At 39.3% G+C, this 43,398-nt stretch carries 41 protein-coding genes, 1 tRNA gene, 1 pseudogene and 1 riboswitch (1 of these 44 running past the window's edge); of the genes and pseudogenes, 33 read left to right on the top strand and 10 right to left on the bottom strand.

Features of this window, described 5'->3' with window-relative positions; translation table 11 throughout:
- Positions 1-530: 530 nt before the first annotated feature.
- From P3R27_RS08700 to P3R27_RS08690, 3 genes and pseudogenes are all read right to left on the bottom strand, one after another.
- Positions 531-836, bottom strand: a pseudogene (locus tag P3R27_RS08700) (DUF5960 family protein).
- 94 nt (positions 837-930) lie between these two features.
- Positions 931-1,569, bottom strand: coding sequence for an SHOCT domain-containing protein (locus P3R27_RS08695; RefSeq protein ID WP_175401336.1), 639 nt, complete (start codon positions 1,567-1,569; stop codon positions 931-933).
- Between the two features lie 335 nt (positions 1,570-1,904).
- Positions 1,905-1,988: transfer RNA gene (locus P3R27_RS08690), tRNA-Leu, on the bottom strand.
- 116 nt (positions 1,989-2,104) lie between these two features.
- On the opposite strand from P3R27_RS08690, the gene P3R27_RS08685 reads away from it, so the two are divergent.
- On the top strand, positions 2,105-2,266 hold the full coding sequence (locus P3R27_RS08685; RefSeq protein WP_164546237.1) for a hypothetical protein: 162 nt from the start codon (positions 2,105-2,107) through the stop codon (positions 2,264-2,266).
- Positions 2,267-2,399: 133 nt separating this feature from the next.
- Positions 2,400-3,617, top strand: coding sequence for a pyridoxal phosphate-dependent aminotransferase (locus P3R27_RS08680; protein WP_019724414.1), 1,218 nt, complete (start codon positions 2,400-2,402; stop codon positions 3,615-3,617).
- A gap of 140 nt (positions 3,618-3,757) precedes the next feature.
- Here P3R27_RS08680 and P3R27_RS08675 read toward each other — a convergent pair whose 3' ends face one another.
- Positions 3,758-3,895: a hypothetical protein gene (locus tag P3R27_RS08675; RefSeq protein WP_161633744.1), complete on the bottom strand. Its 138-nt coding sequence runs from the start codon at positions 3,893-3,895 to the stop codon at positions 3,758-3,760.
- Between the two features lie 154 nt (positions 3,896-4,049).
- Here P3R27_RS08675 and P3R27_RS08670 point away from each other — a divergent pair, with 154 nt between their 5' ends.
- The gene (locus P3R27_RS08670; protein ID WP_010735706.1) at positions 4,050-4,886 is read left to right on the top strand and encodes a helix-turn-helix domain-containing protein; all 837 of its coding nucleotides are present in this window, start codon (positions 4,050-4,052) and stop codon (positions 4,884-4,886) included.
- Positions 4,887-4,960: 74 nt separating this feature from the next.
- Positions 4,961-6,109 carry an N-acetylglucosamine-6-phosphate deacetylase gene (gene nagA, locus P3R27_RS08665; RefSeq protein ID WP_034690210.1) on the top strand — a complete coding sequence of 383 codons (1,149 nt, stop codon included), beginning with the start codon at positions 4,961-4,963 and terminating at the stop codon, positions 6,107-6,109.
- Positions 6,110-6,206: 97 nt separating this feature from the next.
- Here the strand turns inward: nagA and P3R27_RS08660 are convergent, their stop codons facing one another.
- Positions 6,207-6,983: a MerR family transcriptional regulator gene (locus P3R27_RS08660; protein ID WP_034690208.1), complete on the bottom strand. Its 777-nt coding sequence runs from the start codon at positions 6,981-6,983 to the stop codon at positions 6,207-6,209.
- A 171-nt stretch (positions 6,984-7,154) separates the two neighbouring features.
- Between P3R27_RS08660 and P3R27_RS08655 the strand changes: the two genes are divergently transcribed.
- The gene (locus tag P3R27_RS08655; RefSeq protein WP_034690206.1) at positions 7,155-9,746 is read left to right on the top strand and encodes an HAD-IC family P-type ATPase; all 2,592 of its coding nucleotides are present in this window, start codon (positions 7,155-7,157) and stop codon (positions 9,744-9,746) included.
- Between the two features lie 255 nt (positions 9,747-10,001).
- Here P3R27_RS08655 and P3R27_RS08650 read toward each other — a convergent pair whose 3' ends face one another.
- Both P3R27_RS08650 and P3R27_RS08645 read right to left on the bottom strand, forming a co-directional pair.
- Positions 10,002-10,376, bottom strand: coding sequence for a hypothetical protein (locus P3R27_RS08650; protein ID WP_034690204.1), 375 nt, complete (start codon positions 10,374-10,376; stop codon positions 10,002-10,004).
- Positions 10,377-10,385: 9 nt separating this feature from the next.
- The gene (locus tag P3R27_RS08645) at positions 10,386-11,198 is read right to left on the bottom strand and encodes a DNA/RNA non-specific endonuclease (RefSeq protein WP_034690202.1); all 813 of its coding nucleotides are present in this window, start codon (positions 11,196-11,198) and stop codon (positions 10,386-10,388) included.
- Between the two features lie 126 nt (positions 11,199-11,324).
- Here P3R27_RS08645 and P3R27_RS08640 point away from each other — a divergent pair, with 126 nt between their 5' ends.
- Both P3R27_RS08640 and floT read left to right on the top strand, forming a co-directional pair.
- Positions 11,325-11,849 (top strand): NfeD family protein, encoded by a 525-nt coding sequence (locus P3R27_RS08640; RefSeq protein ID WP_034690200.1) that lies wholly within the window; start codon positions 11,325-11,327, stop codon positions 11,847-11,849.
- Between the two features lie 13 nt (positions 11,850-11,862).
- Positions 11,863-13,344, top strand: coding sequence for a flotillin lipid rafts scaffold protein FloT (gene floT / locus P3R27_RS08635; protein ID WP_034690198.1), 1,482 nt, complete (start codon positions 11,863-11,865; stop codon positions 13,342-13,344).
- A gap of 48 nt (positions 13,345-13,392) precedes the next feature.
- On the opposite strand, the gene P3R27_RS08630 is transcribed toward floT, so the two are convergent.
- Positions 13,393-13,989 carry an FUSC family protein gene (locus P3R27_RS08630; RefSeq protein WP_034690195.1) on the bottom strand — a complete coding sequence of 199 codons (597 nt, stop codon included), beginning with the start codon at positions 13,987-13,989 and terminating at the stop codon, positions 13,393-13,395.
- 109 nt (positions 13,990-14,098) lie between these two features.
- On the opposite strand from P3R27_RS08630, the gene P3R27_RS08625 reads away from it, so the two are divergent.
- A complete protein-coding gene (locus tag P3R27_RS08625) occupies positions 14,099-15,064 on the top strand; it encodes an aromatic acid exporter family protein (protein WP_034690193.1) in 966 nt (321 codons plus the stop codon).
- Between the two features lie 57 nt (positions 15,065-15,121).
- On the opposite strand, the gene P3R27_RS08620 is transcribed toward P3R27_RS08625, so the two are convergent.
- On the bottom strand, positions 15,122-16,081 hold the full coding sequence (locus tag P3R27_RS08620) for a Gfo/Idh/MocA family protein (RefSeq protein WP_301357067.1): 960 nt from the start codon (positions 16,079-16,081) through the stop codon (positions 15,122-15,124).
- Positions 16,082-16,277: 196 nt separating this feature from the next.
- Here P3R27_RS08620 and P3R27_RS08615 point away from each other — a divergent pair, with 196 nt between their 5' ends.
- The 9 genes from P3R27_RS08615 to purB all read left to right on the top strand — a co-directional run bounded on the left by P3R27_RS08615 (position 16,278) and on the right by purB (position 24,660).
- A complete protein-coding gene (locus P3R27_RS08615; protein WP_034690189.1) occupies positions 16,278-16,814 on the top strand; it encodes a hypothetical protein in 537 nt (178 codons plus the stop codon).
- 13 nt (positions 16,815-16,827) lie between these two features.
- On the top strand, positions 16,828-17,628 hold the full coding sequence (locus tag P3R27_RS08610; protein WP_126134039.1) for a M15 family metallopeptidase: 801 nt from the start codon (positions 16,828-16,830) through the stop codon (positions 17,626-17,628).
- 9 nt (positions 17,629-17,637) lie between these two features.
- Positions 17,638-18,252, top strand: coding sequence for a glycoside hydrolase family 73 protein (locus P3R27_RS08605; protein ID WP_271525348.1), 615 nt, complete (start codon positions 17,638-17,640; stop codon positions 18,250-18,252).
- A 24-nt stretch (positions 18,253-18,276) separates the two neighbouring features.
- Positions 18,277-18,954 (top strand): beta/alpha barrel domain-containing protein, encoded by a 678-nt coding sequence (locus tag P3R27_RS08600; protein ID WP_034690185.1) that lies wholly within the window; start codon positions 18,277-18,279, stop codon positions 18,952-18,954.
- A 276-nt stretch (positions 18,955-19,230) separates the two neighbouring features.
- Positions 19,231-19,328, top strand: a riboswitch (purine riboswitch).
- Positions 19,329-19,413: 85 nt separating this feature from the next.
- Positions 19,414-19,995, top strand: coding sequence for a xanthine phosphoribosyltransferase (locus P3R27_RS08595; protein ID WP_034690212.1), 582 nt, complete (start codon positions 19,414-19,416; stop codon positions 19,993-19,995).
- A gap of 2 nt (positions 19,996-19,997) precedes the next feature.
- Positions 19,998-21,302, top strand: a complete 1,305-nt coding sequence (locus P3R27_RS08590; protein WP_019723457.1) for a nucleobase:cation symporter-2 family protein — start codon at positions 19,998-20,000, stop codon at positions 21,300-21,302.
- Positions 21,303-21,745: 443 nt separating this feature from the next.
- Positions 21,746-22,234, top strand: coding sequence for a 5-(carboxyamino)imidazole ribonucleotide mutase (gene purE / locus P3R27_RS08585; RefSeq protein WP_034690184.1), 489 nt, complete (start codon positions 21,746-21,748; stop codon positions 22,232-22,234).
- Positions 22,227-23,351, top strand: coding sequence for a 5-(carboxyamino)imidazole ribonucleotide synthase (purK, locus tag P3R27_RS08580; RefSeq protein ID WP_200868976.1), 1,125 nt, complete (start codon positions 22,227-22,229; stop codon positions 23,349-23,351). The genes purE and purK overlap by 8 nt, the downstream gene beginning before the upstream one ends.
- 13 nt (positions 23,352-23,364) lie before the next feature.
- On the top strand, positions 23,365-24,660 hold the full coding sequence (gene purB / locus P3R27_RS08575) for an adenylosuccinate lyase (RefSeq protein ID WP_034690182.1): 1,296 nt from the start codon (positions 23,365-23,367) through the stop codon (positions 24,658-24,660).
- A gap of 142 nt (positions 24,661-24,802) precedes the next feature.
- Here the strand turns inward: purB and P3R27_RS08570 are convergent, their stop codons facing one another.
- The gene (locus P3R27_RS08570) at positions 24,803-25,180 is read right to left on the bottom strand and encodes a hypothetical protein (RefSeq protein WP_126134041.1); all 378 of its coding nucleotides are present in this window, start codon (positions 25,178-25,180) and stop codon (positions 24,803-24,805) included.
- A gap of 255 nt (positions 25,181-25,435) precedes the next feature.
- Between P3R27_RS08570 and purC the strand changes: the two genes are divergently transcribed.
- From purC to P3R27_RS08490, 16 genes are all read left to right on the top strand, one after another.
- Complete coding sequence (gene purC, locus P3R27_RS08565; protein ID WP_034690179.1) at positions 25,436-26,167, top strand: phosphoribosylaminoimidazolesuccinocarboxamide synthase; 732 nt, start codon at positions 25,436-25,438, stop codon at positions 26,165-26,167.
- A 3-nt stretch (positions 26,168-26,170) separates the two neighbouring features.
- Positions 26,171-26,425, top strand: a complete 255-nt coding sequence (gene purS / locus P3R27_RS08560) for a phosphoribosylformylglycinamidine synthase subunit PurS (protein WP_034690178.1) — start codon at positions 26,171-26,173, stop codon at positions 26,423-26,425.
- Between the two features lies 1 nt (position 26,426).
- Positions 26,427-27,101: a phosphoribosylformylglycinamidine synthase subunit PurQ gene (gene purQ / locus P3R27_RS08555; protein ID WP_034690176.1), complete on the top strand. Its 675-nt coding sequence runs from the start codon at positions 26,427-26,429 to the stop codon at positions 27,099-27,101.
- A complete protein-coding gene (gene purL, locus P3R27_RS08550) occupies positions 27,102-29,324 on the top strand; it encodes a phosphoribosylformylglycinamidine synthase subunit PurL (protein ID WP_034690174.1) in 2,223 nt (740 codons plus the stop codon).
- Positions 29,309-30,748, top strand: a complete 1,440-nt coding sequence (gene purF / locus P3R27_RS08545; RefSeq protein ID WP_034690173.1) for an amidophosphoribosyltransferase — start codon at positions 29,309-29,311, stop codon at positions 30,746-30,748. The genes purL and purF overlap by 16 nt, the downstream gene beginning before the upstream one ends.
- 30 nt (positions 30,749-30,778) lie before the next feature.
- On the top strand, positions 30,779-31,822 hold the full coding sequence (purM, locus tag P3R27_RS08540; protein ID WP_034690171.1) for a phosphoribosylformylglycinamidine cyclo-ligase: 1,044 nt from the start codon (positions 30,779-30,781) through the stop codon (positions 31,820-31,822).
- Complete coding sequence (purN, locus tag P3R27_RS08535) at positions 31,819-32,397, top strand: phosphoribosylglycinamide formyltransferase (protein WP_034690170.1); 579 nt, start codon at positions 31,819-31,821, stop codon at positions 32,395-32,397. Before purM ends, purN begins: the two co-directional genes overlap by 4 nt.
- The gene (gene purH / locus P3R27_RS08530; protein ID WP_034690169.1) at positions 32,394-33,926 is read left to right on the top strand and encodes a bifunctional phosphoribosylaminoimidazolecarboxamide formyltransferase/IMP cyclohydrolase; all 1,533 of its coding nucleotides are present in this window, start codon (positions 32,394-32,396) and stop codon (positions 33,924-33,926) included. Before purN ends, purH begins: the two co-directional genes overlap by 4 nt.
- A gap of 15 nt (positions 33,927-33,941) precedes the next feature.
- Complete coding sequence (gene purD, locus P3R27_RS08525; protein ID WP_126134043.1) at positions 33,942-35,207, top strand: phosphoribosylamine--glycine ligase; 1,266 nt, start codon at positions 33,942-33,944, stop codon at positions 35,205-35,207.
- Positions 35,208-35,325: 118 nt separating this feature from the next.
- Entirely contained in the window at positions 35,326-36,240 is a 915-nt protein-coding gene (locus tag P3R27_RS08520) for an aldo/keto reductase (protein ID WP_034690166.1), read from the top strand.
- Positions 36,241-36,345: 105 nt separating this feature from the next.
- Complete coding sequence (locus tag P3R27_RS08515; protein WP_034690164.1) at positions 36,346-37,467, top strand: hypothetical protein; 1,122 nt, start codon at positions 36,346-36,348, stop codon at positions 37,465-37,467.
- Positions 37,468-37,704: 237 nt separating this feature from the next.
- Positions 37,705-38,682, top strand: a complete 978-nt coding sequence (guaC, locus tag P3R27_RS08510; RefSeq protein ID WP_301356946.1) for a GMP reductase — start codon at positions 37,705-37,707, stop codon at positions 38,680-38,682.
- Between the two features lie 108 nt (positions 38,683-38,790).
- Positions 38,791-40,221 carry an aminotransferase-like domain-containing protein gene (locus P3R27_RS08505; protein WP_126134044.1) on the top strand — a complete coding sequence of 477 codons (1,431 nt, stop codon included), beginning with the start codon at positions 38,791-38,793 and terminating at the stop codon, positions 40,219-40,221.
- Between the two features lie 518 nt (positions 40,222-40,739).
- On the top strand, positions 40,740-41,849 hold the full coding sequence (gene pdhA, locus P3R27_RS08500) for a pyruvate dehydrogenase (acetyl-transferring) E1 component subunit alpha (protein ID WP_034689336.1): 1,110 nt from the start codon (positions 40,740-40,742) through the stop codon (positions 41,847-41,849).
- Positions 41,850-41,851: 2 nt separating this feature from the next.
- Positions 41,852-42,829 (top strand): alpha-ketoacid dehydrogenase subunit beta, encoded by a 978-nt coding sequence (locus P3R27_RS08495; protein ID WP_010735670.1) that lies wholly within the window; start codon positions 41,852-41,854, stop codon positions 42,827-42,829.
- A gap of 24 nt (positions 42,830-42,853) precedes the next feature.
- A protein-coding gene (locus P3R27_RS08490) for a dihydrolipoyllysine-residue acetyltransferase (RefSeq protein WP_034689334.1) crosses the window boundary here: on the top strand, positions 42,854-43,398 show its 5' end (the start). The gene runs 1,108 nt beyond the window's last position; 545 of the gene's 1,653 nt are visible here — the first part of the coding sequence; it begins with the start codon at positions 42,854-42,856; the stop codon falls past the right edge of the window.

Here is a 43,398-nt window from a genome sequence, read left to right as displayed (position 1 = left end):
AAAATACTAGAAGTCAACTCCTTAGTTAGACAGAGAATTTTTGCTTTTTAATCGATTGTAGTAACTCGCTCAAATCTTCAATCGGCACCTAACCATTATAAGAGAACAAGCGATAAGAAAAGCACATAACTTGAACAATAAATAAAATCATAGTAACCTTAAGTTATCCTCAATACTAAGAATTCGTTTTTTAATACCCGCCCACTCTCCGGAGTGGGTCTTTTTTTTATAGAAAAATCTTAAAAACATAAAAACAAAACGCTTGCATTAACATTAGGTTAACCTTAAACTAATTGTAGGCGTAATTATGAAAAGAGAGTATCGATGGCTAAAACTTTTGGGGAAGTCTACAGCGTGCATATCGATACTCTCTTTATTAATTATAACATACGTAATTTAGACAACAAAATGATTATATAAGTTGAATAATTGATAAAAAGATAGTAACCTTATTGTATCAACCTAACAACAATGCTTTTTCACAAACCGCTCTTTGGAGCGGGTGTTTTTTTAATTGAATAGGCAGCTACTCATGCCAACTCAACCAGCACAGGATTTAAAAACAAACGTTTCTTAAAATCATACCTTCGATGCTGCAATTTTGTATTAGGAACATCTGTGACAATATCGAATAAAAAATATACTTTCATATTATTTTTTGTCTTAGAAGCAGGTAGCATAAAATAGTTTTTATTTGATTAGTATAAGTGGATTAACAGCTTATTTTCTACAAGTTTGAAATCAATTTCGGAATTCCAGTATTTATATAGTTCTTTTTCAAATTTTTTCTTTGGATCATGAAAGAACCACAACATTACCTCTTCGTGGATTATCATTTCTCTCCCCCTTGTTCGATTTTACGAACTTACGTTCTTTTTGTAAAGCGAACAGAAGGTAAAGAAAAAAGCCTGTTGAACAGGCTCAAAGTTATTAACCTAACAATTCCTTTTTCTTTTCATCAAATTCTTCTTGAGTGATTATTCCGTCGTCAAGAAGGCCTTTGAATTTTCGTAACTCATCGGCATCGCTTCCAGAGGGAAAGGACTCTTTAGTATTTGAAGAAATGATTTGATCTAGTTTAGCTGCTATGTTGTTATAATCTTCCAATGTAGACTTTGTTAAGAAACTGTCTGTTTTAGATTCTGAAATAATAAGCATGTAGTTTTGAGAACGGTTTTCGGTAAGGTGAAGAATAAAACCTAATCGCTTAATAGTATCGAATTCTTTTCCACCAGTCCCAGCTCCAACAACAGCACCAACAGGACCAGCTATAACTCCACCAACTATTGCACGAGTAATGCCGTGATGTTTTTTTATTTTTCCACCTTCAAATATAGGAGTGTAGCTAATTAGTTCATCGTAATTGTATACAGCTTGTGATCTGTTCATTGTAAGAGATTTCTTTATAAAAATTTTACCATGTTTATCATCGAAATACATGTCGCCAACGTTGTAGTCACTATGGTTCTTAAAGTATTCTAGTATTTTTTCGTTTTCAGCTTTGCGATTTTCTTTTTCACGTTTCGCCTTTTCTTTATCTGCCTTGCTGCTAAACAAACCCATATCCATTCCTCTTTTCAATAATTTTATAAATTCATTGTATCAGAAATTAAATTTAGAACCTATCGGTATTGAATAATTTCATTTTTTATAAATAGTTCCAAAAATGATATTCATCTTAAATCAACTATTGTCAAGTGGAAAAAAGGGCAAGGAGTGTAAAAGGTTATACAATCATATTATGGAGATAACATACATAGAAAAAGCTAATTTACTACAGGTTCTATACCCTTATAGGATGTTGGATTATTGATATAAACAATGCATATCATATAACAGTAGAAGAAAGTTCTGAGGAAATAAAAAAGTTCGCAAAGTTCGGACACTTTACGAACATAATTATATGCAGATGATGGGACTCGAACCCACACGAGCTTGCGCTCACATGACCCTCAATCATGCTTGTCTGCCAGTTCCAACACATCTGCTTTACAAGCCTACTATAGAATAGTGGCATGTCTGCCGTTCCATCACGTCTGCAAGAAACAACACTTTAATCATAGCGAGTAACGAAATAGATGTCAAGATAAGAAAGAGGAAAATCATGAATAAATATGATGGGGAATTTTCAATTTTAGGAATGGTAGCAGGCATTATCATTGGATCTGCATTCGGACAATTGCCCATGGGGATATTCCTAGGTGTGATCATCGGGATCGCTATGGATTGGGCAGCAAATCTTTGGAATGATCGGCATGAGAAATAAAAGCAAAAAAGTTGATTTTCATCTAGGATTTTTTTAAAACGGTGGCAAAATCCAGATGAATGGAGTATGATATGGAAATAAATGAGTATAATCAGAAATTTCTAACTTTTTTGAAACGAGGGATTGGATCACTATGAGAGAATTTGAAAAATCCAACAAATTAGAAGGCGTAAGTTACGATGTCCGCGGACCGGTTCTTGAAGAAGCCGAACGAATGCAAGAAGAGGGCATCAGTATATTAAAATTAAATACGGGAAATCCAGCACCATTTGGATTTGAGGCCCCAAATGAAGTGATCCGTGATTTGATCATGAATGCCAGAGATTCAGAAGGCTATTCGGATTCAAAAGGGATTTTTTCTGCACGAAAAGCGATTGAACAGTATTGTCAATTGAAAAAATTTCCAAATGTGACGATCAATGATATCTATACTGGTAATGGGGTCAGTGAGCTGATCACGATGTGTATGCAAGGGCTGTTGGACAATGGCGATGAAGTATTAGTGCCAATGCCAGATTATCCTTTATGGACAGCTTCTGTTTCTTTGGCTGGGGGAAAACCAGTTCATTATGTATGCGATGAACAAGCCGAATGGTATCCAGATATTGAGGATATCAAATCTAAAGTTACCAGTCGGACAAAGGCAATCGTGATCATCAATCCTAATAATCCAACAGGAGCTTTATATCCGAAAGAGTTATTAGAAGAAATCGTGAAAATCGCACGAGAACATCAATTGATCATTTATTCAGACGAAATCTATGATCGTTTAGTGATGGACGGCTTAGAGCATATCCCGATTGCGACTTTAGCACCTGATTTATTCGTTGTCACATTGAATGGCCTATCTAAATCACATCGTGTGGCGGGATTCCGTGTCGGCTGGATGGTGTTGAGTGGTGACAAATCAAATGTAAAAGGCTATATTGAAGGGTTGAATATGCTTTCCTCTATGCGTCTTTGTTCAAACGTCCTGTCACAACAAATCATCCAAACTGCCTTAGGGGGCTACCAAAGTGTGGATGAATTGCTATTGCCAGGTGGACGGATCTATGAACAAAGAGAATACATCTATAATGCAATCAATGATATTCCTGGATTATCAGCAGTTAAGCCGAAAGCAGCTTTTTATATCTTTCCCAAAATCGATACGAAACGCTTCAATATTACCAATGATGAGCAGTTCGTATTAGATTTTCTGCACGAGCATAAGATTTTACTTGTTCACGGAGGTGGTTTTAACTGGCCTGATCCAGACCACTTCAGAATCGTTTACTTACCAAAATTAGACGATCTAAAAGTAACGGCGAAAAAAATGCGTGAATTCCTGACAACCTATCAACAAAGATAGGAACTGTCATATTTTGGCTGTGGTGCATATTAAGTAGGTAGCTTTAAGCGTAAGCGAGTAACTGATGGGACAAATCAAGATTTTATGAAGTAAGTGAATCACTATAAAAATTGGAATCAACGATTCTTATGGGCGTTTGCTTACTTCACTAAATCAACCGTTTTTGTCTGGGGTTTATTCCCATTTAACACCTGCGAATAACCAGTTTCGAGTAATAGCCAACGAGTAGTAAAAACGATGTGATTGGCAACTTTTTTATAAAGTAAATACGACTTCATTTAAAAGCCGTCTCGATACCGAGGCGTTTTTTTTAATGTCAATTTTTGAAAAATGATTCATTGCTATTGGACTTTTCTTGAAGTTTACAAAGTAGTCAAGTACAATACATGTAGTCATGCGAATACGCATATTTTTTTTGAGAGGGGGATACTTATGGAAGCATTAGTCGATTCCTTTGGTACGATCATCAAAGAAATCCGAAAAGAACAAAAAATGACTCAACAAATGCTTTCACAAGGCATTTGTTCTCAAAGTGTGCTGAGTAGAATCGAAAATAACGAAGAGTTACCAAATGTATTAGTGATGGCTCAGATCTGTCACAGGCTTGGTGTAACGATCGATTATGTAATGAACTTATCCAAGGACAAGATTCGAGCAGCAACTAGACAGTTTGATCTTCTGGATCTATACTTTTTAAAAAGAGATTATCGTAAATTAGAACAAGAACTAAAATCAGCGAAGGTGACAGAGAATCTCTATTCAGCTGAGGATTTTCAACGGTATTATTATTATTTAGGTGTTTGTGAATTTACATTAAGGAAAAACCTAGTAAAGGCACTTAGTTACTTGAAAGAAGCATTGACTTACTCCAGCCAAAAAGATCGGACACATGTCTGTGATATCGAGATTCAATTGATCAGCTGTATTGGTAAAGTCTATGGGGTTGCAGGGAGAAGTACAGAAGCAAGATATTATTTAAGTCGTAGTGTCCAACTCTTGCATGATACGATCAACGAGCACAACAAAAGCGAATTGACGCAGATTTTTTATAATTATGGTAGTTTTCTATTTCATCAAGGAGAACGCCAAGCAGCTCTTGAACAAGTGAATCAAGGGATTCGTTGGGCACAAGAAAAAAATAGTTATTATTATTTAAATGATTTATTTATTCTAAAAAGTTTGATTTACAAACAGCAAAATGAACTATCAAAAGCATTGTTTTATGAAGAATTAGCTCAAGCAGTAAAAAAGATTGCTAAAAGTATATAAATGGTGTAGACCATTCTTGACTTCTTTCGTAAATAAGAGTAATTTAAAGGTAGATCATCAAAGGAGAGAATAGAATGAGAACTTATATCTATGCTGACAAATTCTTTTTAGCATCTGGTGTGAAAAACACTGGATATCTTGAAATCACTGATGGGCTTTTTGGCGAATATCTTTCAGAAAAACCAGCTGGTGAAGTAACGATCATTGATCAAAGCGGTAAATGGATTGCCCCTGGACTTGTAGACACACATATTCATGGATTTATGAATCACGACGTTATGGATAATGACGCAGAAGGAATCAAAGCTATGTCAGAAGGCTTGTTATCTTGTGGGGTAACTGCCTTTTTACCTACAACATTAACCTCTAGTAAAGAACGTCTAAGAGATGTGGCAGAGACGATTGGAAAAATGTACCATGAAGTTCCTGGGGCTAAAATCAAAGGGATCTATTTTGAAGGACCATTCTTTACAGAAGAGCATAAAGGTGCGCAAAACCCAAGTTATTTTGGCGACCCCGATTTGGCAGTCTTTAATGAATGGCAAGAAGCTTCAGGCGGATTGATCAAAAAAATCGCATTAGCACCAGAACGCGCAGGTGTAGAAGAATTTGTAAAACAAGTGACAGATGAAGGCGTTGTAGTTGCTTTAGGTCATAGTAATGCAACGATCAATGAAGCACAAGCAGCTGTTGAAGCAGGTGCAAGCGTGTTTGTTCATGCGTTTAACGGGATGCGCGGCTTGAACCATCGTGAGCCAGGTATGGTCGGCGCATTATTATCATTGGATCACGTATTTTCTGAGTTAATTTGTGACGGTCACCATGTCCATCCAAATGCAGCACAGATCCTGATGGAAAAAGCAGGACATGAACATGTGGCTCTGATCACGGATTGCATGATGGCGGGTGGGATGCCTGATGGTAACTACAATTTAGGTGAGTTCCCGGTAGTCGTAAAAGATGGAACGGCTCGCTTAGAATCTGGAAATCTAGCTGGAAGTATCCTAAGATTAAAAGAAGCAATCAAAAATGTCGTAGATTGGGGCTTAGCTACACCAGAACAAGCAATCATGATGGCTACGTACGTTCCTGCAGTTAGCTGTAAAATCGACGATACATGTGGAAAGATTGCTAAAGGAAGAGATGCTGATTTCATCGTCTTGAATCCTGACATGACCTTAGATGCCACTTATTTAGATGGTATTGAACGTTATCATGCGTAAAAAAGAATAAATGAACAGCCAAAAGGAAGAAGCAACTCTTAGCTTTACTCTCTTTTGGCTGTTTTTTTGTGGTGTTTTTTAGATAAATAGTTGGTTACTAGATCAATACTTCTAAGCGTGTAATAAATTCATTCTGGTCATTGGTTTCATGGAAATCTACAAGATAGAGTTCATAAAATGGACTTTTTAATTCTAGTTGATGTGTTTGTGCATATTTTTTCAATTTTTGAATGCCTGTGACTTGTTGCTCATAGGCTCCTTGGTAAGTGTAGGTCAAGTATTTCCCGGATGGTAACGTGGACACCTCATTGATCAAAGAGGCAGTTTCTGGATAAAAATAAAAGACTTGATAGGCAAAAGGATCTGACTCTTCATGTAAGATACTTCCAAATAAATTTTGATTGTTGGCACTGAGGTGTTTCTCATATTTTTTATGCAGCTGCTTCAATGCGTAATCAACATCATCGCTAGTCGTCATTTCATCGTGTTTGATTACTTGACGTAACTGATGTTCCATCATGATCGGTTGATTGAATGGAGTATCTTCTACTTCATAGATTAACTGTAAGCGATCATCTAATAAGGAAATTTTTTCTTTTGATTCTGCAATCAAACGATGCAAAGAATCAATTTCAAATCGTAAAAGTTCTTTTGTTCGATCGATATTTTTATTATTCAGATATTCGACGATCTCAGGTAAAGAGACATCAAAATATCGCAGATCGCGAATCGTATTTAGTTGTTCTAATTCTTTGTACGAATAATTTCGATAACCGTTATCGTCATAATCTGGTTGGATCAAACCGATTTTTTCATAGTAACGTAAAGTATGTGGGGTAATATCATATAATTTTGCTAATTCATTGATTTTCAATCGATTCACTTCCGTTTGATTTTATTTATAGTTTATATCTGTCCCTCATTTTACTATTAGTTGATTCAAAAAAGCGAGTATTTTTAAATTATTTACACTAAACCCTTGACCTTAGAGTTACTCTAACCTGTAATCTGATTATAGATTAGTCAGTGTTGGAGGATAAAAAGTATGGAATGGTATAATAAGTCAACGGAAGAAACAATCAAACAAGTTCAAGTCACAGAATATATCACAGAGAGTGATCGGCTGGAACGTCAACAAAAATATGGAAAAAATAAAATGGAAGAAAAAGATCAAACACCAGAATGGCAAAAATTCTTATCTTATTTCCATGATGCGTTGATGTACATCTTATTAGGTGCAGCGATATTGAAAGTAGCAACTGGTGCATTGATGGAAGGTGGCATGATCTTTTTAGTTGTTTTTCTAAATGCGATGATCGGGTACTTCCAAGAACGAAAAGCAGCTTCTTCTTTAGATAGTATCAAAGGATTATTGAGTGATAAAGCAGTGATTTTAGAGGATGGAAAAAAAAGAGAAATCGATCCAGCAGACTTGGTCGTCGGGGATCAAGTAGTCTTGACTGCTGGAGATATCGTACCAGCAGATGTTCGGATCATCGAATCTTTCAATTTACAAGTGGATGAGGCGATTTTAACAGGAGAAACACATTCTGTCAGTAAAACGGTTGAGAGCTTACCTGAAAATACAGAATTAGCTGAACAAATAAATATGGCTTTTTCGGGCACAAAAGTTGAATCTGGCAATGGATTAGGTGTAGTTGTTGAAGTAGGTTCGAATACTCAAATCGGTAAAATCAGTCATTCTTTATCAACTGTTGAAGAACAAGAAACCCCATTATTGAAGAAAATCAAGGAAATGAATACAGGTATATTCAAAGGAATCAGTGCGTTGATTTTATTGCTTGCTCTTGTTTCGTATTTTTATTATGGCATGACATGGGGCTATATTGTTACGGCGATCATTGCTTTGATCGTTTCTTCGATTCCAGAAGGCCTGCCGTCGATTTTAACGATCATTTTGTCGATTGGCGTGAATCGAATGGCAAAGAAGAATGCCATCGTAAAAACATTGCCTACAGTAGAAACTTTAGGTGCGATGACGGTCATTTGTTCAGATAAGACAGGGACATTGACAAAAAATGAAATGTCTTTAGTTCAAATAGCGACATTAAATGATTGGCATACGCCTGAATCATTTGCACAAGCAGCACCTACAAAAGTCGAAGAATATTTGTTACAAGCAATGCATAATTGTCAAGAAACACAATTAGCAGATGGGGAGTGTCCTGAAACAGGAAATGCAACAGAACTTGCGTTATTACGTTATACAAATACGCAACAGGCAATGATCCATTCACCTATTGCCAAAATTCCTTTTGATTCAGCGTATAAATACATGGGGACTGTTCATGAGATCAATGGGAAGCATATCTTGTTCGTAAAAGGTGCACCGGATGTATTGATCGGAAAAGCGGGACAACAAATGGATGCTAGAGGTATGAGCCAATCGATCGATAAAAAACGTTGGCATAAGAAAAATGAGGATTTAGCGAGTCAAGGGCAACGTGTGTTAGCTTTTGCGATGAAAGAAATCAGCGATGAAGACTTATCTCATGATGCACTGGATGAAGCATTGACAATGATTGGCTTATGCGGTGTGATCGACCCACCAAAAGAGTCAGCAATCGCAGCAGTGAAATCGATGCAACAAGCTGGAATACGTGTCAAAATGATCACAGGCGATCATCCACTGACAGCGAAAGCCATCGCAAAACAACTAGGATTGCAAAATCATCAAACAGCAATCACAGGAAAAGAGCTGAATCAACTGTCAGAGCAACAATGGCAACGAGCAGTAAGTGAAAACGATGTATTTGCGCGAACGACACCAGAACACAAATTGGCAATCGTTTCTTATTTACAAGCGCAAGATGAAATTGTTGGGATGACCGGCGATGGTGTAAATGATGCACCAGCATTGAAAAAAGCTGACGTCGGGATTGCTATGGGAATTAAAGGGAGCGATGTTAGTAAGCAAGCAGCAGATATGGTTTTAGTCGATGATAATTTTGAGACGATCGCTTATGCAGTCAAAGAAGGACGTCGGATATTCGACAACTTGAAGAAAACGATTCTCTTTTATTTACCAACATGTTTGGCGCAAGGGTTATTGTTACTTTTCTCATTGATCGGAAACTACCCATTACCTTTGACGACTGTGCAAATCCTATGGTTGAATCTAGTTGCTTCGATCACCTTGTCCTATACTTTAGGATTTGAACGGGCAGAAAAACAAGTGATGAGTCGACGACCACGATCATTGAATGAACGGATTTTGTCACGATATGCATTAATGCGCATTTTATATGTAGGGTTGATCTTGACGATCTTGGGCTTAACTGCGATGGAATATGTCTCAAACGATGCACGTCAGACGGTGTTGATCAATGCGATGGTGTTTGGTCAAGCCTTCTATATGATCAATTGTCGTAGGATTAGCGAATTTAGTTTAGATAGAGGATTATGGAAAAATACCGCATTGTTTTATTCGATTGGGATCATGATCTTGCTTCAAGCCGCGATGATCTGGTTCCCCCCATTAAGAATAGCTTTAGGAACAAACCTACTATCCAGTACGGAAGTCGTCATCAGTCTTTTACCTGGATTGCTTTTATTCTTCTTAGTAGAAATTGAAAAATATGTTTTATCAGCTAGAAGTTACAGGGTAGGTGCTTGATCATTCATATTGTTGAAATAAAACATATAAAGATACCAAAGTAACTAGGTGCTCTTTATTCACACTAAACCCAAGTAACGTTGGAAGAAGAAACTAGTTTATAAAATAAGTTAGTAGAAACGCCCGAAATGAGAATGATCATTTCGGACGTTTTTTTGTACAATATTTTGTTTCATATACCTAAACATGCGCGATACGTTTTTTGTTAAATGTTCAAATATAAAGCCCATTCTGTCATTGTTAATACGAGCAACCTTAGTTAGTAGAAAAGTTAAAAAATTCGACAATCGATTTCGAAGAGTTTGCGTATCCTATTAGTAGATCGGCAAAACTCCCATTAAATCGCTTGATTTCTTCTTTTTGGTGAGAGCGCGGAAACAAACAAACCGCTTTTTCATTTGCTAAGAGATAATCACCATCGATCGTGCGAGCAACCAAGTGAAAGGATGAAAGGAGATTCGCGATATCCGCTTCATCCAGGGAAGTATAATGGATTGTTCGCAGAATACTAGCTTTGAAATGTTGGTAAGAAGGGAAAAACACAAGTTCCTCATAATCGAACAGCTCGTTTTCTTCCAGCCATGTGAGTGTTTCTTCTAATGTACGATTTTGCTTCAATTGTTCAAACAATCGTTTCACCTACTTTTTATTTGGTATCAAAACCGTAAAATCAATCGTTGGATTATTGCCTGTTCCTTTTGCCTCTAACTCGATACTTTCAGGAACGAGTTCATCGCCAACATAATGTGGAGTAACACGATAGCGTACAGTTTCACCTTGATTCAACGCCTTACGGATTTTTAGTTCATAGTAGTTCATGTAAGGATCGTTGACTGGAAATTGAAACAGAGTAACTAGATTTCTTTCGTCGTCGCCACTACCACCAAACTGTTTAGCAATCAGATGTCCGCGAGAATGATCATATCTGGGTCCAGAAATAAATCCAGGAGGACGGATCTCACGGTTTGCGCTGGTTCCTGTATTGATCATTGATTTTTCCAATAAGGCATCCGCACCAGTGGGACGTCCTAATCGATCAAGTTCATGATACTCGATCCATCCTTTGTTTGTTGAGAGCTCAGCGATATCAAAGGAAGCTGTTCCTAATTCTTGTGGCCCAGGATTGTTTCCAGTCGGTGCTAAGTCTTCTTCTTGAGGTAAGCCGTTATTTCTTGGTTCAGATGAGTTAGGTATACTACTTGTGATAGTAGTTTCACTTTTGCTTGTACTTTCGACTGGTTTATCAGAAGATTCCATACTATATGTACTCATGTTTGATCGTTGGTCAGTGGAAACACCCGATTCACTATCGATTGAATCAGTATAACTAGATTCACTGTAATCCCTTGAGATTGGTTGTTCTACATTCACTCGATCCATTCCGATAAAGCCAATTGCGCCAAAAACAACTATAGAGATCAATGTACCCCATAGTTTTTTTAAATTTTTCATTCTTTCACCTCCTATGTTAGTATAATCCAAAACCAAGCGGACTAAAAGTGAAAACTTTATCCAAAGTAGGTTAATTATATAGGTTAGTATGATATGATAATCTTGTACACAAAGGAGGCGAATGAGATGATAGGAGGAATCGCAATCATCACGATTTACTGGTACGTTTTACTCATATGCGCTGGGGTTGCAGTATTACTTGTTATTTTTGGAGATGTCTTTGATTTTGATGGACCTATTGATCCGATGCTGATCGTTCCCTGGTTGACTTTTACCAGTTTATTAGGTTATTTAGGTGAATCCTTGACCGACCAGTCCTCGTTAGTGATTTTCGTGATCAGCGCGATTATTGCAACCGTTTTAGTTTTTTTGTTGAATTTTTATATCTTGATGCCGATGAAGCACGCAGAATCGACGCTATCAACTTCTGAAAAAACATTAGAAGGTCAAATCGCGACAGTGGTGACCCCGATACCGATCCAGGGAATGGGAGAAATCCAATTAAAAAGTGTGACTGGTTCAATCAGTCGCCCTGCTTGTTTTTATACGCCCCAAGAGAAAATGATTGGACGTGGCGAAAAGGTTTTGATCATTGAAGTAAGAGACCGTGTTTGTTATGTTACACCGTACGAAAGTATGTTGAAAATGTAAAGGAGTGGAAGAAATGGAAATATCTGGAGTGTTTGTTGCAATTGTTTTAGCAGTGTTGATCGTTTTAATGTTATTGATCGTCTTTGTCGCTAAGTACCAAACGGCAAAACCTGACGAAGCATTGATCATCAGTGGTAGTTACTTGGGAAGTAAAAATGTCCATGCCGACGAGAGCAACAATAAAATCAAAATCGTCCGCGGTGGAGGTGCATTCGTACTACCAGTTTTCCAACGTTCGAATCGCATCAGTTTATTATCAAGTAAATTAGACGTATCTACCCCAGAGGTTTATACAGAGCAGGGTGTGCCGGTGATGTGTGATGGTACTTCGATCATCAAGATTGGTTCTTCTGTCGAAGAAATTGCGACAGCAGCGGAACAATTTCTAGGCAAAACGCGAGAAGAACTTGAAAATGAAGCGCGTGAAGTATTAGAAGGTCATTTGCGGTCGATCTTAGGTTCGATGACAGTAGAAGAAATTTACCAAAATCGTGACAAATTCAGCCAAAGTGTGCAAGAAGTTGCCTCGGTGGATCTAGCAAAAATGGGATTGATCATTGTTTCGTTCACGATCAAAGAAGTCCGTGATAAAAATGGTTATTTGGATTCTTTAGGAAAACCACGGATTGCTCAAGTCAAACGTGATGCAGATATTGCAGAAGCAGAAGCACTAAAAGAAACGCGTATCAAAAAGGCGGAAGCAGAGAAAGAATCTCAAGCCGCAGAATTACAACGCCAAACAGAAATCGCCGAATCTTTAAAAGAAAAAGAATTGAAATTAGCTACCTATAAACAGGAACAAGATGTGGCACGAGCAAAGGCTGATCAAGCGTATAATTTAGAAAGTGCCAGAGAACAACAACAAGTAATTGAACAAGAGATGCAAGTAAAAGTCGTCGAACGTCAAAAACAAATCGAATTAGAAGAAAAAGAAATCATTCGTCGTGAAAAACAATACGATTCTGAAGTGAAGAAAAAAGCCGATGCGGATCGTTACGCCAAAGAACAAGAAGCCCAAGCGCAAAAAGTCAAAGAAGTGACTGAGGCAGAAGCAGAACAATTTAGAATCGAAGCCTTAGCCCAAGCCCAAGCCAACCAAACTCGTTTAGCTGGACAAGCCGAGGCAGAAGCCACGTTAGCAAAAGGGAAAGCGGAAGCAGAAGCAAAACAAAAAATCGCAGATGCGTTCAAAGAATATGGAGAAGCTGCTGTGCTTAGCATGGTGATCGAAATGTTGCCTCAATTAATGCGTGAAGCGGCACAACCGCTAGGCAATATCGAAAAAATCTCTGTTGTTGATACAGGAAACTCCTCAGGTGAAGCAGGTGGCGCCAATCGAGTAACAAGCTATGCGACAAACTTGTTGTCGACGACACAAGAAACGTTGAAAGAAACAACTGGATTGGACATCAAAGATATCATTGAGAATCTTTCCACTCGTGGAAATTCTAGACAATTGAATGTCTATGAAGGATCAAATGAACCCACTGAATGAAATAAGAAAGACTCAAAGGATCATTTCCTCTGAGTCTTTCATTTTTTACTATTTATATTCGTTTTGCTCACGAATCTGTGCTTTTACTTCTTCAAGACTTTCAAGTAAAGCCTGCTCTTTTTTTCTTAATTCTTCTAAGTCCTCGACAATCTCTTCTTTTTTTTCAACTTCTGGCGGACGCAAGCAAAAATTGATACCGATAGCAATAAATGTTCCGATGAATGTATCGAAAACCCGCTCAATCGCATAGAAGGCTGACTCTCCTTGAGGGATACTTAAAGAGATCAGCAATAATGTTGCAATAGCAGCAATGATCCCAGAATTATTATTGATACCGTCAGATAAGACGATCACAATGATCACTAAAAGTGGGAGAACGATCAGTTCAACTAAAAAATCATTGTGGAAGTAACTTTTTACAAAAAAATAGAAAATTCCTAATCCGCCACCGAGTAGATTGCCAATAATACGCGAGCGCCCAAAAGAAAAGGTCGTCGTCAAATCTTGGCGCAAGGAAAAAACAGCAGATAGGGCAGCAATCATTGGAATGCCACGATCAAAGAGATGAAAGATCAAAATACATAAGAAAACGGCTAAAGCACTCTTCATTGTACGCATACCAAGTCGAAAGCGTCCAAATTGCATAGTATACTCTCCTTTACCTTCTTTACAATATCATAACTAAACTTACCTTGGATTGCTAGTTTTTCATGAACGAATTTAGTATAATTCAATAAAAAGAAAGGAGCCAATCATGCGTATTGGAATGAGAACGGTAAAAACGATCATCAGTGTATTTGCTTCCATGATGGCTGCAAACTACTTTTCCTTATTGTTCTGGCCATCTGCCGGTATTATTGCGTTGTTAAGCGTAGGAAATACTCGTCGCTCCACCTTGACGACTGGGATCTATCGAATCGCTGCATTTATTGTCGCTACACTTATTGCCTATATGTGTTTTACATTTTTGGGCTATCGAATCATCAGTTTCAGTGTCTTTCTATTATTTTTTATTCCAATCGCCGTGCGGTTCAAATTGACAGAAGGAATCGTTGTAAACTCAGTCTTGATCACTCATTATCTTAGTGAACAAAGTATGAGTTGGCAATTGATCACAAACGAAGCAGCCTTGATGATCATTGGTGTAGGCTTTGCTTTGTTATCTAATGTCTATATGCCAGATAGTAAAAAACGTTTAAAGCAAAATCAAGTGATCATCGAAGAACGATTTCGTCTTCTTTTGAAGAACATGGCAGACTTTTTGCTTTCTGGTGAAGCTTACGAAAATCGAGGGTTATGCAAAGAGTTACAAGTTTATATTCGAGAAAGCCAGGCATATGCACGGAATCATCAAGAGAATAACTTGCTTAGACAAAATCAATACTATGAAACCTATTTTTCTATGCGACGGGCTCAGATCAATGTGATCCAAGATATGCAAGAAAATTTAGCTTATATCCAGGACCCAGTGCCTTATAGCAACCATATTTACGGCTTATTAATCTATACAGCGGAGACATTTTCTGAATCAAATGATGGCAAAGAAATATTGACACGGATCGAAGAGGTCTATGGGATGTATCGTCAAATGCCATTGCCGACTACTCGAAGTGAATTTGAAGATCGTGCAGAATTGTTTCAATTTTTACAGTCTTTCAAAAGTTTTATTGAAATAAAAGTAGAATTTTCTCAGCAGATGATAGTGGATACGGAAAGGTGAATAAATAAGACGAAGCGATGAGAAGGCCATTCTCGCTTCGTCTTATTTTTATTTTGTTTATTTATTATTCTTCCAATGGTCTTGCATATCATCTAAGAGTGCAATCACTTCGGTGGTTAAATACAGGGAACGGTTTGGAAGTTCTCCTTCGATCATTTTTACCATATTTTCAATTTCATAATTCATTGCTTGTGCACGATGGCCACTTTCGATCAATTCTTTTGTACCGTCAGTATAAATAATTTCGGCTTGGTCAGCTCTAGGATAATCATTGATCGAGATATACCCATTTTCAAAAGCAACGATTCCGACTTTTGGCATTTTTGCTTGGAAGGTCAAGTTGATCGTAGCTAGTTCATTTTCTTTATTTTGCAAGATCGTTACAGATTGTTCATCGACACCTGTTTTAAATGGAATCATACGAGAGGCGATGACTTCGGGTTGTGAGCTCAAAAAGAATCGAGCAAATGAAACAGCATAGGTTCCAATGTCAAGTAATGCTCCACCTGCTAAATCAGGGTTGAAGAAGCGGTTGGTCGGATCAGGTTCTTTGCAACTGCCAAAAGGTGCTTGGATCATCTTTAATGCACCTAACTTGCCTGAATCGATCATTGAACGAAGTTGATGATACAAAGGCATGTTGAAAATCGTCATCGCTTCTGCCAAGATCAGCTGTTTTTGTTCGGCTAATTGGATGGCTTGTTGAAGTTCTGCCTTATTCATCGTGATGGCTTTTTCGCATAAGACATGTTTCCCAGCTTCCAAGGCAGGAAGGATGTAGTCGATATGTTGCCGATTCGGAACAGCGATATACACGATATCAATTTCAGCATCTTGTAACATTTTATGATAATCGCCATACGCTTTTTTGATAGAATGGCGTGTAGCAAAATCCTGTGCTTTTTCCAACGTTCGTGATGCAACAGCAACCAATTCACTTGATGTTTGATCGAAGTTTTCTGCAAATTCGTTAGCAATCGATCCTAGACCAACAATGCCCCATTGGTATTTTTTCATTTTTCATCTCTCCTTGACGTGATATATTTAATATAAGAGTATTTAGTTGAATACTCTTGGTTTCGCTATTATTATATCAAAAAAAGGAGATCCACTCGTTTTAAAGAATTGCTTTCTAAAAAAAAGTGAAAGAAATGTTCTAATAGATGATTTTTTGACTTAATTTAAGTAGAATAAGATGGAGGAGGAGATTGCGATGCATCAAGTATACGTTGATCTTATTATGAGTGTTTTACTCGAACAATTTGAAACAGAAGAAAATTTCTTAGATACTTATCTATTGGTGGATGAAACAACTTGGCAAGCTTGGAAGCGTGGTGAACAAAACTTACCATCCGAGGCCATGCAAAAAGTGAAAAATCTTTTTACAGACTATGAATGGATGTTGACGCAAAAAATTCTACGTCAAACCATTATTTTCCCTGAAAAAAGAAACGTTGCAGTAGCCGAATATAAGCAAATCAAAACACGTATTGCTCAGAAATGGGTAAGTAATGGCAGTGCGAATGTAGAGTTGCTCCCTTTAAAAAACGATCAAATTGTCAATGGATATCTTGACTTGAAAGTCAGTATTCAATATGATGAGTGGGGTTATGATGACATTTTGAACTTTCGGTTACCAGCAGAAGTTCAAAAGCAAATCGAAGGGGAGAAAATCGAGTTGTTAGATTGGGTAAATGAAAATCTAGAAGAAACTTACGTTAGTGAGAAAGTGGAGCCAGAAAGGGAATGAAAGGATTTTTTGCGTGAATAAAATTTTAGGCGTTATCTCAGTCGTGATCATGATTGTTGCGATGGGCTATCTGGTTGTTAGTGAGAGTCGGACGGATACGAAAGCTCAAGCTGATAATTCAAAGACAGAACAAACAAACACGACGAGTGCGACAGAAGAAAGTACAGAAAAAGCAACAAAAAAAGCAACCTCTAGTGATTTGCCAGATGTTAAGTTGGATGATTGGTCGCTAGTATTGGTAGGACCTGATCATAAAATCGAGAGAGAAATCGATGAAGCCAACCAATTGGCTGCGCTAGATAATGGCTATCTGATCGACAAACGTATCAAAGCTGATTATGAAGAATTGGCTAACGCAGCTAAAGCTGCGGGCTTTCCTTTAGTTATGGTATCGGCTTATCGCTCAGTTGCGACACAACGAGAAGTGTTCGCTCAAAATGTCCAACAGGTAATGAGTAGTCAGGGAGTCACCGAAGAAGAGGCGACCGCGATTACGAAAAAAACTATGACAGAACCGGGTTACAGTGAACACCATACAGGTTTAGCTGTGGATGTGGTCGATGAAACATGGTACAACAATTATCCCAATACTGTATTGGATGAAAAATATGGTGATGAACCAGGTGCGAAATGGCTTGCGGACAATGCCTCTAAATATGGCTTTATTATCCGTTATCCAAAAGGTCGAGAAGATATTACAAAAATCACTTACGAACCTTGGCACCTACGTTATGTAGGCAAAGAAAGTGCAGAATATATTACATCAAACGATTTAACGATGGAGGAGTACTTGGATCAACTAAAAGAAAAGTAGGAATAAGAGATGGCAAAAAAAAAATGGAAAAAACAAAGGCGCAAAAATAATCGCTGGTTTGCTGTGTTTTTAGGGAGTATGTTGATCATGATGGCTTTTGTTTTTTCTTTGAGAAGTTTGTCATCACCCTACTCTACGGAAGCGCAGCAACAAGAAACACTGACTCATCAAGAATTTATCAACGCATTAGTTCCGCATGCGAAAGAACTACAACAAGGCTATGGCGTTTTGCCAAGTATCATTATTGGGCAAGCCATCCTTGAATCTGATTGGGGTAATAGTACGCTTGCCAGTAAATATAAGAACTTATTTGGAGTCAAAGCCTTTGGGAACGAACAAAAAGTCAATCTGGAAACAAAAGAATATATCAATGAAGAATGGATCACCATTCAAGGAGACTTTCGAGTCTATTCTTCATGGGAACAATCAATGGATGACCACACGGCTTTATTTGTCAATGGTGTCGATTGGAATTCTGCCTTGTATGCAAATGTGATCACTGCGACCAATTATATTGAAGCAGCTCATGCGTTACAGGCTGCAGGATATGCGACAGATCCGACATATGCTGATAAAATCATACATGTGATTGAAACTTACCAGTTAAATCAATACGATCAATAATCAGAAAAGAACGGAAGTGTACGGATGACAGATTTATTTGTTCCAGAAATAATGACAGAATTACGTAAGGATATCGTGAGAGTCCCAGAGGTCATTATGGAAGCAAGTGGTATTAAAATTTTTGGCAAGTTGATACGTTCGATTATCTTCACCACGGATATTGCGATCATCAGAAACACCAATGCAAATGCGGTGATCGCAGTTTATCCTTTTACACCTCATCCGGCGATTACGAAAAGCATTATTGAAGCAGCGGATATCCCTGTGTTTTCAGGTGTCGGCGGTGGCTTGACACAAGGGATGCGTTCGGCATATATGAGCCTTTTTGCAGAAGCACAAGGATCATTAGGCGTAGTTTTGAATGGTCCAACACCAGTAGAGACTGTCCATGATGTCTGTCAAGTGGTTGATATACCGGTAATCAGTACAGTCACGTCTAAATACTCAGAAATCGACGAAAAATTGGCAGCAGGCATTACGATCATCAATATCAGTGCGGGAAAAGATACAGCAGACACTGTTCGCTTTTTCCGAGCAAAATACCCAGAATTACCGATTATTGCGACTGGAGGTCCCACGGAAGAAAGCATCAAAGAAACGATTGAAGCTGGCGCCAATGCGATCACCTATACACCACCTAGTAGCGGAGAGTTATTCAGTCGTAAAATGGACAAGTATCGAAAAATCGAGAAAACAAATTGAGTACCAAACGATAATAAATATCATTCAATCAACCATAGATAATAGTGATCGTTATAAGCTTGGCTTTAGCAACCTTTTCCTTTATGGGATAGGTTGCTTTATTTCATAAATACTATTTTGTTTGTTAGGATAAAACTATGAGGTTTTTCAAGACTAATCCAAAGATAAATCCTTCATGAGAAAAACAAGAAATATAGTTGTAAGTTTCAGAAACAAGTGTTAGACTGTTTTCATCGTTTAAAAAATAAACTATTTTGTTACTAAAAATATCATTTATCAATCAAATATCGAATAACTTATATATCGTCATAATAAGGATGACAGTTTCTAGCCAGCACCGTAAATGTTGGACTATAAGTGAAAAAGTAGTGAGACATCTTTTTTGCTTATACATGAGCAGTAGAGATGTTTTTTTCTATTTTGAGTGGCATGAAATTAGCAAGAAAAGGAGTAAATAAAGTGAAAGAATTAGTTGAACGTATCAATAAAGATGGACAAGTCTTGGGTCAAGGCGTGTTGAAAGTAGATAGTTTTGTTACTCATCAGGTAGATCCAGTTTTGATGGAACAAATGGGCCAACGTTTTGCGGAAGTATTTAAAGAACAAGGAATCACTAAAGTGGTGACGATTGAAGCTTCTGGCATCGCCCCCGCTTTATTTGCGGCCAAAGAGCTCGGTGTACCGATGATCTTTGCAAGAAAAGCCAAAAGTTTGACGATGGATGAAGAATTATTGACGGCATCCGTTTATTCATTTACGAAACAAGTAACAAGCACGATATCGATTTCTCGTAAATTCTTGTCTTCTGAAGATAAAGTTTTGATTATTGATGACTTTTTAGCGAATGGTCAAGCGGCAAAAGGGTTGATCGAATTGTGCCAACAAGCAGGTGCGAGTGTTGAGGGAATCGGGATCGTCATTGAAAAATCCTTCCAAGACGGTCGTCAACTTCTTGAAGAAATGGGCTTAAAAGTGGTCTCACTTGCCCGCGTGGCATCACTTTCTGAAGGTCAAGTAGATTTTCTTGAGGAGGATGCGTAAGCGTGGAGAAAGAAACACAAAATGGAAAAGCAGCAGTCTTAGGGTTGCAGCATTTATTAGCGATGTATGCGGGAGCAGTCGCTGTACCGTTATTGATCGGTACGGGTCTAGGATTTAATCAGGAACAAATGACTTATCTTATCTCGATCGATATTTTCATGTGTGGATTAGCGACGCTCTTGCAGTTGACTGTCAACCGCTTTTTCGGAATCGGTTTACCAGTTGTTTTAGGTTGTGCGATCCAAGCAGTTGCACCGTTGATTTTGATCGGTAGCACAGAAGGTGTCGGTGCGATCTATGGCTCGATTATCGCGTCAGGGATTTTTGTTGTGCTAGTTGCTGGTTTCTTTTCAAAGATCAAAAAGCTATTTCCGCCGATTGTTACTGGAACAGTGATTACAGTGATTGGATTGACATTGATTCCAGTAGCCATCGAAAAAATGGGTGGCGGCAGTGCAACTGCTCCAGGCTTTGGTGATTTGACGAATTTATTATTAGCGTTTGTCACGATCCTACTGATCGTTGGTGTGCAATTATTAGGCAAAGGGTTCATTCGATCCATTGCGGTTTTGATCGGTTTGATCGGTGGAAGTATCTTAGCTGCCTTTTTAGGTAGAATCGATCTAGGAGCAATTGGACAAGCTCCTGTTTTTCACGTACCGCAACCTTTTTACTTTGGAAAACCGACATTTGAAATCTGGTCGATCTTATTGATGATCATCATTTCAATGGTAAGTATGGTAGAATCAACAGGCGTCTATTTTGCCTTAGGAGATATCACTGGAAAAAAAGTCGGGGAAGAGCAGTTGAAAAAAGGCTATCGAGCAGAGGGGTTAGCCGTCATCTTAGGTGGTATTTTTAACACATTTCCTTATACAGGATTTTCGCAAAATGTCGGGTTGGTACAACTTTCAGGAATCAAAACAAGAAAACCAATTTACTTTTCCGCTTTCTTTTTGATCATCTTGGGTTTATTCCCTAAAATCGGCGCAGTGGCTCAAATCATACCTGAACCAGTCCTTGGTGGCGGGATGTTGGTCATGTTTGGAATGGTGGCAATCCAAGGAATCCGGATGCTATTAGAAGTAGATTTTACAAATGACAAAAATTTATTGATTGCCGCAGTGTCGATTGGTTTTGGTTTAGGCTTCAATTTGATGCCCGAATTATTCAGCCAGTTACCTGAAACAGTTCAAATGTTCACAGGAAATGGGATCGTTATGAGCAGTATCACAGCAATTGTTTTGAACTTAGTTTTTAACGGACTAAAACAAGACGAGAGAATCATTAAAGAAGCATTGAAGTGATAATATAGATTGCTTTTATAAATCATAGCTAGTAACTGAATAGGGTAGAGACCTGTTTAGCTTAGAGAAATAAGGCGCCATCCACGAAATTTGTTTTTCGAATTTTTGTGGAGGGTGCCTTATTTTCGAAGAGATTACTTTTGTTCCTGCCGTTTATTCGGTTTTAGGTGGTGCGAGAAGACGAATGTTCCAGACGAATTTTTTTGATTGTAGCAAATTCATGAACAGATTCTCTCTGCATTTTGGATACATGAAGAAAAAGTGTTATATCCTAAAAAAAAACAAATGATTTGGATAAAAAAAAACTTGATTTCAACAAGCAAGAGTCAATTTGTTAAAAACGAACAATAAACCTATTTATATCTTTTTCATTCGAATTTATCTTGATTTACATAGGGGCGATTGATAAAATATGAGTGAATACGAATCGAGAGGAGAAACGAATGGCTGCAAAAATTTCTGTAATAATGGGGAGCATCTCGGATTGGGAGACAATGAAACATGCGTGTGAGATTATTAAAGAATTTGGCGTTTCTTTTGAAAAGAAAGTAGTTTCAGCACATCGAACACCAGATTTGATGTTTTCGTATGCAGAAGAAGCTCGAGAAAAAGGTATAAAAGTGATTATTGCAGGTGCGGGAGGGGCAGCTCATTTACCTGGGATGGTTGCTGCAAAGACGACATTACCGGTTATTGGTGTTCCTGTTCAAAGCCGAACATTGAACGGATTAGATTCTTTGCTATCCATTGTCCAAATGCCAGGCGGCGTTCCTGTGGCGACGACAGCGATTGGAAAAGCAGGCGCAATTAATGCCGGTCTACTTGCGATACAGATGCTTTCAATGTATGATTTAGAGTTGGAGGCTGCATTAGCGAAACGACGCGCAATGTCGGTTGAATCTGTAATAGAAAGTAGTGATCAACTTGGTTAAACCATTATTACCAGGCTCGACGATCGGAATCGTCGGTGGTGGACAGTTAGGTCGCATGATGGCGATCAGTGCAAAAGAGATGGGATTCAAAGTCGGTGTACTTGATCCGATGAATGATTGTCCGGCTGCTCAAGTAGCGGACTGGCACATTGAAAGTTCCTACGATGATACGTTTGCTCTAGAAGAACTTGCAAGACGAACTGAGGTTATCACCTACGAATTTGAGAATGTGAGTGTGGAAGCACTGAATGCGATTTTGCCGATGTCATTTATTCCTCAAGGAACAGATTTGTTGGCGATCACGCAAGATCGTCTACTAGAAAAATCATTTTTAGAAACAAATAACATCGTGATCGCTCCACATGCAACGATCGTCAGTCCCACAGATATTCAAGATGCAATCGATGGTATCGGTTATCCTTGTGTCTTGAAAACAACTCGAGGCGGATATGACGGTAAGGGGCAATATGTACTGAAGAGTCGAGCGGACTTAGCTCCTGCGATGGATCTTTTAAGAGAAGGAACTTGCGTATTAGAAGCTTGGATCCCATTTGAAAAAGAATTATCGATCATGGTCGCAGGAAATGGGCAAGGACAATATACGACATTTCCAGTTGTTGAAAATATCCACCGTAATAATATTCTCCATGAAACGATTGCGCCAGCATCTGTTTCAGCGGATGTGATCGAAGAGGCAGAAAGAATTGCTAAAGTGGTTGCTGAAGCAGTGAGTTTGTCCGGTGTGCTTGGCGTCGAAATGTTTTTGACGAAGACTGGTGGATTGTATGTGAATGAATTGGCACCGCGTCCACATAATTCAGGACATTATACCTTAGAAGCATGCGGAATGACACAATTTGATGCGCATATTCGTGGGATTTGCGGTTGGCCTTTACCTAAAAAAGTCCCATTGTTAAGTGATGCAGTCATGGTCAACGTTTTAGGTGAACAACTATTAGAAAGTTACAATTTGATTGCGAAAAAACAAGATTGGAAATTTCATTTCTATGGCAAGAAACAAGCGAAAAAAGGTCGTAAGATGGGACACATCACGATTTTGACAGAAGATATCGAGTCGACATTGAAAGAAATCGAAAAAACGAATATTTGGGATTAAAGGAGAATAGTTGATGTTAGAACGTTATACACGACCTGAAATGGGCAATATTTGGACAGAGCAAAATAAATATCAAGCATGGTTAGAAGTTGAAATACTTGCTGATGAGGCTTGGGCTGAATTAGGAGAAATACCTAAAGAAGATGTAGCGAAAATCCGTGAACACGCGTCTTTTGATATCGCTCGTATTTTAGAGATTGAGCAATCGACACGCCATGATGTCGTTGCTTTTACTCGAGCAGTTTCGGAAACACTTGGCGACGAAAGTAAATGGGTCCATTATGGATTAACAAGTACAGATGTGGTTGATACAGCTTATGGTTACCAAATCAAACAAGCAAATGACATTTTGCGCGAAGACTTGAAACGTTTCACAGCGATCATTGGTGAAAAAGCCAAAGAGCATAAGTATACAGTCATGATGGGACGCACGCATGGTGTGCATGCTGAGCCAACGACTTTCGGCCTTAAATTAGCTACTTGGTATTCTGAGATGAAACGAAATATCGAACGTTTTGAACATGCAGCAAAAGGCGTAGAAGCAGGGAAAATCTCCGGTGCGGTTGGTACGTTTGCGAATATCCCTCCGTTCATTGAAGAATATGTCTGTGAAAAACTAGGCATCCGTCCGCAAGAAGTATCGACGCAAGTTTTACCACGTGATCTACATGCCGAATATTTTGCGACGATGTCATTGATTGCGACCAGTATCGAACGCTTTGCGACAGAGATTCGTGGACTTCAAAAATCGGAAACACGCGAAGTCGAAGAATTTTTTGCCAAAGGACAAAAAGGCTCATCTGCTATGCCACATAAACGTAATCCGATCGGTTCAGAAAATATGGCTGGCTTAGCGCGAGTGATCCGTGGACATATGATTACCGCTTATGAAAATGTTTCGTTGTGGCACGAAAGAGATATCTCTCATTCTTCTGCAGAACGGATCATTCTACCTGATACAACGATCCTACTTGATTACATGTTGAACCGCTTCGGCAATATCGTTAAAAATCTAACGGTATTCCCAGAAAACATGAAACGTAACATGGATGCGACATTTGGCTTGATCTATAGCCAACGTGTGATGTTGAAATTGATTGATAAAGGGATGACAAGAGAAGAAGCCTATGATCTTGTTCAACCTAAGACAGCGTATGCTTGGGATAACCAAGTGTCCTTCCGTCCGTTACTTGAAGAAGACGAAGCAATCACTTCTGTTTTGACACCAGAAGAAATCGCTGAAGCATTTGATTATAACCACCATATGAAAAATGTGGATGTCATTTTTGAACGTGTTGGTTTAGCATAAACCATTCAGTAAGAATAGATGTTAACAATGTTTCTCGACTGATCGAGAAAAAACGAACAATCACTAGCTAGAACTATTTTTTTTTAATGCAAGAAAAAAAGAACATCCTTCAGATTAACTTCTGAGGGATGTTCTTTTTGGGTTAAGCATAAGCCATTTGATGCCCCAAATTGAAATGTTGGGAATGTAGAAGATTCAATAATGTTTCAACAAATGTATAGCCAAATTCTTGTTGATCGAAGGTCACGAGCAATCGGTAATGATGCTTGAATAACTTTTGCTCATGGATTTGTTTGATCACTAGTTCATGGTTGTTTTGAGTTAAGTAATGGAATGTTCGTTTTCGACACTCCGATTGTCGTTTTGCTGCACGGCGAAGTTTTCTAAATGTATAAAAACTTCGATCCTTCATGCAGGCATCAACATCTTTGATAGCAAGTAGATCATTGTATAAGCGTGATTTTTCTTCAACAGATAAATCGAGTAAAAAGCGTTGGGCAGACGTACTTGGTTCTTCCATTTAGTTACCTCCTTGAAACCTCTAACTGTTTTCTTTAAATCTACTATATCACCAATCGATAAATGTGTAAACGCTTCTTAACGAGGAACAACTAATCTTAATAAAAGCAATAAAGACGAACATTAAATGTTTTTAATGTTTAAATGTACACTTTTGTATTGATTTGATTCCTGACCCTTGTTAAAATTTAAAGTGAAAAGACGAACAAATAATATGTTATAGTAAAATAATGTTAATGAACAAGGAGTCGTAGACATGGAAAAACAGAATTTACTCTATGAAGGAAAAGCAAAAAGAATGTTTAACACGGATGATGAAACTGTCCTATGGGTAGAGTATCTAGACCAAGTGACTGCCCTCAACGGTGGAATGAAAGACCAAATGCAAGGAAAAGCAGAATTGAACAATCAAATCACAAGTGCTATTTTTGAATACTTATCGAATCAAGGAATAAATAATCATTTTCTTGAGAAATTGTCAAAAACCGAACAATTGATAAAAAAACGGTCGATCATTCCCTTGGAAGTGGTCGTCAGAAATATTTCAGCTGGAAGTTTTTCAAAACGCCTAGGAGTAGAAGAAGGGCAAGTGCTACCGACACCAATCGTTGAATTTTTCTACAAAAAAGATGAATTAGATGATCCATTCATCAATGATTCACATATTGCTTTCTTAAAGCTAGCAACTCCAGAAGAGGTCGCCGAACTAAAAAAACAAGCGTTACTCATCAATGAACAGCTAATCAAACTATTCAAAAAAATCGATTTACAATTAGTCGATTTTAAAGTGGAATTTGGCCGAACGGATACAGGAGAAATCGAATTAGCAGATGAGATATCCCCGGATACTTGTCGCTTATGGGATATTGCTACAAACAAACATATGGATAAAGATGTCTATCGACGAAAGCTCGGCGAGATTATTCCGGTCTATCAAGAAGTACTCGATCGTTTAAATCAATTATCACTCGAAAATAAAGGAGAATAAATCATGTATTTTGTAAAAGTGTACGTAACATATAAAGATTCAGTATTAGACCCACAAGGAGAGGCAGTTAAAAATGCGGTACATCGTTTAGGCTACGACAACATCGAAGATATTCGTATCGGGAAGTATTTTGAAATCCAAGTCTCAGCTAGTGAAGAGGAAGTAGAATCAACGATCGAAACGATTTGTGATCGTTTATTAGCAAATGTCAATATGGAAACGTATCGTTATGAAATCAATAAAATGGAGGAAGTTTAGCATGAAATTTGCCGTGATTGTTTTTCCTGGATCGAATTGTGATGCGGACTTGCTTTGGGCGATTCGTGATGTGATGGGCGCAGAAGCAAACTATGTTCGTTATGACGAATCTTCTCTTGAAGAGTATGACGGAGTATTGATCCCTGGCGGCTTTTCTTACGGCGATTACTTACGTTGTGGGGCGATTGCTCGTTTTTCAACAATCATGGATGAAGTGATTCGTTTTGCGGAAGAAGGAAAACCTGTTTTTGGTACATGTAATGGATTCCAAGTGTTGACGGAGGCTGGATTGCTACCAGGCGTATTAAGAAGAAATGATTCATTGCGTTTTATCTGTAAATCAGCGTCATTAAAAGTCAACAATCAAACATCCTTCACTTCAGAGTACGACAAAAATGAAGTGATCCAGTTGCCGGTGGCCCATGGAGAAGGAAATTATTTTTGTGACGAGGAGACGCTTCAAGAACTGATTGACAACAACCAAATCGTGTTTACCTACGAGGGAGAAAATCTCAACGGCAGTGTGGCCAACATTGCAGGGATCACAAACAAAGCAGGAAATGTGTTAGGGATGATGCCCCACCCAGAACGAGCAATGGAAGCATTACTTGGCTCAGAAGATGGCAAACGTTTCTTCGCTTCGCTATTGAAGAATTTCGGAAAGGTGACTGCATAAATGAAAACAATGATGGAGCCAACTGCGTTAGAAATCAAAGAACAAAAGATTTATATGCAATGGGGATTGACGGATGAAGAATACCGGATGATCGAAGAAGACATCTTAGGTAGGATGCCTAATTATACGGAGACCGGTTTGTTCTCAGTAATGTGGAGTGAACACTGTTCTTACAAAAACTCCAAGCCGATCTTAAAAAAATTCCCAACAAGTGGGCCGAATGTCTTACAAGGGCCTGGTGAAGGCGCAGGGATCGTTGACATTGGAGACGGACAAGCAGTGGTTTTTAAAGCAGAAAGCCACAATCATCCTTCGGCAGTCGAACCTTATGAAGGCGCAGCAACAGGTGTTGGGGGCATTATTCGTGATATTTTCAGTATGGGTGCACGTCCGATTGCTCTACTTGATTCACTACGTTTTGGTGAATTAGATAATCCTCGTACAAAATACCTTTTAGAAGAAGTTGTTGCTGGTATCGGAGGGTATGGAAATTGTATCGGCGTACCGACAGTGGGTGGTGAGATCGCCTTTGATCCTTGTTATGAGGGGAATCCATTGGTAAATGCCATGTGTGTTGGGTTGATCGATCATAAAGATATCCAAAAAGGACAAGCATCAGGTGTTGGCAATTCGATCATGTATGTGGGGGCTAAGACAGGTCGGGATGGTATCCACGGTGCGACATTTGCCTCCGAAGAATTTAGTCAAGAAGAAGAACAACAACGTTCAGCTGTGCAAGTGGGCGATCCTTTTATGGAGAAATTATTGTTAGAAGCTTGTTTGGAATTGATTTTGGACCACTCAGACATTCTTGTCGGCATCCAAGATATGGGTGCGGCAGGACTTGTTTCATCAAGTTCAGAAATGGCCTCAAAAGCAGGCTCTGGTTTGGTATTGACTTTGGACGATGTACCGCAGCGTGAATCACAGATGACCCCTTATGAAATGATGTTGTCTGAATCACAAGAACGGATGTTGATCTGTGTGAAGGCAGGATCGGAAGCGCGTGTTCAAGAACTATTCCAAAAATACGATCTAGATGCGGTGACGATTGGAAAAGTAACAGATGATGGTCAGTACCGTTTGTATCACCATGGAAAAGAAGTAGCCAATCTTCCGGTAGATGCCTTAGCAGAAGATGCGCCTGTCTACCAGAAAGAAATGGTTGAACCAGAACGGATGACAAAATTCCGTGAATTAGGTCAATATCAACCAGTGATCTCTGATCCGAATGAAGTATTGACTGCGTTGTTGAAGCAACCGACGATCGCATCAAAACGTTCGATTTATGAGACATATGATTCGCGTGTCCAAACCAATACAGTGGTTGCTCCAGGTAGTGATGCCGCAGTCTTGCGTATTCGTGGAACCAAAAAAGCGTTAGCGATGACGACGGATTGTAATGCTCGTTATATTTATCTAGATCCAGAAATTGGTGGTCAGATTGCTGTTGCGGAAGCAGCAAGAAATATCGTCGCGAGTGGTGGTCAACCTTTAGCGATTACGGATTGTTTGAACTATGGTTCTCCAGATAAACCAGAAGTGTTCTGGGAGTTAGCGTATTCAGCTGATGGAATTGCCAAAGCATGTGAAATGTTGGAAACACCCGTGATCTCGGGAAATGTTTCTCTGTATAACGAGACAGATGGCCAAGCGATTTATCCAACACCGATGATTGGTATGGTCGGATTGATCGAAGCACACGAACATATCACCACTCAAGAATTCAAACAAGCGGGAGATTTGATTTATGTGATCGGCCAGACGTTTGCAGACTTTAACGGTAGTGAATTACAAAAGCTACAGCTAGGTAGAATCGAAGGAATGATGGAACATTTTGATCTAACAAAAGAAAAAGAAAACCAAACTTTGATGTTAGAGGCAATCAAAGCTGGATTGATCCAAAGTGCGCATGACTGTGCAGAAGGTGGGTTAGCGGTGGCTATTGCGGAATCAGCGTTCACAAATGATTTCGGTGTTTCAACGAGAGTTGATCTGCCGACTACTCATCTGTTTTCTGAATCACAATCGCGTTTTATTGTATCAGTAACAAAAGAAAATCAACAAGCCTTTGAAACATTAGCTGGTGAGCATGTGACACTCCTTGGTCACGTAACGGCAGAAAAACAATTAGTGATACAAGCAAATGATGGAAGTGTTGACTTGGCAGTCGCTTCGGCGAAACAGTCTTGGGAGGAAGCAATCGAATGTCTTATGAAGTAAGAAGCATCAATGAAGAATGTGGAGTATTCGGTGTTTGGGGACACCCTCAAGCTGCCAATGTTACTTACTTTGGTTTGCATAGTTTGCAGCATCGTGGGCAAGAAGGCGCTGGTATCGTATCAAATGATGACGGGAAATTATATGGTCACCGTGATCTTGGACTTCTTTCAGAGGTATTCAAAGATCCAAGAAAACTAGCAGCTTTATTTGGACAAGCAGCGATCGGTCACGTTCGCTATGCTACCGCAGGCAATGGCAGTGTGGATAATATCCAACCTTTTTTATTCAAATTTTACGATCGCTCGATTGGGTTAGCCCATAACGGCAATTTAACGAATGCTCGCTCTTTACGGACGTCTTTAGAAAAAGATGGTGCCATCTTTCATTCAAATTCAGATACAGAGATTTTGATGCATTTGATCCGGCGTAGTAACGAAAAAACATTTTTAGACAGACTAAAGGAAGCCTTGGCTGAGGTAAAAGGTGGATTTGCTTACTTATTACTGACAGAAGACGCGATGGTTGCGGCACTAGACCCAAATGGTTTTCGCCCATTAGCCATCGGTCAAATGAAAAATGGCGCATATGTCATTACTTCTGAAACCTGTGCGCTGGAAGGGATCGGTGCGCGGTTTGTACGTGATGTCTTGCCAGGAGAAATCGTGATCATCAATGATGATGGCTATACGATCGAGCAATACACGACAGATACTCAATTGGCGATTTGTTCCATGGAATATATTTACTTTGCACGTCCAGATTCTGATATTGCAGGGATCAATGTGCATACAGCACGTAAAAATATGGGGAGACGTTTAGCGGCTGAAGCGCCGATCGAAGCTGATATGGTGGTTGGAGTGCCCAATTCTTCGTTGTCAGCAGCCAGTGGTTATGCTGAAGCCAGTGGTATCCCTTATGAAATCGGTTTGGTGAAAAATCAATATGTGGCACGTACGTTCATCCAACCAACCCCAGAATTAAGAGAACAAGGTGTGCGGATGAAACTTTCTGCGGTTCGGGGCGTTGTGGAAGGGAAAAAAATCATTATGGTCGATGATTCGATCGTTCGCGGCACTACCAGCCGAAGAATCGTCAATCTATTAAAAGAAGCTGGAGCAAAGGAAGTCCATGTGCGGATCGCATCTCCACCATTGAAATATCCATGTTTTTATGGGATCGATATCCAAACGAGAAAAGAACTGATCGCAGCGAATCATTCAATCGAAGAGATCAGAGAATGTATCGGCGCAGATTCGTTGGATTTCTTGAGTGAAGAAGGCTTGATTGGAGCAATCGGCCTACAAAAAGATGCCCCTTATTCAGGGGTATGTATGGCTTATTTCAACGGCGATTATCCGACACCGCTATATGACTACGAAGAGAAATACCAAGAATCTTTAAAAGAAAAAGTATCTTTTTTTTAAACGAAGCAAATGAAAGGAGCAAGTCATCAAATGGGTAATGCTTATGCAAAAGCAGGTGTGGATGTTGAAGCGGGTTATGAAGTCGTGGATCGCATCAAAAAACATGTGAAGAAAACAGAAAGAATCGGTGTGATGGGCGCATTAGGAGGCTTTGGTGGCTGCTTTGACCTTAGTGGATTCCAATTAAAAGAACCTGTCTTAGTTTCCGGGACAGACGGTGTGGGTACTAAGTTAGCTGTAGCTATCGCCGCAGATCGCCATGAAACGATTGGTATCGATTGTGTCGCGATGTGTGTCAATGATATTTTGGCACAAGGAGCAGAACCTTTATACTTTTTAGATTATTTGGCAACAGGTAAAAATGATCCAGAACGTCTCGAAAAAGTCATAGCAGGCGTTGCCACTGGCTGTGTTTCAGCAAACATGGCATTGATTGGTGGCGAAACAGCAGAAATGCCAGGTATGTATCAAGGGAACGATTATGATCTGGCAGGTTTTGCGGTAGGGATTGCGGAAAAAGCGCAATTGATTACTGGTCAATCGATTGCAACAGGTGATATCTTGCTCGGTTTGCCTTCTAGTGGCATTCATTCCAATGGGTACTCTTTGGTTCGTAAAATCTTTTTTGAACAGCAAGGTTTTTCATTAGAAGAAACGATCGACGGGTTGGATACCTCTTTGGCAAATGTGTTGCTTGAACCGACAAAAATCTATGTTTCGACTTTATTGCCATTAATCAAAAAAGAGAAAATCAAAGGTGCCGCACATATTACAGGTGGTGGGTTCATTGAGAATATTCCACGGATGTTGCCAGAAAATGTTGCTGTCAGCATCGATCTAGGCACTTGGCCAGTTTTACCGATCTTCAATTGTTTACAAAAATATGGTGAGATCCCTGCATATGAAATGTATGAGATCTTTAACATGGGCATTGGAATGGTCATTGCAGTTTCTCCTGAATATGCGAGTGAAATCATTGATCAGATCCACAAATCTGGTGAAGAAGTCTATCAAATCGGACAAGTCGTACCGTTTGAGGAACAAAAAGTCGTGATCGCAGAGGGGAAAAAATGAAGATTGCCGTCTTTGCTTCAGGAAATGGCAGTAACTTTCAAGCGCTGATCGATTATTTTAAAAAGAACCGACTTTCAGCGACAATCGAGTGGTTGTTTTGTGATCAGCCGCAAGCCTATGTTTTACAACGGGCAAAAAAATCGCAAGTGCCGAGCACATGTTTTTCACCGAAAGAGTTTGCATCCAAAACGGAGTATGAACAAGCGATCCTTGAAGAATTAGCAAGCCGACAGATTGATTTGATCGTATTGGCAGGCTATATGCGAATCATTGATGAAGGTTTACTGTCTGTTTACGAAAATAAAATGATCAATGTTCATCCTTCGTTATTACCAAATTTCCCAGGTCTTCATGGGATTCGCGATGCTTTTGAAGCGGGCGTGAAGGAAACAGGTGTCACTGTCCATTATATCGATCGTGGGGTGGATACTGGACCAATCATTCGTCAGGAAAAAGTGATGATCGAAAAAGAAGATACATTAGCTACATTGGAACAAAAAATCCATCAGATCGAACATCAGATCTTTCCAGAAGTGATTGCAAATATAGTAAATATGGGAGATGTAAAAAAATGACAAGAGCGTTAATAAGTGTTTCAGATAAGACTGGGGTCATTGACTTTGCGAAAGGACTACGTGCTGCCGGTATAGAGATCATTTCCACAGGTGGAACTAAAACAGCTTTGGAAGAAGCGGGAATCGAAACCATTTCTATAGATGAAGTAACCGGTTTTCCTGAAATGATGGATGGTCGAGTGAAAACTTTACATCCAAAAATCCATGGAGGATTATTAGGGCGTCGAGATAGTGAAAGCCACATGAAGGCAATGGAAAAAGAAGCCATCCAACCAATCGATATTGTCTGTGTCAACCTTTATCCATTCAAGGAAACGATCTTAAAACCAGGAGCGACTGAAGCAGATGCAATCGAAAATATTGATATCGGTGGACCGAGCATGTTGCGAAGTGCTGCAAAAAATCATGCTTTCGTAACAGCCATCGTTGATCCAGTTGATTATGCGATCGTTTTAGCAGAAATCCAGCAAGAAGGTCATACGAGCCTTGAGACACGTAGAAAGCTAGCAGCAAAAGTTTTTCGTCATACGGCTGCTTATGATGCATTGATTGGTCAATATCTCACAGAGGCCGTAGGTGAGAAAGAACCTGAGAATCTAACACTTACCTACACGCGTAAACAAGACCTTCGTTATGGTGAGAATAACCATCAAGAAGCAGCGTTTTATCAAGCGGCATTACCATCGAACTACTCGATTGCGTGTGCGGAACAATTGCACGGTAAGGAACTTTCTTTCAATAATATTCGTGATGCGGATGCGGCGTTACGTATCATGAGAGAGTTCACAGAACCAACAGTCGTTGCGCTAAAACACATGAACCCATGTGGTATCGGAAGTGGCGAGACGATTTTCTCTGCGTGGGAAACAGCTTATGCTGCTGATCCGGTATCGATCTTTGGCGGCATTATCGTCTTGAATCGGGAAGTCGATTTGGTTAGTGCACAAGCAATGACTCAATTGTTTTTAGAAATCATTATCGCTCCTAGTTACAGTGAAGAAGCACTAGCTGTACTGCAAACAAAGAAAAATCTCCGTCTGTTACAAGTCGATTTCTCGAATGTGGTAGGAAATGCTAACGAAATGGTCTCTGTCTTAGGAGGTTTACTAGTCCAACAAGATGATCGTGCAATGGAAGAACCAGAAAGTTGGACCGTAGTCACCAATCGGCAACCCACCAAAGAAGAGCAAGCAGCGATGGCTTTTGCCTGGAAAGCGGTCAAACATGTGAAATCAAATGCGATCGTTGTTGCAAATCAACAGCAAACCCTCGGTATTGGGGCCGGTCAAATGAATCGTGTGGGTTCGGTCAAGCTTGCGATCGAACAAGCTGGTGCTAAAGCCGAAACAGCTGCGCTTGCAAGTGATGCTTACTTCCCAATGGATGACTCTGTCGAATACGCTGCGAAGTATGGCATCAAAGCAATCATCCAGCCGGGAGGAAGTATCAAAGATCAAGCCTCGATTGATATGGCAAATAAGTATGGTATCGCAATGGTATTTACCGGCGTACGTCATTTTAGACATTAAGAAGGAGCGGATAAAATGAAGTGTTTAGTGATTGGCTCGGGAGGGCGAGAACATGCGATCAGTAAAAAACTTGTAGCTAGTCCATTAGTCGAAGTAGTGTATTGCGCACCTGGAAATGTAGGAATGCAAAAAGATGGGGTTCGCTTGGTGGATCTTGTTGAAACGGATCATGAAGGATTGATCGAATTTGCTCGATCTGAAGGGATCTCCTGGACATTTGTTGGTCCAGAGATTCCTCTACTCAATGGGATCGTTGATGATTTTCAAGCGGAAGGATTAGCGATTTTTGGCCCTACAAAAGCTGCAGCCTTAATTGAAGGTTCAAAGAGCTTTGCCAAAGAGTTGATGGCACGTCAAGGTATTCCTACTGCAGAGTCACAAACGTTTACCCGTTTTGCTGAAGCGAGAGAATACATTGAAGCAAAAGGCGCACCGATCGTTATCAAAGCAGACGGATTAGCTGCTGGCAAAGGGGTCGTTGTGGCGGAAACCCTCGAAGTCGCTGTCGAAGCCGCTTCAGATATGCTAGAAAATGAGCGTTTTGGTGCTAGTGGGCAGCAAATCGTTGTGGAAGAGTTCTTGTCTGGTGAAGAGTTTTCTTTACTTGCTTTTGTCCGAGATACAGAAGTTTATCCCATGGTGATCTCGCAAGACCATAAGCGAGCGTATAATGAGGATAAAGGTCCCAATACTGGCGGAATGGGTGCTTATACACCTGTACCACAAATCCCTCAGACCATGGTTGATCAGGCTGTCGAAGAAGTATTGAAACCAGCAGTGCGAGGAATGAAAGAGATAGGTCGTTCATTTACTGGTATTTTATATGCAGGGCTGATTGCCACCGCAGAAGGGCCAAAAGTAATCGAATTCAATGCTCGGTTTGGTGATCCTGAAACGCAAGTTGTGTTACCACGACTTAAAAGTGATCTAGCAGAAATCATTGACCGCCTATTATCAGGAAAGGCAGTCGAGTTAACATGGGAGACAGAAGGATGTTGCTTAGGTGTAGTCGTTGCGGCAGAAGGCTATCCAGGAAAATACCAAAAAGGTGCCTTGCTTCCAGATTTCTCAGCTGATCCAGCTGTGGCCGTCTATTATGCCGGAGTAGAGAAACAAGCGAAAGAATTAGTAGGTGCAGGGGGACGGATCTATTTGGTGGAAGCGAGTGGACAGACAATCGAAGAAGCGCAAGAAAAAATATACTCTGTTTTAAAAGTCAAGAATACTGAGCATACATTCTATCGGACGGATATCGGCTCAAAAGCCTTGATACAAAAGTAAAAGTCACATAAAGAAATAAAACTATTTTTTGCTGAAACGGAAAAATAGTTTTATTTTTTTTGAAGCCTTTTCATTGTGGTTATGGTAAAATCGAGTTGGTAAGAAAGGATGAGATTTGATGAAAAAGATTCGTTTAGGGACTTCCGACCAGCTCGTATCCTCCGTCATTTTAGGTTGTATGCGTTTGAATGGTTCTGAGCAACCTGAAAAAGTGATTGAAACAGCTTTTGAAAATGGCATCAACTTTTTTGACCATGCGGATATTTACGGTGGTGGGGACTGTGAAACAATTTTTGCTCAAGCGTTAGCAAAAACTTCGCTAAAACGTGATGAATTATTTATCCAAACGAAATGCGGGATCGTACCAGGAAAGATGTTTGATTTCTCAAAAAAACACATCATTCAATCGGTTGAAGATAGCTTGCGTCGATTAGATATAGAATACGTTGATGCCTTGTTACTTCATCGTCCAGACACACTCGTTGAACCCGAAGAAGTGGCGGAAGCGTTTGATGAGTTGGAGCGATCTGGCAAGGTTCGTTTCTTTGGTGTGAGCAATCAAAAACCAATGCAGATCGAATTATTGAAAAAATATGTGAACCAGCCATTACTGGCGAACCAATTACAATTTGGTCTTAAACATTCCGAAATGATCGATCAGGGAATCCATGTGAACATGACAGATCAAGCAAGTATTGACCATGATGGCAGTATCCTAGATTATTCTCGTTTACATGAGATGACGATCCAAGCGTGGTCGCCTTATCAATATGGCTTCTTTGAAGGTGTATTCATTGGAAATGAAAAATTCCCAGAATTGAATCAGTCGTTAAACGAACTGGCAGAAAAATATCAGACGACACCAACTGGGTTAGCGTCGGCGTGGATCTTACGCCATCCTGCAAATATGCAGGTGATCGCTGGAACGATGAATCTGGCAAGGATTGGAGAGATCGCGAAAGCATCGATGATCGATATGACCAAAGAAGATTGGTATGCATTGTATCGTGCTGCTGGCAATATTTTGCCATAAAATAAAAGATATCGTTAGCCGACTCTCTGCTTTTTATGAGAATGAGAGTCGGTTTTTACAAAAATAGAAAAACGATGAACAGCATCGAAGAAAAGAGGAGAATCAATGAATAAACAGTTAAGGAAACTATTACAAGATGAGAGAAAATACTTATACGCCGATTTTACTACATTACATAAAACACAACAAAAACTATATAATGAGATCATCAAAGAACAAAATAACTTATTGAATAAATTTCCTGAAAATGAAACACAAGCAAAAAAACTCATCGACCCAATCAATTCTTATGAAAATAAGATCGAAATGTGGGTAGCCAACGCTATGCGGATGGAAAAAATGGAGAAACATATCCAATCTATCCGATTAAAATTACATGCGGGCCTTCATCAACCAAGCAAGGCTTTCGAAAGAATGGGCTATCAGGAAAATTCGGCAAGAATCATGCTTGAAACACGTAATGAACGCTTTTATCCCCACGTGTTTCAACAATTGATTTCAAAAATCACTTCTTTCATTGGTCAGAATGTAACTTTCTCTCGTGGTGAAGCAAAAATTCCGCGATCAATTGATTTAAACCTAAGCAAAAAAACGTTACAAACACGTAAAGACCGTTTGTCCGCAGAATTTAATGCACTACACAAAGAATCAAATAAATGGAAAAATGATTTGAGAAACTTAAAGGAACAAGTGTTACAGTATCGTAAAGATTTAGCAAATCCAGATTTTCGAAGAGATTTTAAAATAGATTTGGAGCTGCACCATTCCATTAATTTTGTTGCAGGACCTGTAATCCAATCAATCGAATCACTACATTCAAGTATGTTGAAATACGCAGAAAGTTTGATTCTTTTAAATAAAAAAGAGGGAGAACTTTTTGAGACTAGAGCACAAATCAATGGTAAAGAGCAGTACGTCAATGGGAGTCATACGATGAAAAACTTGAATTACCAACGTGGTCAGGCTCTAGCTGATTTGAAAACAATAAGTAAAAAATACTATACCCCTGAAGTACTGGTAGCAATCGATTATGCACGTGATCTAGGTGCAGGAGTACTGAGAACAGTCGATGTAGATAAGCATGTACAGATGAATAGAAAGCTCCAACAAATAGCTCAATTAAAAACAAAAGGCTCTTTCGTCGACCGTGCGAATCATGCGAAAAACATGGCGAGAGATTTCCAACGAAATCGCCCAACAACAAGTAACCATGAAAAAAGCCGTTAAGGATCATTGTGATTTTACAAACAAAAAAGCAAAGTAGAATCAAAAAAAGCGAACATTTAAAAATGTTCGCTTTTTTTACACGAAAACTTAATTAAAGGTAAAATACAACTTTTTTATAAAAAAAAGCTTGATTTTTTTATTAAATTACGTTAAATTACTTGAGGTGCTAAAAATAAGCATATAAAAAGCAGATAATGTTCGTGTTTTTTGCGGATATGAAATCGAGAGGACGATATGATGAAAGTATTTGATTACGAAGATATTCAACTGATTCCTAATAAATGTATCGTAAACAGCCGTTCGGAATGTGATACAACTGTGACTTTAGGTTCACATACATTTAAAATGCCGGTTGTGCCAGCAAATATGCAAACGATCATTGATGAAACGATTGCGGAATTTTTAGCTGAAAATGGTTATTTCTATATCATGCATCGTTTTGAAGAAGAAGCACGAATCCCCTTTATCGAAAAAATGAAAGCAAGAAATTTAATTTCTTCTATTAGTGTAGGCGTGAAAAAGGACGAGTATACTTTTGTAGAAGAATTGGCAGAAAAATCTCTTGTGCCTGATTATATTACAATTGATATTGCCCATGGACATTCAAATGCTGTCATTGCGATGATCCAGCATATCAAAAAGCATTTACCAGATACGTTTGTCATTGCAGGGAACGTCGGAACACCAGAAGCTGTTCGAGAATTAGAAAACGCTGGAGCAGATGCAACAAAAGTCGGCATTGGCCCAGGGAAAGTATGTATCACAAAAATCAAAACTGGTTTTGGTACTGGTGGTTGGCAGTTAGCAGCACTAAGATGGTGTGCGAAAGCTGCCCGCAAACCGATCATTGCTGACGGTGGTATCCGCACGCCTGGAGATGTGGCGAAATCAGTGCGTTTTGGTGCGACGATGGTGATGATCGGTTCATTGTTTGCAGGACACGAAGAATCACCAGGAGAAACAAAGGTTGAGAACGGTGTCGTTTACAAAGAATATTTTGGATCAGCTTCTGAATTCCAAAAAGGCGAAAAGAAAAATGTTGAAGGTAAGAAAATTTGGATCCAACACAAAGGATCTTTAAAAGATACGTTAGTTGAAATGCAACAAGATTTACAATCTTCGATTTCTTATGCCGGTGGTCGCGATTTAGAATCAATTCATAAAGTCGATTATGTCATCGTTAAAAACTCGATTTTCAATGGAGATACGATTTAATTCGAAGTAATAGATTGGTAAGAGAAATCTTACCAATCTTTTTTATACATTTTCTTTCTTTTTGAAACTAAGCTATAATAGTAGAAAGTAAATATTTGGAGAATGCATATGTGGACGAGAATAACTAAACATAAAGGTTCTGCTTACCAACAGATCATGGACCAAATTTTGAAGAAAATCGAAAATGGGCAATTGCAACCAGGAGATAAATTACCTTCTGAAAGAATGTTTGCTGATTTTTTTGGTGTGAATCGTACGACTGTTGTGCATGCGTTAGATGAATTGCGCGGACTAGGGATATTGGAAAGTCGTCAGGGGAGTGGTCGGTTTATTTCTTCGGTGGCTTGGGGTGATTTTTCAGAGCCACGTATTGATTGGCGTCAATTGATCTCTGCAAGATACGATAAAATCGTTGATAGTTACGGAGAAAAAGTCAAAGAAGCAAGTCGGAAATCCGATTTTTTAGATTTATATTCAAGTGAAATGCCGCTTGATGTATTACCTAATATGAAGATGCCTAATTATACATTAGAAGGTATCTTAAAAGAAGAACAAGCCGTTTCCTTGTTTGGGTATCAACCACTGATGACGCAGATCAGAGAACGCTTGATCAGAAATAACGGATTTTCGTTTAAAAAAAGTCAATTGCTAATCACTGGTGGGGGACAACAAGCGATTTTTCTGATTTTACAAACCATTTTGTCGGTAGGAGATGCAATCGCGGTGGAATCCCCGACTTTTTTCTACCGCTTACCATTGTTTAAAGCACTCGGTACCCGCTTATTCGGTATTCCAATGGATGATCAAGGGATTGATCTAGTAGAACTGGAAGAAGCCATTCATAAGCACAAGATCAAAGCGGTCTTAGTCAATCCAAATTTTCAAAATCCGACAGGTACTGTAATGGCTACTGAACGTCGCCAACGTTTAGTCGCGCTGTGTCGCAAATACCAATTGCCGATCATAGAAGATGATGTGTTTGCAGATTTAGCTTTTTCTCCGGAGAAACAAGCTTCGATCGCTCCGATCCATGCGATTGATCCGGAAAATGTCTTGTATGTCGGCTCATTATCGCGTCTGTTAGGGGAAACGACTAAAATTGGTTGGATCGTGGGCCCAACTATTCTGATCCAACGATTGTCTGAGGCACAAAAAATGATGGATGTCTCTTTGAGTATCTTTACACAAATGGCCGCAACTGCTGTTTTTGATTCTTCATTTGACCGAAACATGGCAAGTCTTTGTCAACGACTAGAAAAGAATAGTCAGCTCCTACAAGGTTGGGTCGATTCGCAAGACTTCTTTCATTTAGCTCCTCTTGCAGGCGGATACTACGGATGGTTGACTTGGGAGGGTGAAAGGTTCACGAAGGTATTAGCAGAAAGATTATTGCGTGAGGGCTTAGGTGTGGCTCCAGGCTATCTGTTTGGTGAAGCTATCGGTTTAAGAATCAACTATAGCCGTATGAGCCCTGATGACCTGCCACTGTTCGTTTCACACATGGACAAATTACGTACATGGTTGGAAGAGAAGCAATAGTAAGGAAAGAAAGAGTAACTTTTGTTATTTTTTCTTTTCTTTTTTATTTTGTGAATAAATTTCTAGAAAAGTTGACGTATTGCCTGTTAATCCAAAGAAATATGTAGTTGTACAGGCTTATTGTTTGTAAAAAAGCCTAGGTTAAGGATAAAATTAAGGTAAGTGATTTGTGTAATCACTCACTATTGAGAAAAAAATTAATACAGTGACTGGTAAAAGGTTGTAACAACTTGAATACAGAAAAGAAACGATTGTTATAAAAGCGGAGAAACACCTCTATGTTTTTTTAGGAAAAATGTAAACCGCTTACTACCTTGTGATTACCTTCACTATTTTAACAGAGATAGGGATTGTTATAATTTTTTTTAATAGTGAAAATTTGTGCTTAAAGCTTGTATTTCGGAGGAATACGTGATAATTTATTAGTGAAGCCGGAGAAATAGTGATACAGATATCGTCGCTGTTTCAACCGCGGAATGAAGAGAGTTTCTTATAGATGAGAGAGGAATGTGTGATAAATGGCAAACAAGAAAACACCTATCGACTTCCAAGCGTTGCTTGAAGAAGTCAATTCAGATTTTCCGGTATACCAAGCACTTGATCAAGATGGGAAAGTAGTAAACCCTGATCTTGTTCCAGATTTGACAGATGAAGAGTTAGTAGAATTGATGACTAGCATGGTTTGGTCTCGTGTATTGGATCAACGCTCAACAGCATTGAACCGTCAAGGACGTTTAGGATTTTTTGCTCCAACTGCTGGACAAGAAGCAAGTCAATTAGCTAGTGCATTCGCTTTTGACAAAGAAGATGTACTATTACCAGGTTACCGTGATGTTCCACAATTGATCAAACACGGCTTACCTTTATCTCAAGCATTTCTATGGTCTCGTGGACATGCAGCTGGAAACTTCTACCCAGAAGAATTGAAAGCTCTACCACCACAAATCATTATTGGTGCACAATACGTCCAAGCTGCAGGTGTTGCATTAGGACTTAAAAAGCGTAACAAGAAAAATGTTGTTTTCACTTATACAGGTGATGGCGGTTCTTCTCAAGGTGACTTCTATGAAGCAATCAACTTTGCTGGAGCTTACCATGCGAATGCTGTATTCTACATCCAAAACAATGGATTTGCGATTTCAACACCTCGTGAAAAACAAACAGCAGCAAAAACATTAGCGCAAAAAGCAGTAGCAGCTGGTATCCCTGGTATCCAAGTGGATGGTATGGACCCATTAGCCGTTTATACTGTTTCAAAAATGGCACGTGACTGGGCAGTTTCTGGTAATGGACCTGTATTGATCGAAACATTGACTTACCGTTACGGTCCACATACATTATCTGGTGATGACCCAACACGTTACCGTGAAAAAGATGTTGACGATGAATGGCAATTAAAAGATCCATTGATCCGTTTCCGTAAATACCTAACTGAAAAAGGTTTATGGAGCGAAGAAAAAGAAGAAGCAATCATCGAACAAACAAAAGAAGAAATCAAAGCAGCAATTGCTGAAGCAGATAAAGTTCCAAAACAAAAAGTTTCAGATTTCTTGAAAAATATGTTTGAAGAAACACCACAAACAATCAAAGAACAAATTGCAATCTATGAAGCGAAGGAGTCGAAATAACCATGGCACAAAAAACAATGATTCAAGCAATCACAGATGCCTTAGCACTTGAACTTGAAAACGACGAAAACGTACTCGTTTTTGGTGAAGATGTCGGCAAAAACGGAGGCGTATTCCGTGCAACTGAAGGATTGCAAGAAAAGTTCGGTGAAGACCGCGTATTTGACACTCCTTTAGCAGAATCAGGTATTGCCGGATTAGGTTTCGGTTTAGCACTTGAAGGATTCCGTCCTGTCCCTGAAATCCAATTCTTTGGCTTTATTTTTGAAGCAATGGATGAAGTTGTAGCACAGATGGCTCGTACGAGATACCGTATGGGTGGAACAAGAAATATTCCAGTAACGATCCGTTCACCATTTGGTGGTGGTGTTCATACACCTGAATTACACTCAGATAACTTAGAAGGACTGATTGCTCAATCTCCTGGTATCCGTGTAGTAATTCCGTCAAACCCATATGATGCAAAAGGACTATTGATTGCTTCTATTAGAAGTAATGATCCTGTTGTTTTCTTGGAGCATATGAAACTTTATCGTTCATTCCGTGAGGAAGTTCCAGATGAAGCGTACGAAGTGCCTTTAGACAAAGCCGCAGTGACTCGTGAAGGAACAGATGTATCGATCATCACTTACGGTGCAATGGTACGTGAAGCCATCAAGGCAGCAGATAATCTTGAAAAAGAAGGTATCTCTGTTGAGATCGTTGACTTACGAACCGTTGCTCCATTAGATGTTGAAACAATCATCAAATCTGTTGAAAAAACCGGACGTGTCGTTGTTGTTCAAGAAGCACAACGTCAAGCGGGCGTAAGCACTCAAGTAATCTCTGAAATCTCTGAACGTGCAATTCTTTCATTAGAAGCACCAATCGGACGCGTTTCTGCACCAGATACTGTTTTCCCATTCGGTCAAGCAGAAAATATCTGGTTGCCAAATGCTTCTGATATCGAAGCAAAAGTAAAAGAAATCGCAGAATTTTAAGGAAAGAAAGGACGTTAAAAACCCATGGCTTACCAATTTAAATTACCTGATATCGGTGAAGGTATCGCAGAAGGTGAAATCGTTAAATGGTTCGTTCAACCAGGCGATACGATCAATGAAGACGATACATTACTAGAAGTACAAAATGACAAATCAGTGGAAGAAATTCCATCTCCAGTGACAGGAACAGTGAAAAGCATCGTTGTTCCAGAAGGTACAGTTGCAAATGTTGGTGACGTATTGGTTGAGATCGATGCACCAGGACATGAAGGAAATGAAGACAGCGGAAGCGAAGGCGTGGCAGCTACTGAGCAAACACCTGAAGCACCTGCTGCTGAACCAACATCTGAAAGTTCATCTGCATCAGCAGAAGCTTCTGAGGGTGGCGTATTCCAATTCAAATTACCTGATATCGGTGAAGGTATCGCAGAAGGTGAAATCGTTAAATGGTTTGTTAAAGCCGGTGACACGATCAATGAAGACGATACATTATTAGAAGTGCAAAATGACAAATCAGTGGAAGAAATTCCATCTCCAGTAACAGGGACTGTTAAAACAATCGTTGTTTC

This window comes from Enterococcus spodopteracolus (assembly GCF_030441955.1).
Lineage (GTDB): Bacteria > Bacillota > Bacilli > Lactobacillales > Enterococcaceae > Enterococcus_B > Enterococcus_B spodopteracolus.
The sequence above is the reverse complement of the archived record's forward strand: the minus strand, read 5'-3'. Positions and strand labels throughout refer to the sequence as shown.

Coding starts and splice junctions, on each gene's coding strand:
- purN (WP_034690170.1), top strand. CDS start 31,819: ATGAAGATTGCCGTCTTTGCTTCAGGAAATGGCAGTAACTTTCAAGCG.
- P3R27_RS08515 (WP_034690164.1), top strand. CDS start 36,346: ATGAATAAACAGTTAAGGAAACTATTACAAGATGAGAGAAAATACTTA.
- P3R27_RS08685 (WP_164546237.1), top strand. CDS start 2,105: ATGAATAAATATGATGGGGAATTTTCAATTTTAGGAATGGTAGCAGGC.
- P3R27_RS08675 (WP_161633744.1), bottom strand. CDS start 3,895: ATGAAGTCGTATTTACTTTATAAAAAAGTTGCCAATCACATCGTTTTT.
- P3R27_RS08640 (WP_034690200.1), top strand. CDS start 11,325: ATGATAGGAGGAATCGCAATCATCACGATTTACTGGTACGTTTTACTC.
- P3R27_RS08655 (WP_034690206.1), top strand. CDS start 7,155: ATGGAATGGTATAATAAGTCAACGGAAGAAACAATCAAACAAGTTCAA.
- purD (WP_126134043.1), top strand. CDS start 33,942: ATGAAGTGTTTAGTGATTGGCTCGGGAGGGCGAGAACATGCGATCAGT.
- P3R27_RS08680 (WP_019724414.1), top strand. CDS start 2,400: ATGAGAGAATTTGAAAAATCCAACAAATTAGAAGGCGTAAGTTACGAT.
- nagA (WP_034690210.1), top strand. CDS start 4,961: ATGAGAACTTATATCTATGCTGACAAATTCTTTTTAGCATCTGGTGTG.
- P3R27_RS08695 (WP_175401336.1), bottom strand. CDS start 1,569: ATGGATATGGGTTTGTTTAGCAGCAAGGCAGATAAAGAAAAGGCGAAA.
- P3R27_RS08670 (WP_010735706.1), top strand. CDS start 4,050: ATGGAAGCATTAGTCGATTCCTTTGGTACGATCATCAAAGAAATCCGA.
- purM (WP_034690171.1), top strand. CDS start 30,779: ATGGGTAATGCTTATGCAAAAGCAGGTGTGGATGTTGAAGCGGGTTAT.
- P3R27_RS08495 (WP_010735670.1), top strand. CDS start 41,852: ATGGCACAAAAAACAATGATTCAAGCAATCACAGATGCCTTAGCACTT.
- P3R27_RS08645 (WP_034690202.1), bottom strand. CDS start 11,198: ATGAAAAATTTAAAAAAACTATGGGGTACATTGATCTCTATAGTTGTT.
- P3R27_RS08520 (WP_034690166.1), top strand. CDS start 35,326: ATGAAAAAGATTCGTTTAGGGACTTCCGACCAGCTCGTATCCTCCGTC.
- floT (WP_034690198.1), top strand. CDS start 11,863: ATGGAAATATCTGGAGTGTTTGTTGCAATTGTTTTAGCAGTGTTGATC.
- purC (WP_034690179.1), top strand. CDS start 25,436: ATGGAAAAACAGAATTTACTCTATGAAGGAAAAGCAAAAAGAATGTTT.
- P3R27_RS08620 (WP_301357067.1), bottom strand. CDS start 16,081: ATGAAAAAATACCAATGGGGCATTGTTGGTCTAGGATCGATTGCTAAC.
- purH (WP_034690169.1), top strand. CDS start 32,394: ATGACAAGAGCGTTAATAAGTGTTTCAGATAAGACTGGGGTCATTGAC.
- purE (WP_034690184.1), top strand. CDS start 21,746: ATGGCTGCAAAAATTTCTGTAATAATGGGGAGCATCTCGGATTGGGAG.
- purS (WP_034690178.1), top strand. CDS start 26,171: ATGTATTTTGTAAAAGTGTACGTAACATATAAAGATTCAGTATTAGAC.
- guaC (WP_301356946.1), top strand. CDS start 37,705: ATGAAAGTATTTGATTACGAAGATATTCAACTGATTCCTAATAAATGT.
- purL (WP_034690174.1), top strand. CDS start 27,102: ATGAAAACAATGATGGAGCCAACTGCGTTAGAAATCAAAGAACAAAAG.
- P3R27_RS08630 (WP_034690195.1), bottom strand. CDS start 13,989: ATGCAATTTGGACGCTTTCGACTTGGTATGCGTACAATGAAGAGTGCT.
- purF (WP_034690173.1), top strand. CDS start 29,309: ATGTCTTATGAAGTAAGAAGCATCAATGAAGAATGTGGAGTATTCGGT.
- P3R27_RS08625 (WP_034690193.1), top strand. CDS start 14,099: ATGCGTATTGGAATGAGAACGGTAAAAACGATCATCAGTGTATTTGCT.
- P3R27_RS08600 (WP_034690185.1), top strand. CDS start 18,277: ATGACAGATTTATTTGTTCCAGAAATAATGACAGAATTACGTAAGGAT.
- P3R27_RS08605 (WP_271525348.1), top strand. CDS start 17,638: ATGGCAAAAAAAAAATGGAAAAAACAAAGGCGCAAAAATAATCGCTGG.
- purB (WP_034690182.1), top strand. CDS start 23,365: ATGTTAGAACGTTATACACGACCTGAAATGGGCAATATTTGGACAGAG.
- pdhA (WP_034689336.1), top strand. CDS start 40,740: ATGGCAAACAAGAAAACACCTATCGACTTCCAAGCGTTGCTTGAAGAA.
- P3R27_RS08570 (WP_126134041.1), bottom strand. CDS start 25,180: ATGGAAGAACCAAGTACGTCTGCCCAACGCTTTTTACTCGATTTATCT.
- P3R27_RS08615 (WP_034690189.1), top strand. CDS start 16,278: ATGCATCAAGTATACGTTGATCTTATTATGAGTGTTTTACTCGAACAA.
- P3R27_RS08505 (WP_126134044.1), top strand. CDS start 38,791: ATGTGGACGAGAATAACTAAACATAAAGGTTCTGCTTACCAACAGATC.
- purQ (WP_034690176.1), top strand. CDS start 26,427: ATGAAATTTGCCGTGATTGTTTTTCCTGGATCGAATTGTGATGCGGAC.